Annotated in this window: 50 protein-coding genes (2 of these 50 running past the window's edge); 23 read left to right on the top strand and 27 right to left on the bottom strand. The window is 63.9% G+C overall.

Annotation, left to right across the window (positions count from 1 at the left end; translation table 11 throughout):
• A protein-coding gene (locus tag G3574_RS23660; RefSeq protein ID WP_163968005.1) for a glycoside hydrolase family 16 protein crosses the window boundary here: on the top strand, positions 1 to 800 show its 3' portion. 163 nt of this gene lie to the left of the window's left edge; 800 of the gene's 963 nt are visible here — the last part of the coding sequence; its start codon lies beyond the left edge, outside the window; the stop codon is at positions 798 to 800.
• 205 nt (positions 801 to 1,005) lie between these two features.
• On the opposite strand, the gene G3574_RS23655 is transcribed toward G3574_RS23660, so the two are convergent.
• Positions 1,006 to 2,055: a HupA family protein gene (locus G3574_RS23655; RefSeq protein WP_163967828.1), complete on the bottom strand. Its 1,050-nt coding sequence runs from the start codon at positions 2,053 to 2,055 to the stop codon at positions 1,006 to 1,008.
• Between G3574_RS23655 and G3574_RS28160 the strand changes: the two genes are divergently transcribed.
• The 4 genes from G3574_RS28160 (at position 2,036) to G3574_RS23635 (ending at position 8,466) form a co-directional block, all read left to right on the top strand.
• Entirely contained in the window at positions 2,036 to 2,578 is a 543-nt protein-coding gene (locus G3574_RS28160) for a hypothetical protein (protein WP_205609895.1), read from the top strand. The genes G3574_RS23655 and G3574_RS28160 overlap by 20 nt on opposite strands.
• A gap of 448 nt (positions 2,579 to 3,026) precedes the next feature.
• Positions 3,027 to 4,613, top strand: a complete 1,587-nt coding sequence (locus tag G3574_RS23645; RefSeq protein WP_163968004.1) for a CHASE domain-containing protein — start codon at positions 3,027 to 3,029, stop codon at positions 4,611 to 4,613.
• A 247-nt stretch (positions 4,614 to 4,860) separates the two neighbouring features.
• Entirely contained in the window at positions 4,861 to 6,258 is a 1,398-nt protein-coding gene (locus tag G3574_RS23640) for an MATE family efflux transporter (RefSeq protein ID WP_163968003.1), read from the top strand.
• A 156-nt stretch (positions 6,259 to 6,414) separates the two neighbouring features.
• Positions 6,415 to 8,466 carry a M13 family metallopeptidase gene (locus tag G3574_RS23635; RefSeq protein WP_163968002.1) on the top strand — a complete coding sequence of 684 codons (2,052 nt, stop codon included), beginning with the start codon at positions 6,415 to 6,417 and terminating at the stop codon, positions 8,464 to 8,466.
• On the opposite strand, the gene G3574_RS23630 is transcribed toward G3574_RS23635, so the two are convergent.
• Positions 8,430 to 9,284, bottom strand: coding sequence for an N-acetylmuramoyl-L-alanine amidase (locus G3574_RS23630; protein ID WP_163968001.1), 855 nt, complete (start codon positions 9,282 to 9,284; stop codon positions 8,430 to 8,432). The genes G3574_RS23635 and G3574_RS23630 overlap by 37 nt on opposite strands.
• A 166-nt stretch (positions 9,285 to 9,450) precedes the next feature.
• Here G3574_RS23630 and G3574_RS23625 point away from each other — a divergent pair, with 166 nt between their 5' ends.
• Positions 9,451 to 11,541 (top strand): TonB-dependent receptor, encoded by a 2,091-nt coding sequence (locus G3574_RS23625; RefSeq protein WP_163968000.1) that lies wholly within the window; start codon positions 9,451 to 9,453, stop codon positions 11,539 to 11,541.
• A 151-nt stretch (positions 11,542 to 11,692) separates the two neighbouring features.
• Here the strand turns inward: G3574_RS23625 and G3574_RS23620 are convergent, their stop codons facing one another.
• Positions 11,693 to 12,025 (bottom strand): hypothetical protein, encoded by a 333-nt coding sequence (locus tag G3574_RS23620; protein ID WP_163967999.1) that lies wholly within the window; start codon positions 12,023 to 12,025, stop codon positions 11,693 to 11,695.
• Positions 12,026 to 12,264: 239 nt separating this feature from the next.
• Here G3574_RS23620 and G3574_RS23615 point away from each other — a divergent pair, with 239 nt between their 5' ends.
• Positions 12,265 to 12,588: a hypothetical protein gene (locus tag G3574_RS23615; RefSeq protein WP_163967998.1), complete on the top strand. Its 324-nt coding sequence runs from the start codon at positions 12,265 to 12,267 to the stop codon at positions 12,586 to 12,588.
• 12 nt (positions 12,589 to 12,600) lie between these two features.
• Here G3574_RS23615 and G3574_RS23610 read toward each other — a convergent pair whose 3' ends face one another.
• Together G3574_RS23610 and G3574_RS23605 are read right to left on the bottom strand one after the other, a co-directional pair.
• The gene (locus G3574_RS23610; RefSeq protein ID WP_163967997.1) at positions 12,601 to 12,816 is read right to left on the bottom strand and encodes a hypothetical protein; all 216 of its coding nucleotides are present in this window, start codon (positions 12,814 to 12,816) and stop codon (positions 12,601 to 12,603) included.
• Between the two features lie 76 nt (positions 12,817 to 12,892).
• Positions 12,893 to 13,852 (bottom strand): LysR family transcriptional regulator, encoded by a 960-nt coding sequence (locus G3574_RS23605; protein ID WP_163967996.1) that lies wholly within the window; start codon positions 13,850 to 13,852, stop codon positions 12,893 to 12,895.
• Positions 13,853 to 13,947: 95 nt separating this feature from the next.
• Between G3574_RS23605 and G3574_RS23600 the strand changes: the two genes are divergently transcribed.
• Both G3574_RS23600 and G3574_RS23595 read left to right on the top strand, forming a co-directional pair.
• Entirely contained in the window at positions 13,948 to 14,754 is an 807-nt protein-coding gene (locus G3574_RS23600; RefSeq protein ID WP_163967995.1) for an HAD family hydrolase, read from the top strand.
• Positions 14,755 to 14,809: 55 nt separating this feature from the next.
• On the top strand, positions 14,810 to 16,111 hold the full coding sequence (locus tag G3574_RS23595; RefSeq protein ID WP_163967994.1) for an NAD(P)/FAD-dependent oxidoreductase: 1,302 nt from the start codon (positions 14,810 to 14,812) through the stop codon (positions 16,109 to 16,111).
• Between the two features lie 25 nt (positions 16,112 to 16,136).
• Here G3574_RS23595 and senA read toward each other — a convergent pair whose 3' ends face one another.
• Positions 16,137 to 17,306: a selenoneine synthase SenA gene (senA, locus tag G3574_RS23590; protein WP_235953589.1), complete on the bottom strand. Its 1,170-nt coding sequence runs from the start codon at positions 17,304 to 17,306 to the stop codon at positions 16,137 to 16,139.
• 49 nt (positions 17,307 to 17,355) lie between these two features.
• Between senA and senB the strand changes: the two genes are divergently transcribed.
• The 6 genes from senB (at position 17,356) to phnE (ending at position 22,925) form a co-directional block, all read left to right on the top strand.
• Positions 17,356 to 18,297: a selenoneine biosynthesis selenosugar synthase SenB gene (senB, locus tag G3574_RS23585; protein WP_235953588.1), complete on the top strand. Its 942-nt coding sequence runs from the start codon at positions 17,356 to 17,358 to the stop codon at positions 18,295 to 18,297.
• Between the two features lie 22 nt (positions 18,298 to 18,319).
• Positions 18,320 to 19,372: a selenide, water dikinase SelD gene (gene selD, locus G3574_RS23580; RefSeq protein ID WP_163967991.1), complete on the top strand. Its 1,053-nt coding sequence runs from the start codon at positions 18,320 to 18,322 to the stop codon at positions 19,370 to 19,372.
• A 137-nt stretch (positions 19,373 to 19,509) separates the two neighbouring features.
• Entirely contained in the window at positions 19,510 to 20,415 is a 906-nt protein-coding gene (locus tag G3574_RS23575; protein WP_163967990.1) for a putative selenate ABC transporter substrate-binding protein, read from the top strand.
• A gap of 21 nt (positions 20,416 to 20,436) precedes the next feature.
• Positions 20,437 to 21,267, top strand: coding sequence for a phosphonate ABC transporter ATP-binding protein (locus G3574_RS23570; RefSeq protein ID WP_163967989.1), 831 nt, complete (start codon positions 20,437 to 20,439; stop codon positions 21,265 to 21,267).
• 3 nt (positions 21,268 to 21,270) lie between these two features.
• The gene (locus G3574_RS23565) at positions 21,271 to 22,110 is read left to right on the top strand and encodes a PhnE/PtxC family ABC transporter permease (protein ID WP_163967988.1); all 840 of its coding nucleotides are present in this window, start codon (positions 21,271 to 21,273) and stop codon (positions 22,108 to 22,110) included.
• A complete protein-coding gene (phnE, locus tag G3574_RS23560; RefSeq protein ID WP_407941698.1) occupies positions 22,107 to 22,925 on the top strand; it encodes a phosphonate ABC transporter, permease protein PhnE in 819 nt (272 codons plus the stop codon). Before G3574_RS23565 ends, phnE begins: the two co-directional genes overlap by 4 nt.
• Positions 22,926 to 23,094: 169 nt before the next feature.
• Here phnE and G3574_RS23555 read toward each other — a convergent pair whose 3' ends face one another.
• Positions 23,095 to 24,354: a S8 family peptidase gene (locus G3574_RS23555; protein WP_163967987.1), complete on the bottom strand. Its 1,260-nt coding sequence runs from the start codon at positions 24,352 to 24,354 to the stop codon at positions 23,095 to 23,097.
• 306 nt (positions 24,355 to 24,660) lie between these two features.
• Here G3574_RS23555 and G3574_RS23550 point away from each other — a divergent pair, with 306 nt between their 5' ends.
• Both G3574_RS23550 and G3574_RS23545 read left to right on the top strand, forming a co-directional pair.
• Positions 24,661 to 25,506, top strand: a complete 846-nt coding sequence (locus G3574_RS23550; RefSeq protein ID WP_235953587.1) for a YihY/virulence factor BrkB family protein — start codon at positions 24,661 to 24,663, stop codon at positions 25,504 to 25,506.
• Between the two features lie 86 nt (positions 25,507 to 25,592).
• The gene (locus G3574_RS23545) at positions 25,593 to 27,662 is read left to right on the top strand and encodes a putative bifunctional diguanylate cyclase/phosphodiesterase (protein ID WP_205609894.1); all 2,070 of its coding nucleotides are present in this window, start codon (positions 25,593 to 25,595) and stop codon (positions 27,660 to 27,662) included.
• 19 nt (positions 27,663 to 27,681) lie between these two features.
• Here the strand turns inward: G3574_RS23545 and G3574_RS23540 are convergent, their stop codons facing one another.
• The gene (locus tag G3574_RS23540; protein WP_163967984.1) at positions 27,682 to 28,308 is read right to left on the bottom strand and encodes a LysE family translocator; all 627 of its coding nucleotides are present in this window, start codon (positions 28,306 to 28,308) and stop codon (positions 27,682 to 27,684) included.
• Between the two features lie 135 nt (positions 28,309 to 28,443).
• On the opposite strand from G3574_RS23540, the gene G3574_RS23535 reads away from it, so the two are divergent.
• Positions 28,444 to 28,989, top strand: coding sequence for a hypothetical protein (locus G3574_RS23535; protein WP_163967983.1), 546 nt, complete (start codon positions 28,444 to 28,446; stop codon positions 28,987 to 28,989).
• Positions 28,990 to 29,036: 47 nt separating this feature from the next.
• On the opposite strand, the gene G3574_RS23530 is transcribed toward G3574_RS23535, so the two are convergent.
• From G3574_RS23530 to G3574_RS23520, 3 genes are all read right to left on the bottom strand, one after another.
• The gene (locus G3574_RS23530) at positions 29,037 to 29,249 is read right to left on the bottom strand and encodes a hypothetical protein (RefSeq protein WP_163967982.1); all 213 of its coding nucleotides are present in this window, start codon (positions 29,247 to 29,249) and stop codon (positions 29,037 to 29,039) included.
• A gap of 101 nt (positions 29,250 to 29,350) precedes the next feature.
• Entirely contained in the window at positions 29,351 to 30,316 is a 966-nt protein-coding gene (locus tag G3574_RS23525) for an MBL fold metallo-hydrolase (protein ID WP_163967981.1), read from the bottom strand.
• A 155-nt stretch (positions 30,317 to 30,471) separates the two neighbouring features.
• Positions 30,472 to 31,740, bottom strand: a complete 1,269-nt coding sequence (locus G3574_RS23520) for a glycerophosphodiester phosphodiesterase family protein (RefSeq protein ID WP_163967980.1) — start codon at positions 31,738 to 31,740, stop codon at positions 30,472 to 30,474.
• Between the two features lie 305 nt (positions 31,741 to 32,045).
• On the opposite strand from G3574_RS23520, the gene G3574_RS23515 reads away from it, so the two are divergent.
• Complete coding sequence (locus G3574_RS23515; RefSeq protein WP_163967979.1) at positions 32,046 to 32,933, top strand: patatin-like phospholipase family protein; 888 nt, start codon at positions 32,046 to 32,048, stop codon at positions 32,931 to 32,933.
• Positions 32,934 to 32,994: 61 nt separating this feature from the next.
• Here G3574_RS23515 and ftsH read toward each other — a convergent pair whose 3' ends face one another.
• The gene (gene ftsH / locus G3574_RS23510) at positions 32,995 to 35,028 is read right to left on the bottom strand and encodes an ATP-dependent zinc metalloprotease FtsH (RefSeq protein ID WP_205609893.1); all 2,034 of its coding nucleotides are present in this window, start codon (positions 35,026 to 35,028) and stop codon (positions 32,995 to 32,997) included.
• Positions 35,029 to 35,205: 177 nt separating this feature from the next.
• Between ftsH and G3574_RS23505 the strand changes: the two genes are divergently transcribed.
• Entirely contained in the window at positions 35,206 to 35,616 is a 411-nt protein-coding gene (locus tag G3574_RS23505; protein ID WP_163967977.1) for a hypothetical protein, read from the top strand.
• Between the two features lie 54 nt (positions 35,617 to 35,670).
• Here G3574_RS23505 and G3574_RS23500 read toward each other — a convergent pair whose 3' ends face one another.
• The 7 genes from G3574_RS23500 to G3574_RS23470 all read right to left on the bottom strand — a co-directional run bounded on the left by G3574_RS23500 (position 35,671) and on the right by G3574_RS23470 (position 42,271).
• Positions 35,671 to 36,291: an SRPBCC family protein gene (locus tag G3574_RS23500; protein WP_163967976.1), complete on the bottom strand. Its 621-nt coding sequence runs from the start codon at positions 36,289 to 36,291 to the stop codon at positions 35,671 to 35,673.
• A gap of 34 nt (positions 36,292 to 36,325) precedes the next feature.
• Positions 36,326 to 36,973, bottom strand: a complete 648-nt coding sequence (locus tag G3574_RS23495) for a phosphatase PAP2 family protein (RefSeq protein ID WP_163967975.1) — start codon at positions 36,971 to 36,973, stop codon at positions 36,326 to 36,328.
• Between the two features lie 46 nt (positions 36,974 to 37,019).
• Positions 37,020 to 38,123 carry an AraC family transcriptional regulator gene (locus G3574_RS23490; RefSeq protein ID WP_163967974.1) on the bottom strand — a complete coding sequence of 368 codons (1,104 nt, stop codon included), beginning with the start codon at positions 38,121 to 38,123 and terminating at the stop codon, positions 37,020 to 37,022.
• Positions 38,124 to 38,186: 63 nt separating this feature from the next.
• Positions 38,187 to 38,717: a DUF2059 domain-containing protein gene (locus G3574_RS23485; protein WP_163967973.1), complete on the bottom strand. Its 531-nt coding sequence runs from the start codon at positions 38,715 to 38,717 to the stop codon at positions 38,187 to 38,189.
• 13 nt (positions 38,718 to 38,730) lie between these two features.
• Complete coding sequence (locus G3574_RS23480; protein WP_163967972.1) at positions 38,731 to 40,380, bottom strand: OmpP1/FadL family transporter; 1,650 nt, start codon at positions 40,378 to 40,380, stop codon at positions 38,731 to 38,733.
• 12 nt (positions 40,381 to 40,392) lie between these two features.
• On the bottom strand, positions 40,393 to 41,412 hold the full coding sequence (locus G3574_RS23475; RefSeq protein ID WP_163967971.1) for a transporter: 1,020 nt from the start codon (positions 41,410 to 41,412) through the stop codon (positions 40,393 to 40,395).
• 94 nt (positions 41,413 to 41,506) lie between these two features.
• Complete coding sequence (locus tag G3574_RS23470) at positions 41,507 to 42,271, bottom strand: C39 family peptidase (protein WP_163967970.1); 765 nt, start codon at positions 42,269 to 42,271, stop codon at positions 41,507 to 41,509.
• 663 nt (positions 42,272 to 42,934) lie between these two features.
• Between G3574_RS23470 and G3574_RS23465 the strand changes: the two genes are divergently transcribed.
• The 3 genes from G3574_RS23465 to G3574_RS23455 all read left to right on the top strand — a co-directional run bounded on the left by G3574_RS23465 (position 42,935) and on the right by G3574_RS23455 (position 45,329).
• Positions 42,935 to 43,252: a hypothetical protein gene (locus tag G3574_RS23465; protein WP_163967969.1), complete on the top strand. Its 318-nt coding sequence runs from the start codon at positions 42,935 to 42,937 to the stop codon at positions 43,250 to 43,252.
• A gap of 348 nt (positions 43,253 to 43,600) precedes the next feature.
• Positions 43,601 to 44,734: an ABC transporter substrate-binding protein gene (locus G3574_RS23460; protein ID WP_163967968.1), complete on the top strand. Its 1,134-nt coding sequence runs from the start codon at positions 43,601 to 43,603 to the stop codon at positions 44,732 to 44,734.
• 136 nt (positions 44,735 to 44,870) lie between these two features.
• A complete protein-coding gene (locus G3574_RS23455; RefSeq protein ID WP_163967967.1) occupies positions 44,871 to 45,329 on the top strand; it encodes a cache domain-containing protein in 459 nt (152 codons plus the stop codon).
• An 86-nt stretch (positions 45,330 to 45,415) separates the two neighbouring features.
• Here the strand turns inward: G3574_RS23455 and asnB are convergent, their stop codons facing one another.
• The 8 genes from asnB to G3574_RS23415 all read right to left on the bottom strand — a co-directional run.
• Positions 45,416 to 47,428 (bottom strand): asparagine synthase (glutamine-hydrolyzing), encoded by a 2,013-nt coding sequence (gene asnB, locus G3574_RS23450; RefSeq protein WP_163967966.1) that lies wholly within the window; start codon positions 47,426 to 47,428, stop codon positions 45,416 to 45,418.
• 52 nt (positions 47,429 to 47,480) lie between these two features.
• Complete coding sequence (locus G3574_RS23445) at positions 47,481 to 48,566, bottom strand: DegT/DnrJ/EryC1/StrS family aminotransferase (protein WP_163968157.1); 1,086 nt, start codon at positions 48,564 to 48,566, stop codon at positions 47,481 to 47,483.
• Between the two features lie 58 nt (positions 48,567 to 48,624).
• A complete protein-coding gene (locus G3574_RS23440; RefSeq protein WP_163968156.1) occupies positions 48,625 to 49,209 on the bottom strand; it encodes an acyltransferase in 585 nt (194 codons plus the stop codon).
• A gap of 13 nt (positions 49,210 to 49,222) precedes the next feature.
• Positions 49,223 to 50,296 carry a Gfo/Idh/MocA family protein gene (locus G3574_RS23435; protein ID WP_163967965.1) on the bottom strand — a complete coding sequence of 358 codons (1,074 nt, stop codon included), beginning with the start codon at positions 50,294 to 50,296 and terminating at the stop codon, positions 49,223 to 49,225.
• 12 nt (positions 50,297 to 50,308) lie between these two features.
• Complete coding sequence (locus tag G3574_RS23430; protein ID WP_163967964.1) at positions 50,309 to 51,679, bottom strand: nucleotide sugar dehydrogenase; 1,371 nt, start codon at positions 51,677 to 51,679, stop codon at positions 50,309 to 50,311.
• Between the two features lie 114 nt (positions 51,680 to 51,793).
• Complete coding sequence (locus G3574_RS23425; RefSeq protein ID WP_235953586.1) at positions 51,794 to 53,755, bottom strand: polysaccharide biosynthesis protein; 1,962 nt, start codon at positions 53,753 to 53,755, stop codon at positions 51,794 to 51,796.
• A gap of 178 nt (positions 53,756 to 53,933) precedes the next feature.
• Positions 53,934 to 54,992 carry an acyltransferase family protein gene (locus tag G3574_RS23420; RefSeq protein ID WP_163967963.1) on the bottom strand — a complete coding sequence of 353 codons (1,059 nt, stop codon included), beginning with the start codon at positions 54,990 to 54,992 and terminating at the stop codon, positions 53,934 to 53,936.
• 252 nt (positions 54,993 to 55,244) lie between these two features.
• Positions 55,245 to 56,631 carry the 3' portion of a hypothetical protein gene (locus G3574_RS23415; protein ID WP_163967827.1) on the bottom strand. 29 nt of this gene lie beyond the right edge of the window, so 1,387 of the gene's 1,416 nt are visible here — the last part of the coding sequence; its start codon lies beyond the right edge, outside the window; it ends in the stop codon at positions 55,245 to 55,247.

Here is a 56,631-nt window from a genome sequence, read left to right as displayed (position 1 = left end):
GCACGCCTGACACCACGACGCCGGCGACCACGCCGCCTTCCACTCCGGTGCAGGAGCCTCCGCCGGTTACGCCGGTCGGCCAGGATGCCAGCCAGTACACGCTTACCTTCGCGGAGGAATTCAACAGCGGCTCCACGATCGACGCTACGCGCTGGTCGACAGATATCTGGTACAAGAACAACAACGCGACACGCAACTACGATGTCGCCGACGGCAACCTGCGCATCTGGCCCCAGCAGGATGCGACCGGCCAGTTCTTCGACCGCACCATCGTCGGCGACGGCAAGTTCTCTCAGCAGTACGGCTACTTTGAAGTGGAAGCCAAGCTGCCGGTCGGCGCCGGCTTGCATCCGGTGATTTCCCTCATTGCGACCGATGGCCCGGAAATCGGCATCATGCACAGCTACACCGGCGCGCCGGATGGCGGTTGGTCCTCTCCCACGCTCACCGCCACGGACTATGTCGTTACCGCCGTCAATGACGCGAACGGCTACGACGAGGAATTCCGGGCGCATGAATACATCGACGTTCCCGACCTGTCCGCCGGGTTCCACAAGTTCGGCGTGCGCTGGGATGCGACATCCATCCGCTATTACATCGATGGCGTCCAGATGGGCAGGACGATCAACAATACCCAGGTGCGGGCGCCGATGTATTTCTATATCGGCTTGTGGATGGTCAACGAGGGCACGTCGCCGCGCATCGGCAGCGGCACGCTGGGAATCAACAATGCCTATACGCCCGTTGGCTCCAGCAATGCCATGCAAGTCAACTACGTGAGGGCCTGGCAGTTCAAGTAAGAGGCCTGCCTCGCCTGCCCTGAATACGCCTGCCTTCGCGCAGGCGTTTTTTATTTTTAGTATGGAGCCGCACGACGCGGCTTCTTGCGTATGGCGGGCGGCACGCGCGCCTGCCTTCCAAAGAAGAACGGCGGCAGGTATCTGCCGCCGTTCTTTGACATGTCAACCTGCCGGACGCGGGCTTCGCGCGCCCGGCAGGATCAACTTACTGCTTGCGTCCCACGAAGCCTGCAAGCACCGATGCCCCCGACGCTGCATCGGTAACCGTGAACGTGAACCCGATCTCCGCCGGGCCTGCGCCGCTGCCGCCCTGCACCACCGGTCCGAAGAATCGTCCGCCAAGGCCGCCCTTCAAGGCGCCAACCGTGACCGGGCCCGTCATGTAGTTGGCGACATTGCTGCCCGCGGCGCCGGCGCCGACGGTAGCCTTGAATGCCAGCGGGACCGTCGTTCCCGCGCTGTCTTCCAGCAGGGAATTGGCGACATCGACCGCGACTTCGCGGGTCGCGAAGTTGACCGTGACGGTGACATCCGCGCGGATCAGCGCCGGTTCATTTGCCGGATTCGTGCCGTACCAGCCGTGGAGCGTTCCGCTGTAGACCGCGGTGCCTGCGGAAGGCACGGCCGCCGGGTTGGTGACATCGCCGAACGCCACCATGCCGCGCCGGTTCTGGTTATGCTCGTTGCCGGGCGCGGGCGTAGTCCACTCGACGATCTCGACGGTATCCTGGGTGAACCAGGCGCCGAGGTTGGCATACTGGAGCGTCCAGTTGTTGAGCGTGCGGTAGCCTTTCGCGCCGGGGTAGGGAATGCCTGCGCCGGTCGCATCCGGGAGTGGCCCCCCGCTCGAACTGTTGCCGGCGTGGACGTCGCCATCTTCGTGCAGGCGCTCGGATTCGGTCAGGTCGGGCGTGGTGCCGCCGGTGCGCCAGTCGCCACGGCTGAGGACTGCCAGGCCGGCCGTCTCCGTCGAAGGACAGGTGGCCGTGCCGGCAGGGCAACGGCTGGGCGTGGCGCGAGGGAAATAGCGGTTGTTCGCGTAGTTCGCCTGCGTCGCGGACGTTCCCTTGGTCGCATAGTCATAGAAAGACAAGTCGCTTGAATCAGGCAAGGCCCCGAGGGCGATGGCTCCGCTCGCGGCCAGCGCGGTCCGTCCCAGGGTCGGCTTGAATGCCTCGATGATGACCGGACGCTCCGCCTTGCCATCCCAGCTGATGCCGAGGTTGCTGAGCACCATGGTCGAATCGGTTGCCACGCCGCTCGCGTCCTTCGTGACGCGGATGTCGGCGACGCCGATGCCGGAAACCGGTGCGAATCCTTTCGCGGTCGCCGTGTCCGGATTCGGCGTGCGCAGGTCGCTGGTCGAACGCGCATACGCTTGCACGCCGGAACTGGTCAGGGTCACGCCATTGTCGACGCGCAACGGGCTCGATCCGGCGCACTGGACAGCCGCGCCGTCGGGACATGACATGGTCACGATCGCCGAAGCAGGCAAGGCGGCCGGCGACGTCACGGTAGATGGCGTGGTAGGAGTGGTAGGAGTGGTAGGAGTAGTTGGCGTCGTCGGCGTGGTGGGTGTCGTCGGCGTCGTGGGAGTGGTTGGCGTCGTTGGCGTGGCAGGGGTGTCGCCGGTAGGCGACGTTGGCACCGTGGTGCCGGACGATCCGCCTCCACCGCCGCCGCAGGCGGAAAGCATGCTGGCCGCGAGCAACGCGGCGGCAATGGGGTTAAGGCTCAGTCGGGACAACATCATGCGCTCACCTTTAGGATGCGATTAACTGGAAGAATTACGCCGGCCGCATTACCGTTCTGTGCAGCGGCAAGCAGCTTGTTGACGCTTGCGTCTCGGATGCTTGTGGTCGGCACGGGCGTGCCGGAAAAGACCCGGATTGACTTCGAATAATCCCCGCTTTTGCAACCATCAGGTTTGATACCTATTAAGCGACACCCCCATCCAACAATGCGTTAAGCCAAGGCGGGGCGATCAAGCAACCAAGCCATGCTTTCTCTGTCCAAACCTGATTCTCCAAGGAACAATAACAAGCAAACCCGGCCAGCCTTGAAGCAGGTGAACGAATCAACGCCATCCGATTGCATTAGGTCAAGAAAGAGATTCGTTCCACACCCCACCATGAGTGACTTAAACATTCCATCCGAATGGCCGCGAAACGCTGATCCTTGCAGCCTGGCTGCGGATTCTCCAAGTGTTCCGGGACCTCCTCTTACATGATCGCGAAAGAAAGGCAAATCCAGGCGGCAACAAAGCTGTTCCAGGCGCGGGAACTTCTGACCGCCCTGACCTTGATCATTTCTCTTTTCATTACCTACCGCATCTGGGACAACTCTTCGCGCAATGCCGAGCAGGCGATGGCTTCCGCCTTCAAGTCGCGCGCGATGGAAATGCGCGACCGCATCCAGCAGCGCCTCACGGTGTACGAGCAGGTATTGCGCGCCAGCGTCGCCACCTTCAACGTGGCACCGAACCTGAGCCGCGCCGAATTCCAAGACTACGTTACCGAACTGAAGGTGGAGCAGAACTACCCCGGGATCCAGGCGCTCGGACTGGCAAAGCGCGTATTCCCCGAGGAACTGGAAAAGCATGAGCAGGCGGTGCGCGCGGAGGGTTATCCGAACTACAGCGTGCAGCCGGCCGGCAAGCGGGACGTGTACGGGCCCATCCTGCTCATCGAACCGTTTTCCGGCCGCAACCTGCGCGCCTTCGGATTCGACATGTACTCCGAGCCGGCGAGGCGCGCCGCGATGGAGACCGCCCAGGACAGCGGCGAGATCACGCCGACAAACCGGGTCCAGCTGATCCAGGAAAACGGCGTCAACGAACAAGCCGGCTTTCTCATGTATGCGCCCGTGTACCACCGTGAAAAGCCGCATACGACGATGCTGGAGCGCAGGGCGAACCTGATCGGCTGGGTGTACGCGGCGTTTCGCGCGGAAGATTTCATTCGCGGCATCCAGCTCGACACCACGAGCGATTTCGACAAGCTCGACATCGAAATCTATACCGGCACCGAACTGAAGCCGGACATGCGACTGGTGGACACGATCGCTGATTCGCCCCCCGGACATCACGCGTGGTACAGCCGGCTGGACACGCTCACCGTCGGCAGCCAGAAATGGACATTGCTGATCTCGGCCATGCCCCAACTCGACAGCGGCGCGCAGGCCGAGCATCCGATCCTCGTGCTGCAGGCGGGGATCAGCATCAGCCTGCTGGTCGCGCTGCTCGTGTGGCTGTTCCTCGATGACCGGGCACGCGCACTGCAGGCGGCGCACCAGGCGATGGAACTTGCGCTCTACGACGCGCTGACCGGCCTCCCCAACCGCAAGCTGCTGGACGAGCGCCTGAACCAGGCGATCGCTTCCGCCAAGCGGACCGGCCACCGCCTCGCCTTGCTCTTCATCGACCTCGACAAGTTCAAGCCGGTCAATGACAACTATGGCCATGCGTACGGGGATCTGCTGCTGAAGGAAGTCGGGCGGCGCCTCTATGCGTGCATGCGCGAATCCGACACCGCGGCGCGCCTCGGCGGCGATGAGTTCGTCGCCTTGCTGGTCGACGTGGAGGACGAGCGCGCGGTGGCGCTGGTGGGGGAAAAGATTCTCGCCCAGCTCAACCTTCCCTATGAACTCGCCGGGCATGTCTTCCACATCTCGGCGTCGATCGGCGGCGCCTTGTATCCCGCGCATGGCGCGGACGTCAAGTCCCTGATGAAGGCGGCGGACCTTGCCATGTACGCCGCGAAGAACGCCGGCCGCTCCAATGTCAAGCTGGCGCATGGCGCCGAAGTGACCTAACGCCATCAGGCAGAACATTTCCATCCTGGGCCTAAGCGTGTGCTTGAAGGTCCTTTGAATTAACTTAAACACCATTGATCGTGCTCTGTCATCCCCGCGCAGGCGGGGATGACAGAGGTTGTTTGGGAGCATGCGGTCATGTCAAAAAACTTCTATGGATCTGCTTAGTTGCCTGCTTTCCTAATTGCATGGTCAGCCGCCCGCCGGTTTCCGATTACAATTTTCGATTTGATATTCAACGGAAGACATGTCGTCACTTTCCAAGGAACGCTGGAAAACGGTACGCGCCGAGATGCGCGCGTTGTGGGTGCTGGCCTGGCCGGTACTGATCGGCCAGCTGGCAAACGTCGGCATGGGCGTGGCGGATGTCGCCATGACCGGCCATGTCGGCGCCGAGGATTTGGCGGCTGTCTCCCTTGGCGCTTCCGTCTGGACGATGACGCTCGTGAGCGTGATCGGCATCATGATGGCCGTCAATGCGGTCATTGCCCATGAAATGGGCGGCGGAAGGACGGCGCGCGTGCCGCATGTCGTGCGGCAGGCAGCCTGGCTCGGGCTGCTCACCGCGATCGTCGCCTGCGCCGCGCTGAACCTGTCCACCCTGGTCTTCGATCACTTGTCGCTCGATGCGGCGGTGCAGCGCAAGGCGGAGATGTTCGTGCACGTGATTAGCGTCGGCATGCCGCCGTTCGCCGCATATCGCGCCCTGTACGGATACAGCGCGAGCCTCCACCATACGAAGCCGCTCATGTTCATCTCGCTCGGCGGACTGGGATTCAACGTCTTCGTGAACTGGCTGCTGGTCTATGGAAACGCGGGATTTCCCCGTTTGGGCGCGGTCGGCTGCGCGGTGTCGACCGGCCTGTGCATGTGGCTGATGCTGGGCGCCATGGTCGCCTGGATCGCGCGCTCCGGCAATTACCGGTCCACCTATCCTTTCACCCACTGGGAGAAGCCGAACTGGAAGGAAATCTCCTCTACCCTGCGCATGGGCCTGCCGATCGGCATCACCTACTTCGCAGAGGTCAGCGCCTTCGCTTCGGTGGCGCTGCTCGTGGCAAGGTTCGGCGTGGTGACGGTGTCGGCGCACCAGATCGCATTGAACTTCGCCTCCCTGGTGTTCATGGTGCCGATGAGCGTGGGCATCGCGCTGATCACGCGCGTCGGCCACGCCCTGGGAGAAGGCGATGCGGTACGCGGGCGCCTGGTCGCCTGGGTCGGGGTCGGCATGGCGGTGGCCTTTGCGGTGCTGTCCGCGAGTGCGATTGCCCTGTTTCCGGACCTCATCGCCGCCGCCTATACGTCCGACCGCGCCGTGCAGGAGATGACCGTGCACCTGCTGCTGCTCGCGGCGCTGTTCCAGCTGTCCGATGCGACCCAGGTGTCAGCCTCTTCCGCGATCCGCGGCTACAAGGTGACGCGTCCCCCGATGTTCATCCATCTTGCCTCGTTCTGGGGAATCGCCATTCCCCTGGGCTGCATCCTCGGACTTGCGCCGTCGTGGCTGCCGTTCTCGCCGGCGGAGCCGCTTTCGGCCACGGGATTCTGGATCGGCCTCGTGATCGGCCTGACGGTGGCCGCGGTGCTGCTGGTCTGGTTCCTGCAAAAGCTGTCGACCGAGTTCATCCGCCGGTCGGCAGCCTGACATGATGCATGGCGTGGCACGGCGCGAAAGACGTGCTACATTTCCGGGCTGCAGTCACGCGGCTTGCCCGCCCCGGCGGAAAGCCGTCGTCGCGATGATGGATACCCATTACCCCCAGGTTGGCCGTCACAAGCGGCCTCGACAAAAGGAGACAACATGATTCGCTTTACAGCAGGCGCCATGGCGGTCTGCATGGCATTCAGCCTTTCTGCCATCAATGCGGCCGTTGCCGCCGATGCGCCCGCGAAATCCGCGTCCGGCATCGAGCTGCAGAACGTCAATGCCAAGGTGCGGCCGCAGGACGATTTCTACGAATACGTCAACGGCAAGTGGATGGAAACCACGCAGATTCCCAAGGACAAGGCTTCATGGGGAGCGTTCGCCAAGTTGCGCGACGAAGTCCTGCCGCAGCTGCGCGCCCTCATCGAGGAGGCCGCCGCCAACAAGGAGGCAACGACCGGCTCGGAGGCACGCAAGCTCGGCGACCTGTATGCCAGCTTCATGGACGAAAAGCGCCTGGAAACCCTCGGCATGTCGCCGCTGCAGCCGGTGCTGGCGCGCGTCGGCGCCCTGCAATCCAAGGATGACATTCCCGCCTTGATCGGCCAGCTGAACCGCATTCAGGTCAACACGCCCTACCATTTCGACGTGCACCAGGACGCGCGGGATGCCACCCGCTACGTGGTGGACTTCGCGCAGGCCGGACTCGGCATGCCGGACCGGGATTACTACCTGAAGGCGGACGACGCCAAGCTCTCCGCGACGAAGGCGAAGTACCGGGAGCACATTGCCAAGATGCTCGGCCTCGCAGGCATCCCGGACGCCGCGGCCAAGGCGGACCGCATCGTCGCGCTGGAAACCGAACTGGCTCGCGTGCAGTGGACGAAGGTGGAGAACCGCGATCCGGTCAAGACCTACAACAAGATGACGCTGGCCCAGCTCGCCGAGCTGACCCCGGGCCACGACTGGAAGAAGCAGATGGACGCGGCGGGCATGTCCGGCAAGATCGATTCCGTCATCGTCAGCCAGCCGAGCTACCTCAAGGGTTTCTCCGGCGTGCTGGCGAACACGCCCCTGGATACCTGGAAGGATTACTTCACCCTGCGCGTGATCGACAGCTTCGCGGCCTATCTGTCCAAGCCCTTCGTCGACGAGAATTTCGCCTTCTACGGCACGACGCTGAACGGCACCCCCGAGCTCGAGCCGCGCTGGAAGCGCGGCGTGGGCGCGACGGAACGCAGCATGGGCGAAGCGCTCGGCAAGCTCTACGTGGACCGCCATTTCCCGCCCGCCTACAAGGCGCGCATGGAAAAGCTGGTGGGCAATCTCCTGGCCGCCTACCGCCAGAGCATCGATGGGCTCGACTGGATGAGCCCAGAGACCAAGAAGGAAGCCCAGGCGAAGCTCGCAAAATTCACGCCCAAGATCGGCTACCCGAGCAAATGGCGTGACTACGGCAGCCTCAAGGTGGCGCGTGACGACCTTGCTGGCAACATCATGCGCGCGCGCGAATTCGCGACCCAATATGACCTCGACAAGCTGGGCAAGCCGATCGACCGGGAAGAATGGTTCATGACGCCACAGACCATCAACGCCTACTACAACCCCGAGCTGAACGAGATCGTGTTCCCGGCGGCGATCCTGCGTCCGCCCTTCTTCGACCCCGATGCAGACGACGCCGCCAACTACGGCGCGATCGGCAGCATTATCGGCCACGAGATCAGCCATGGCTTCGACGACCAGGGATCGCAGTACGATGGCGACGGCAACCTGCGGGACTGGTGGACCAAGGAAGACCATACGAAATTCGATGCCAAGACGAAGTCCCTGGTCGAACAATACAACCGCTACTCCCCGATCGAGGGCTATCACGTGAACGGCGCGCTCACGCTGGGCGAAAACATCGCCGACAACTCCGGCCTCGCCATCGCGCACAAGGCTTACCTGCTGTCGCTTGGCGGCAAGCCGGCTCCGGTCATCGACGGCCTCAATGGCGAACAGCGATTCTTCATGGGCTTCGGGCAGGCGTGGCGGGCGAAGCTGCGCGACGAACTGGCGCTGGTCCTTCTGAAATCGGATCCGCACTCGCCCAACCGCTTCCGCGCGAACGGTTCGGTGGTCAACCAGGATGCTTTCTACGAGGTGTTCGGCGTGAAGCCGGGCGACAAGCTTTACCTGCCGCCCAACCAGCGCGTCCGCATCTGGTAAGGTGCTGGCTCGGACGGGAGCTGAGCGGCGGCATCGCCGCCCAGCCCGTCCAGCACTTCCAGCAGCGCCGCGGTCTCCGCGTCGGGCATGCCGTCGTAACGCGCCGGACGGTAACGCATCTGGAACGCTGTCAGCGCCTGCCTTGCCGCCGCGTCCCAATCCCCTTCTTCCCCTTTTCCGGCAAAGACGTAGCCATGGCGACGCAATTTTTGCCGGAACCATGCCGCATCCGGCAATCTTTCCTCGAACGCGATGCGCCACGCGGCAACCCGCTCGGGTTCGGGCCAGCGGACGAGGCCGGCTTGCGCCAGGACTTGCCAGGGAAATCGCGGGCCGGGGTCTGACTTTCGCCGGGGCGCGATTTCATTGTGCCCGAGGATGTTTTCCGGCCTGACCTGGTGGCGCTCCACGATCCGGCGCAGCAATGCCACCAGCAAGTCGATCTGTGCACGCGGGTAGTCGAAATAGACGCGTCCCGCCTCGGTGTCACGGTAGCCGGGGTTCACGATCTCGATGCCGATCGAGCTGAAATTCAACTGTGTGTCGGCTTTCCAGGCGCTGTCGCCGGCATGCCAGGCGCGGCGGTCTTCGTCGACCAGCTGGTAAATCTTTGCCGGGTAATCCGAAATGAGGTAGTGGCTGCTGACCTGCCCGTTGGTCAGCACGTCCAGGGCACGCGGGAAATCGCCCTCCGTGTAATGAATGATGATGTAGCGCACCCTGCTGTCCTGCGAGGCCGCCGGATGGCTGCGGTCGATCGCCGGGCCGGCGGCGCAGCCGGCGAGGAGCAGGATCGCTGCGGTCATCAGGAATTTCATGTGGCGCTTCTATCGTGGGGGAGTGGTGATTCTAACGCCTTGGTGGCGGGCAGTCGGTGCGGGTTGGGTTGGATTCCGGAGAAACGCGCGACGGCAATCTTGCCCGCCCTCCAAGCCCAATTGCCGGTTCATCATAAAATGGCGGATTCCCGGAGATCCAGAACTCATGCCCCAGTCATCATCGAACGTGTCGCGCGCCTTGGCTGCCATCATTCTTGTCGTCCCCGCCATCGCCAGGGCGGGCGGCGTGCAGGGAGGCGATGCCAGCCTGGAGACCATCGTCGTCGAAGGCAGCCGCACAAGCCAGATCGGCGTCGCGGACTCCGCGACGCAAGGCACGATCACGGGCAAGCAACTGGAAACCCGGCCGATTTCCAGGACGGCCGAGGTGCTTGAGGCCGTGCCGGGCGTGATCGTTACCCAGCATTCAGGCGACGGCAAGGCGAACCAGTATTTCCTGCGCGGCTTCAACCTCGACCATGGCACCGACTTTCGCACGTCGGTCCTCGGCATGCCGGTCAACATGCCCACGCATGCGCATGGACAAGGTTATTCAGACCTGAACTTCCTGATCCCGGAACTGATCCGCACCATCAAGTACAAGAAGGGCACCTACTACGCGGAGGAAGGCGATTTTTCGGCGGCGGGCGCGGCGGAAATCGATTACGTCCGCTCCCTGCCGGCCGGCATGGCTCTGGTCGAGGCGGGCCAGCACAGGTACATGAGAACCTTGCTGGCAAATTCGGTCGAGGCGGGACCGGGCACCCTGCTCTTCGGCTTGGAAACCGTGCGCAATGACGGTCCCTGGGACCTTCCCGAAAATTTTCGCAAGCTTAATGGCGTGCTCTCCTACAGCATCAAGGATGGCCGCGACGACTTGCGCCTCGCCGCCATGGCGATGCAGTCGTCATGGACGGCGACCGACCAGATTCCGCAGCGCGCCATCGACGCGGGCCAGCTCAGCCGCTATGGATACATCGACCCAAGCGACGGCGGCGCGACGCGGCGGGCCAGCCTGTCGGGGGACTGGTCGCGGCGCATGGATGACGGTGTGCTGCGCGTGAATGCCTACGCCATCCGCTCCGCGCTGGACCTTTACAGCAACTTTACCTACTTCCTCGACCGTCCTGCCGAAGGGGACCAGTTCAGCCAGTCGGAACGCCGCACCGTCTTCGGACTGGATGCGTCCCGCAGCTGGACGCACCAGTTGTTCGGAAGGGAATCCGATACCGTCGTCGGCGTGCAGTCGAGGAGCGATCGCCTCGATCCGGTCGGCCTTTACACGTCGGTCGCGCGGGCGCGCAGCGGCGTCACGCGCGAAGACAGGATCAGGGAGACCTCCGCCAGCTTGTACCTGTCGAACGCGATCCGGTGGACCGAGCAGTTCCGCACCGTCGCCGGCCTGCGCGCCGATCATTACCAGTTCGACGTGACGAGCAGCAATGCCGCCAATTCGGGAAAGGTGAACGACCGCATCGTGAGCCCGAAGGTGTCGGCGGTCTTCACGCCAGGAAAAGATATCGAACTCTATGCCAACTGGGGACGCGGCTTCCACAGCAACGACGCACGCGGAATCACCCAGAACGTGGACCCGGCGACCGGCGCCCGGGTCGATGCCGACGGCAATGCAATTTCACCCGCGACGCCATTGGTCAAGGCGATAGGACGGGAAGCGGGGATCCGCATCTCCGGGCTTGTTCCGGGATTGCAGACATCGGTCTCCTTGTGGGAACTGAAGCTCGCATCCGAGCTGCTGTTCGTCGGCGACGCCGGAACGACCGAGGCGAGCCGGCCGAGCCGCCGCACCGGCATCGAGATCGCAAATTACTACGTGCCCGCGCCGGGCTGGATCATCGATGCCGACCTGGCCTGGTCGCGTCCGCGGTTCACCGACGACGATCCCGCCGGACCATTCATCCCCGGCGCGATCGAACGCACGATGTCGGTCGGGATCTCGCGGCAGAAAGGCCCATGGTCGGCGGGCCTGCGGATGCGTTACTTCGGCAGCCGCCCGTTAAATGAAAGCAATGGCGTGCGCGCCGGGTCGTCCACCCTGAGCAGCATCAAGCTGGGATATGCCGTGACCAGCAAGCTCAAGCTTGGCGCCGAAGTGCTCAATCTGTTCGACAGCAAGGTCAGCGACATCGATTACTACTACGCGTCGCGCCTGCGCAGCGAAGCCGCTGCCATCGAGGATATCCACACCCATCCCGCCGAACCGCGGAATATTCGCATCAGCCTGAGCTACGCGTTCTGAGGCGTCGAATCAGTCGGACCGAGATGCCGCAGACAGGTGGTGGCCATGGCGGCTGGATAGCGGATGAGGATAGGAGTCGGGCGAACCCTGGGATGGTTCGCTCGTCCGCCGGCGACATCATCGCCAGCGGACGGAGGAGGGAGGGAACGATTTACTTCTTGGCGTCGGCGGTGCACTTCTTCATGTACGAAGTCTTGGCTGCGCCGGCGAGCGGCTTGCCGTTCTTGTCCATGGCCTTTTGTTCGCAGGCCGCAGCGGCGGATTCCTTGCTGGCGCCGGCTTCGCATTTCTTCATGAACGACGTCTTGGCCGCGCCGGCGAGCGGTTTGCCATTCTTGTCGACGGCCTTCTGGTCGCAGCTCGAGGCCGAAGCGCTGGCAGCTGGGGCGGCGTCGGCGGAAGCCTTCGGGCTAGCGGATTGAGCGAATGCGACGCCGCTCAACAAGGTTGCAAGAGTCACGGCGGTGAAAAGGTTTTTCAGCATAGTCATTCTCCAGGGGTTGAGGGCATCTGCCTGAGGTAGCAACGACCTTGGCTTACCACGGGTTGACTATTGTTTACATCAATAGTTGTGCCGAAATGTAAAAATTGAAGGAGAATAATGATCTTGGTCAATTAACGGCGGCGGATTGCCATAGAAGGAATCGTTGCCGTGGACGCCTTGCGAAAATGTGCCGGCGTCCTGATTGCATGCTGGGCCAAGGCCGCTAAGATGAAGTGGACATGCCAGGCTTTCTGAATCGCGTCCCTGACAAACCGGAGACTCTCATGCGTTTTCCCGCCGTCGCAGTTGTTCTCATGTCCCTGGCGAGCCAGGCTTCGTGGGCCGCAATGGAAAAGACCGCCGATGCGGCGGAACAGAAAGCCGTTCGACCGGACGCTGCGATCAAGGCCGCCAGCCCGGCCGCCAATGGCCAGGCAACCCAGATGACCCAGGCGGTATCAGGCAATGACGCGGCCGAAGCCTCGGACCGTCCGGCCGTGAACATCACCTTGCGTGTGAGAAGCCGTTGGGCGCACTTCTCGGTGAGGATCAACCTGGGCTGATCCGGGCCAGGGTCAATTGGTCGCTGCGGCGGAACGCGCGACGCTGATCTCGGGAACGTTCACCCAGACGACCTCGATGCCATGTTGCCTGGCGACATGCTCGACGGCGGCGACTTTTTCCGCATCGATCTGGCTTACCGTGCCGGAAGCCGACCCCATCGGACCGTGGGCGCAACCGCTCAGGACGATCATCGCGAAAGCGATGGAAACCCAAATGACGTTACGCATGGCGCCTCCGTATCAGGGGATGATGAATGGAGTATATGCACGGCCGGTCAAATGACAAGCCAATGACAAGCGCCGCTCATTGCTGACGTCCCTTGCGCAGCTTGGCGACGTCCCGGTGAAAAGCTTCGAGCTGGCGCAGCACCACTTCCTGCCCATTGTCGATGACGAAGTCCTGGAAGGCGGCGGCCACCTTGGGAATGGGCTTGTCGACCAGGTGCATCACGTACCAGTCCGCCTCGACCGGGTTCTCCGGCACGGGCAGCATGCGGACCAGGCCGGTCTCGAATTCCAGCGTGCACGCATGCACTGACAGGAACGCCACGCCGAGTCCGGCGACCACCATGCGCTTGATCGCCTCGTTGCTCGATAATTCCGAGCCGATGCGCAGCGGATATCCCGCTTCCTTGTACAGGCGCTCGACCGTGGTGCGCGTGCCCGAGCCGCGTTCCCGCACCAGCAGGTTGGCATCCATGATCTCGGCGAGCGTGACCCGGCGCTTCTTCATCAAGGGATGCGTGGGGCTGGCGATGAACGCCATGGGATGCCGCGCGAACCGCGCGGCGTTGGTACGCAGTTCGCGCGGTGGCGTCCCCATGATGGCAAGGTCGATCTCATGCTTGCCCAGCATGGTGACGATGTCGTTGCGGTTGCCCACCTGAAGCTTGAGCCGCACATCGGGCCGCTCGGTCGTGAAGCGCACCAGCATGGGCGGGAGCAGGTATTCGGCCGTCGTGATGGCGCCGATGCGCAAGGTACCGCTGATGACGCCCTTGAGGGCAGCGACTTCGTCGGTCGCCTCCTCCCACAAGCGCAATATCCTGTCGGCAAATCCCACCATCACCTCGCCTGCGGCAGTGAGCTGGATGCCGCGTCCCACCTTGCGCGTCAATGGCGTGCCGGCCGCCTCCTCGAGCATCTTGATCTGCAGCGACACCGCCGGCTGGGTGACGTGCAGCGCTTCCGCCGCGCGCGACACGCTCTCGTGGCGCGCGACGAGAAGCAGGGCTTCGAGCTGCCGGAAGCTGGCGGGATTCATAAGCTTATCCTTATCAATATCGGAAAAAAATTGATTTTTCTTTTATATGAGAGCTGCGTATATTAACAACAAACGAACATAAACGAGGAAATGACATGGGAATCGAACTGCTGGCTTTCGGCCTTGATGGTGTCGTGTTCGACACTGAATCCGCCCACCTGCATGCATGCCGCGCCGCCTTCGGCGAAGCCGGCCTGGAACTGGACTGGGATACGCGCCAGTTCCGCGAAGCGGCGCGCGTCCGGGGCGCCGCCCATGCCCTGAACACCGCCATCGACGCGCTGCCCAGCGAAGGCATGGCGAACAAGTCGGCACGGCAACTCGTGTCGTCGCTGACGGAAGCCCGCACCCGCCATTTCCTGGCAACGATCCGCGCCGAGGCACCGGTGGTGCAGCCCGGCTTTTCCCGTCTGATGGAGGACGCGCTCTCTTCCGGCTGCAAGCTGGCGATCGTCACCGATCTCCCGGCGCAGGCAGTCACCACGCTGCTCGAACGCGGATTCGGCAACGCCTTCGACCAGCTCTTTTCCGTCATCGTCAGCGGCGCGGACTTCGAGGCGGGCGGCGGCCGCAGCCCTCATGACCTGGCGCTGCGCACCACTGGCGTCGAAGCCCATCGCGGCGTCGCCATCCACAATGCCGCGCCTGCCCTGCGCGCTGCCCAGCTCGCCGGAATCTGGACGGTCGCGGTGACGCCCTACGACAAGGAAGTCGCCTGCATTTCCGGCGCGAACCTCTGGTGCCCCCAACTGCAGGAGCTGCAGGAACTGCGCGAGCTGGCGGATCCGCGCCGCGCATTGCGCGAATCCGCCAGCCCGCGCCGCTTCGTGGACTTTGGCACGCTCAGCGCGCTGCGCCGCTCCCGCGTCGCGCACAAGCCGGGCCAGGGAACCATCGCCTGACAGGCAGCGAAGGCGCAGGACATGAATCGCATTCAAATCAGACTGGAGCATCATCATGCAAACCATCGTGATCATCGGCGGAGGTGCGGGAGGACTTGAACTGGCAACCCGCCTGGGCGACAGCCTGGGCAAGCGGAACAAGGCGAGGATCGTCCTGGTCGATCGCCATCCGACTCACTTCTGGAAGCCGCTGCTGCATACCGTCGCCTCCGGCAAGCTCGATCCGCAGGCGCACCAGATCGCCTACTCCGCGCAGGCGGCCGAGCACGGCTTCCAGTTCATCTGCGGCGAGGCGACCCGGATCGACCGGACCAAGCGCTGCATCCACCTTGCGGCCCTGCGCGGCGACGATGGCGGCGAAATTGTGCCGGCCCGAACGCTTCCCTACGACAGGCTGGTGCTCGCATTCGGCGCCGTCACCAACTTCTACGGTGTCCCCGGAGCCGCCCGTCACTGCCTGACCCTCGACAGCGTCGAAGATGCGGAAACCTTCCGCCGCCGCTTCCTCCTGAGCTGCATGCAGGCCAGCGCCCGCGCGGCGGATGGCAGCGGCGATGGCAGGGTGGACCTGGTGATCGTCGGCGGCGGCGCGACCGGAGTGGAACTGGCCGCCGAACTTAACCACACGGTGCGCACGCTGGCGCGATACAACGTGCATAGCCTCGATCCGGCGAAGGGCGTCCGCATCCGGTTGCTCGAACGCGGCGAACGGTTGTTGCCTCACCTGAATCCCGCGCTGTCGCGCCGGGCGACGCGCCACCTGCAGCGCATGGGCATCGAGGTGTGCACCGGCACGGCGGTGGCAAGCGTGGAGCACGACGCCGTCATCGACGGCAGCGGCGTGCGCCATCCGGCAGACATGAGCTTGTGGGCAGCCGGCGTGGAAGCGCCCGCGCTCTGTACCACACTGGGCCTGCCGTTGAACCGGATCAAGCAGATCATCGTCACGCCCAGCCTGCAGACGGTGGACGACCCGAACGTGTTCGCGATCGGCGACTGCGCGAGTCATGTCTCGCCGGCGAGCGGCATCGCCGTGCCGCCGCGCGCGCAGGTCGCGCACCAGCAAGCGATGTTCCTGGCCGAAGTGCTGGCGCGGCCGTCCGGCGATGCCCTGCCGCATTTCCGCTACCGCGATTATGGTTCGCTGGTGTCCCTCGGCCCCTTCGCGGCCGTCGGGGTTTTGATCGGCGGACTGAGCGGCCGCGAGATGCTGGTCGGCGGCACGATGGCGCGGCTGATGTACGGCATGCTGTACCACAAGCATGTCTTGTCCCTGCGCGGCTTTGCCAGGACCGTGGCGCAAGGCGTGGCGCACTGGATCAGGACCAAGATCACGCCGCCCGTCAGGCTGCACTAATGCATTGCCACCTGCCTGCGCGCCGTCAGCGGCAGGTGCGGAAGCCGATGAAGATATCGTTCCTGCCGGGCTCGTAGAAGTTGCGGAACCGCGCGCTGCGGAAATGCGGCGGCGTCGCGAAGGAGGCTCCCTTGACGACCTGGTGCGTGCCGAACCAGGGCGCGGAATATTCGCGGTAAGCGTCCGGGGCGAATCCGGGGAAAGGTTGGAAGGTCGAGGCGGTCCATTCCCACACCTGGCCCCATTCGAACCGGTCGCATGCCAACTGCCATTCCGCTTCCGTCGGCAGGCGGCGCCCCGCCCAGGTGCAATACGCCTGGGCTTCGTGCAGGCTGACATGACGCACCGGTTCGTCGTCCGGCAGGTCGATCCATTCGTCGAAGCGCTGGCATAGCCAGCGCCCGCCTTCCCGCTTCCACCCTCGCGGCGCCTCGCGCTGCTGGCGCCAGGCACTGCCCTCCGCGGTCCACAGGTCCGGCCTGGCATAGCCGCCGTCTTCCACGAAGCGGCGGAATTCGCCGCAGGATACGGGCCGGCGATCGATCTGGAATGCGGACACCGGCGCGCCGTGGGCCCATTTTTCGTTGTCGAACACGAAGCCGGCGCCTGCCGGCGAGCCGAGGCAAGCGTCGGCGGACGCGATGTCCAGTGTGCCGCCTTTTCCGCCGGCCGCGGGCGCCAGGGGCAGCGAGGGCTGGACGCCCAAGGTCTGCAGGGTATAAGCGAGCGCCTCGACGTGCATGTCCTCGTGCGCAAGGACCAGTCGGAATGGATAGAGCGCGGCGTCATCGTCTTCCGCGCGCGCCAGTCGTTCCAGGATGCCCGCAAGGCAATCCTTGCCGTAGTCGAGGATGGTTTCCGCGGATGGACAGGGCAGGTTCCAGCGCCTGTCATGCGCAATCGCATTCGAATCGAACAACGTGTCGGCACCGTGCAGCCGGGACGGATGGCGGGCGGCGCCCGGGGCGCTGCTGCCGGCCTCGCGCAGCACATACCATTCGGCGAACCAGAACGCATGGCCCGCTTCCCACAAGGGCGGGTTGATGATGGAAAGAAGTGGTACTCTTTCCGCTGCGGCATAGCCGGCGGAAGCCAGCGCGGCGAAATGACTCAGCAGGCGCTCGCGCGTGTCCGCCAGCATGCGGGCGAGCAGGCCGGGAGACGCCGTCCTGAAAGGGGTTGTCGTTTTGTCCAAGGTATCCAAGGCTTTCGCATCCATGGTGTCCGGAAAATCACATCTTGTCATGATCAGCCCGGCGACGGCCAGTGCCAACAACGGCAACTGGCAGACCGTAAGCCGCTGGGCCCGGTTCCTGTCGCCCCGCTATGACGTCAGCATCATGCAGGCGTGGGACGGCTGCCGTGCGGACGCGATGATCGCGCTGCACGCGCGGCGCTCCGCCGGGTCGCTGCAAGCCTTCGCGATGTCATGCCCCAACCGGCCCGCGGTATTGGTGCTGACCGGCACCGACCTGTACCGCGACATCCATGCCGACGCCAGCGCAAGGGACTCGATCGTTGCCGCGACGGCGCTGGTCGTGCTCCAGGAAAGCGGCCTGGGCGAACTTCCACCGGCGCTGCGTGCCAAGGCCAAGGTGATCTTTCAGTCCGCGCCCGCCCTTCCGGCCTTGCCCGCCCGGGACGGGCAGTTCGACGTCATCATGGTAGGCCACCTGCGCGCGGAAAAGGATCCGGCCACCTACATGGCCGCCGCGCGCCTGGTGAGCGACCCGCGCGTGCGGATGCTGCACGTCGGCGGCGCGCTCGACGCCTCGCTCGACAGCCTGGCGCGCGACACGATGCGCGACACGCCGCGCTACCAGTGGCTCGGCAACCTGCCGCATGATGAAACGCGCCGGCGCGTGCAGGCATGCCGGCTGATGGTGCTGACCTCGCGCATGGAAGGCGGGGCGAACGTCATCATCGAAGCGGTCACCAGCGGCGTCCCCGTGCTGGCCAGTGACATTTCCGGCAACTGCGGCATGCTCGGCGAGGCCTACGCCGGTTATTTCCCGGTCGGCGACGGCGCGGCGCTGGCGCGCATGATCGACCGCGCCGCGCGCGACGCCGCATGGCTGGAGGAGCTGGCCGCCCAATGCCGCGAGCGGGCCCGGCTGTTCACGCCGGAGGCGGAACGAGCGGCTGTATTGCAGTTGATGGATAATCTCGGCTGCCGCGCGTCCTAGCGCTCACCTCCTCTCTTACCACATGGCTTCTTCTTCCGACATCAAGCTCACTTCGTTTTCCCACGGCGGCGGTTGCGGCTGCAAGATCGCGCCGGGCGTGCTGGCCGACATCCTGAAAGGCGCAAAGGGCTTCCCCGTGCCCGATGAATTGCTGGTCGGCATCGAAACGGCGGACGATGCCGCGGTGTACAAGCTGAATGACGAACAGGCGCTGATCGCGACCACCGATTTCTTCATGCCCATCGTCGACGACCCGTTCGACTTCGGGCGCATCGCCGCCACCAACGCGATCTCCGACGTCTATGCCATGGGCGGCACGCCGATTATGGCGCTCGCGCTGGTCGGCATGCCGATCAACAAGCTGCCGGTCGAGGTCATCGGGCAAGTGCTGCGCGGCGGCGAATCGATCTGCGCGGAAGCAGGCATTCCGATCGCGGGCGGACATACCATCGATTCCGTCGAGCCGATCTACGGCCTGGTGGTGATGGGACTGGTCCATCCCTCGAAGGTCAAGCGGAATGCGGACGCGCGCGCCGGCGACAAATTAATTCTCGGCAAGCCCCTGGGCGTCGGCGTGCTGTCCGCGGCGCTCAAGAAAGGCGCGCTCGATGCAGCGGGCTACGAGGCGATGATCGCCAACACCACCAAGCTCAACAAGCCGGGCAAGGCGCTGTCCGACCTGCCTGGCGTGCATGCGCTGACGGACGTGACCGGTTTCGGCCTGCTCGGGCACACCCTCGAACTCGCGCGCGGCGCCGGCCTGACGGCACGCATCGACGTGCACGCGGTTCCCCTGCTGCCCGGCGTGGAAGACCTCGCCGGCAACGGTCATGTCACTGGCGCGTCCGGCCGCAACTGGGCGGGCTATGGCCACGAGGTCGTGTTGGGCGATGCGGTCACGCCGGTGCAGCAGATGCTGCTCACCGATCCGCAGACCTCGGGCGGACTGCTGGTGTCCTGCGAGGTGAACGCCGTGGATGCGGTGCTCGAAACCTTCCGTTCCCACGGTTTCGGCGATGCGGCCGTGATCGGCGAGATGCACGCCGGTCCGGCGCGCGTGGAAGTGATGGCCTGAGGTAACGGACAGTAGTAAGCCCGGGCAACCCGTCGTTGCTCGTTTTGTTATCATTGGCACGCTTTCGGAGTTAGGGGCCGCCTCATGCAACGCCAGGCCCCCTCCACCCTATTCCAATCCGTCAATGAAGAGGTTTTATGTACCTGCTTTCACCGTCCAGGCGCGCCTTTGGCACGCGCCTCCTCTGCGCAACCGTGGCCGCCGTCGCGGGCCTTTCCGCATTCTCGCCCGCTTACGCGCAATCGACGCCATCAACCCAGTCCGTGCTGCGCGTCTCCGCGATTCCCGATGAATCGCCGACCGAACTGCAGCGCAAGTTCAAGCCGCTGGGAAGCTATCTCGAACAAAAGACCGGCATGAAGGTTGAATTCATCCCGGTCACCGACTATGCCGCCTCGGTCGAGGGCTTGCTGAACAACAAGCTCGACATGGTGTGGTTCGGCGGATTCACCTTCGTCCAGGCCAAGGTGCGCAGCCAGGGCAAGGTCATTCCTATCGTGCAGCGCGAGGAAGACGAGCATTTCAAGTCCGTTTTCATCACCACGGACAAGTCCATCAACAAGCTGGAAGACCTCAAGGGCAAGACCTTCGCCTTCGGTTCGGAGTCATCGACGTCCGGCCACCTCATGCCGCGCTATTACCTGCTGGCGGCCAAGATCAACCCGGATGCCGACATGAAGCGCGTGGCCTTCTCCGGCGCGCATGACGCGACCGTGGCCGCGGTCGCGGGCGGCAAGGTGGATGCCGGCGTGCTCAACATCTCGGTCTGGGAAAAGCTCGTCTCGCAGAACAAGGTGGACCGCAACGCGGTGCGCGTCTTCTACACCACGCCGGGATATTTCGACTACAACTGGACCGTGCGCTCGGACATGGCGCCGGCGCTGCGCAAGAAGATCACCGATGCCTTCCTGGCCCTGAACCGCAACGATCCCCAAGGCAAGGAGATCCTGGACCTGCAGCGCGCCACGCGCTTCATTCCGGCGAAGACGGAAAACTATGACGCGATCGAGAAAGCGGCGCAGCAGGCCGGCTTGCTGCGTTAAGCGCTTCCGCCACGATTCGCCATGAGTTTCGCCCTTTCCGAGGTATCCGTCCGCTACGCCGCGTCGGCGCAGCGCGCCTCGCTGTCCGGCATCAGCCTGGCTGCGCAGCCGGGCGAGCAGATCGCGCTCATCGGCCCGTCCGGCGCGGGCAAGACCACGTTGCTGCAGGTGCTTGCCTGCGGCATCGCACCGACGGAAGGCAAGCTCGAGCTGTTCGGGCAGCAACCCTGGAGCATGCCCGATGCCGGGCGCCATGCCATGCGGCGCCGGCTCTTCCTCGCGCCGCAGACCCCGCCGTTGCCGCCGCGCCAGCGGGTGGTGACGGCAGTGCTGGCCGGGATGCTGCCGCAATGGAGCATCGGCCGGGCCTTGCGATCGCTGTTCGCCCCGGTGGCGGCGGAACGCGCGTTCGAGGCCCTGTCGCGCTTCGATCTCGGCGACAAGCTTTACCTTCGCGTGGATCGCTTGTCCGGCGGCGAACGCCAGCGCTGCAGCCTGGCGCGCCTGCTGGTGTCCGAGGCCGGGCTGCTGCTGGTGGATGAACCCCTTTCGGCGCTGGACCCCGTGCTGGCCGAACGCACCCTCGCGGTGCTGCAGCAGGAAGCCCGGGACCGCCGGGCGACGCTGGCCTGCAGCCTGCACCAGGTCGATCTCGCGCTCGCCAGGTTCCCGCGCATCGTCGGCCTGCGCGACGGCCGCATCATGTTCGATCTTCCCCGCGAGGCGGTCACCGACGACATGATCGCGAAGCTGTACCGCGACGCCGGCGCACCCGGCGGACAAGCGGACATGGACGCGCCGGCCGAACCCGGCCAGCCGGCGCGCCAGCCGCTTGCCGCGCGCTGCTTCTGAGCCATGGCGATGCTTCCGGCGACAGCCCCGATTCCTGCCGATCCGGCTTGGCGGTCGCGCCTGTCGATGTTCGCTGTCTTCCTCATCGTGCTGTGGCCGCTGCTGGCCTGGAGCGAGTTCCGGCCATGGGCGCTGCTCGACGCGCGCAGCCTGGCGGCGCTGGGACATTTCCTCGCGGGCTTCTTCCCGCCCGAGCATTCCGCCGACTTCCTGCGCCTGGCCGCCGAGGCGGCATGGCAGACGGTCGCCATCGCCACGTCCGGCATGGCGCTCGCCATGGCCGCCGCCATCCCCCTGACCCTGCTTTCGACGGAACGGCTGTCCATCTCACGCATGGCCGGCGGCCGTCCGCGGCTCGCCGGCACGCTGATCCGCCAAGCCGCGCGCTGGCTGCTGGTGACGCTGCGCAGCGTGCCCGAACTGGTATGGGCCTTGCTGCTGGTACGCATCGTGGGACTGGGACCGACCGCGGGCGTGCTTGCCATCGCCCTTACCTATTGCGGCATGCTGGGCAAGGTGTATGCCGAGATCCTCGAATCCGCGGATCCGCATGCCGCGCAAGCCTTGCTGCGCAACGGCTCGGGCCGGCTGAACGCCCTGCTCTACGCCGCCCTGCCGGAATCGGCATCGGAACTGGTGTCGTACACCGTGTACCGCTGGGAATGCGCGATACGCGGATCGGTGGTGATGGGGTTCGTCGGCGCGGGCGGGCTGGGACAGCGGATGGACGAGTCGATGAAGATGCTCGCGGGCGGCGAGGTATCGACCATGCTGATCATTTTCGTCGCGCTGGTGGCATGCGCCGACGGCATCAGCAGGATGTTGCGCAGGAGGCTCGCATGACATCCGCCACGACGCCGACGACGGTAAGGACGCCCATGCCGGCAAGGCCCGCCATTTCCTGGAGCACCGTGGCCCTGCTGCTCGGCCTCGTGCTGCTGGCGGCGGCAAGTTTCATCAGCCTGCCGCTGAACTGGAAGGCGCTTGCCTCGCTGGAGGCCATTCGCACTACGAAGGAATTCCTTCTCGGCTTCGCCCGGCTCGACACGTCCGCCGGGTTCCTGCGCAAGCTGGCAACCGGCACCGCCGAAACCCTGGCGATGTCCGCCCTCGGCACGCTGCTCGCCGCCTTGGCGGGACTGCTGCTGGCGCTGCCGGCCAGCGGCCGCGCCGGCCCGGCGGCGCGCCTGCCGGTGCGGATGGTGTTGAACGTCTTTCGTTCCATTCCCGAACTCGTCTGGGCATCGATGCTGCTCATCGCCGCCGGACTGGGGCCGTTCGCCGGCACGCTGGCGCTGGCGCTGCATACCGCCGGCGTGCTCGGCAGGCTCTTCGCCGACGCCATGGAAAACACGCCCGCGCTTCCCGAGACCTCCTTGCGCCTGAACGGCGCCTCCTCTCTGGCCGCCTTCCTCTACGCCGTCCTGCCGCAGGCAGCGCCGCAAATGTTGTCATACACCCTGTACCGCTGGGAGAACAACATCCGCGCGGCGGCGGTTCTGGGTGTGGTGGGGGCCGGGGGACTGGGACAGATGCTGAAGTATCATCTGTCGCTGTTTCAGATGCCGCAGGCGGCGAGCGTTATCGTTGCCATGCTGCTGATGGTTGCGGCGGTGGATGGAGTTAGTTTCTGGATGCGGCGGGGGATGATGAGGTAGGGTGGAGGTTCTGCCTACTGCTGTCGTCCGCGCCCAACTTCCGTCGTTCCCGCCACCTTCCGTCATTCCCGCGAAGGCGGGAATCCCGTTTCGCTCGTGCAGCGTGACTCACGTTGGAATCCCCCGCCAAAGGAGCGAAGTCAGTGCTCCCCAGCACACCCAACGCCAATCAGAACCGATTGACCTGCAGCAGATTGATGCCGCGGCCATCCTTGCTGGACGTGCCCGTCGGCAGCGCATTGGTCCGGATCGCGTACTCCGTCTGGGCCGGCGATGCCGAGGGATTGCGCGACAGGTACAGCGCGGCCGCGCCCGCCACGTGCGGGCTCGCCATCGAGGTGCCGGACATGCTGGCCATGCCGTTGCCGGTATAGGTCGACACGATGCCGACGCCGGGCGCCCAGACGCTCACGCACTTGCCATAGTTCGACCAGGAAGGTTCCGCGTTCGCGGAATCGATCGCCGCCGTGGTGACGATGCCATTGTCCAGACCGTTGCCGGCGAGACCGGCGCGCGCCGGCGAGACGGTGCAGGCGTCCACGCCGCTGTTGCCCGCCGCCACCGCGTACACGATGTTGGCGCTGACCGAGCGGCGCACGGCGTCGTCGAGGGTCTGGCTGGCGCTGCCGCCGAGGCTCATGTTGACCACGGCCGGCCGCGCGGCGTTCGCTGTCACCCAGTCGATCGCCTTGAGGATGCCCGAGCTGGTGCCGTTGCCGGAGCAGTCGAGCACCTTCAGCGCGGTCAGGGGAACGCCGGGCGCGACGCCGACCACGTCCACGGTATTGTCCATGGCGCCGATCGTTCCCGCGACGTGGGTGCCGTGGCCGTTGCAGTCGGTGTTGTTGGTGTCGATGAAGTCGAGGTGGCGAACGAGGTTCAGGTCGCGGTGGGCGGCGATGCCGGTGTCGATGACATACACGTTGACGTTGCCGACGGCGCCGCTGCCATTGCCGGCAAGGGTAAAGCTGCGGTCGGCTTCCACGCGGTCTACGCCCCAGGGAAGGCTTTGCGCGTCGATCTTCACCGGCAGGTCGGGCTCGATGGTGGCCACGGTAGGCTCGGCCCTGAGCGCGTCGATCTGCTGCTGGGTCAGTTCCACGGCAAAGCCCTTGGCGGCATGGCTGAACACATGCCTTGCCTTGAAGTGATGCAGGCTTTCGAGGCGCTGCACCGTGCCGAGCACGCCGGCATCGAGGTAATTCCACGCATCCGGCGCGGCGGCGGCGCGCTCGTCGGCGTGCGCGTTGCGCAGGTTTTGGTGGAAGGGGGTCTGGTCCTGGAACACCACGATGACCGGGAATGTGAGATCGGCAACATCGGGCATGGCGATCGGCGCCGCGGAGACTGCAGGTACGGAAAGGGCGGAGAAGGCGGTCGAGGCGGCCAGCGTCATGCCGAGCAGGACGCGTTTCGGTTGGAAGGTCATGGAAGCTCCCGTGATCAGGACAGGATGAAATGGCGATGATTGCCATGCCGGCATGCGCCGGATGCAACCCCTTTGGGACGACCCGGGCGATGATAACAACGAGGTTTTCCCGTCCTCGAAATCGGGAGAAAACTTAAACTTGTTACATATTCCTTACACCTTCCGTCCGGAATCAGCGAGCCTCATCATCTTCGGGATAGAAAGCGCACAGTCGTGGTCGATAAAGCAATTCCCTGTCGAATGCGCAAACACGTCACCGTTAATCCAATGAAACTACCCGGCCTGCGCGGTCTAGGAAGCTGGACCTTGCTGAAAACGTCCATCAAGGAGTTCATTGATGACGACATGCCGACCTATGCGTCGGCGCTTGCCTACCAGATTCTCTTTTCCATCTTTCCCTTCGCCATCTTCCTCGTTGCCCTGATCAGCACGCTGCACCTGCCAGACTTCATGTTGTGGCTGCGCCAGCAAGCGGCTGTCTTCCTGCCGGCACAGGCATTCACCCAGGTCAACACCGTCCTCGACCAATTGCAGCAACCGCAGGGCGGCCTGCTTTCGCTGGGCGCGGTCATCGCCTTGTGGACGGCGTCGGCGGCGGTGCGTGCGATCATGAACGCCTTCAATGCCGCCTACGGCGTGAAGGAGGAACGACCCTGGTGGGTGATCTATCCCTTGTCGCTGCTTTACACCGTCCTGATGGCAGTCCTGCTGATGGCCGCCGCGGCGCTCCTGTTGATCGGCCCAAAGGCGATGAACTGGCTCGCCGGGCAGATCGGGATCGAAAAGATCGTGGTTGCCATCTGGGCCTGGCTGCGATGGCCGGTCGCCGTGCTCCTGCTGAGCATGACGGCCGCGATCGTGTATTACGCCGCGCCGGCGAAGCAGCCCAACTTCCGCTTCATCACGCCCGGCGCGGTGCTCTCCGTGCTGATCTGGATCGTCGCATCGCTGGGCTTCAGCGCGTACGTCGGCAACTTCGGCAACTACAACGCCATGTATGGCAGCATCGGTTCCATCATCGTGCTGCTCCTGTATTTCTTCATCTCTTCGGCGGTCTTGCTCTTTGGGGCGGAGATGAACGCGGTGATCGAGCGTCATTCCCCGGACGGCTTCATTCACGAACCCAAGCCCAATGATCCGGTTCGTGCGTGAGACCCGTTGATGCAGCGAAAGACCATGAACCATTCGCCCGGTGCGGCTGTCTTTCCCTCAGTGAATGAGAGGGAGGCGGGATGCGCTTGGAAAACCCCTTTGGGACATTGGAAACGCGGCCGGCGCGCGGTTACCTGGTTTCCATTCTTGTCTTTGCGGGTTTCCTGCTGATCCAGTTTACCCTGCAGCCCATGCTCGACGGCAACGCGCCGATGAGCATGCTGCTCATCGCCGTCATCTTCGCTTCCATCTACGCAGGCGGCCGCGCGGCCCTGCTGGTGACGCTGCTGTCGTTGGCCGTCACGCCGCTGGTCTTGCTGGGCCCGGGAAGCGCCTTCGCCGCGTCGACTCCGCGCGGCCATGCCATGCTGATCGCCTTCGCGGTGCTAGGCCTGTGCATCAGCTTCCTCGGCGGCCTGTTCCACGACGCGCGCATCAAGGCGCACGAGCTGATGATCACGCTCGACGACCGCGAGCATACGATGCGCGCTTTGCTCGAGTCGACGACGCAGGCGGTGCTCGGCATCGGCACCGATGGAAGGATCAGCATTGCCAACAAGGCAGTCTTTAACGTCTTCGGCTATCGCCCCGAGGAACTGATCGGGCAATCCAGCGCCATCCTCGTTTCCAATGACGAAGAACCGCCGGCCGACGCGCGCGGCGATCCGTTCACCCAGCATTGCATCACGGCCTCGATGATGGGACGCGAACTCATGGGCAAGCGCCGCAACGGCGAGGAATTTCCCATGGAAGCCAGTTTCAGCATGGCAGAGACGCGCGCCGGCGCGATGATGGTGAGCTACGTCGCGGACATCACCGAGCGCAAGCTGGCGGCGGAAAGGCTGCGGCTCGCCGCCCAGCACGACCACCTCACCGGCCTGCCGAACCGCGCGCTGGTCTACGAGATGGGCGACCAGCTCCTTTCCGCAACCCGCCGCTCCAGGAACTTCGCGGCGGTCATGTTCTTCGACCTCGACCGTTTCAAGCCGATCAACGATACCTACGGCCACGAGGCGGGCGACAAGATGCTCCAGGAAGTGGCGGCACGCCTGCAATCGACGGTGCGCGGCAGCGACCTGGTCGGCCGCATCGGCGGCGACGAGTTCGTTGCCATCCTGCCGAACATTCCCAACCAAGACGACGTGCTGCACGCGGCGACCCACCTCTTGAAGCGGCTCGGCGAACCGTATCGCATCGATCACCTCGAGCTGCGCACCTCGCCGAGCATCGGCATCAGCATCTTCCCCACCGACGGCGGCAACCTGGACACCCTGATCCGCAACGCGGACGCGGCGATGTACCACGCGAAGCACCGCGGTCGCAATACCTTCCAGTTCTTCACGGCGGAAATCAACCGGCAGGCGGAACACACCCTGGCGATCGAGCAACGCATGCGCCAGAGCATCGAGGACAAGGACTTCGAACTGTGGTACCAGCCGATCTTCAACACGACCAGCATGGACGTGGTGGGCGCGGAAGCCCTGCTTCGCTGGAAGCAGGCGGATTCGGAGCCGCTGCCGCCGGGCGAGTTCATCGCGGTCGCCGAAGCCAGCGGGCTGATCAACCAGCTCGGCGACTGGGTGCTCAAGGAGGCATGCATGCAGCTCAAGCGCTGGCGCGCGCAGGGGCTGCCGTCCCTTTTCATCTCGGTGAACGTTTCGCCCATGCAGTTTCGCGCCACCGATTTCCAGAGCCGCGTGCGCAACCTGCTGGCGCATGCCGACGTCGACCCCTCGCAGCTGGAGCTCGAAGTGACGGAGAGCACCGTCATGAAGCAGGTGGAGGAAGCGTCGCGGACCCTGGCGGGTCTCAAGAAAATGGGCCTGCGCATCGCGCTCGATGACTTCGGCACCGGTTATTCGAGCCTGAGCTACCTGTCGAGCCTGCCCATCGACAAGCTGAAGGTGGACCAGTCATTCATCCGGCATATCGACACCGACGCCCGCTCCCTGGCGATTGCGGAAACCGTGATCACCCTCGGCAAGAAGCTGCACGTCGAAGTGGTGGCGGAAGGCATCGAGTCCAAGAAGGCCCTGCAGTTGCTGAGGGAGCGCGGCTGCGACCTGGGCCAGGGTTACCTGATCAGCAAGCCGCTGCGCGAAGACCACTTCATGCACTGGTTCCAGCAATCAGGCAACCAGCAATATCTGCATTGAAGGCGGTTATGGATGTCGGTCAGTGGCGGGCGGCCGCCATGAGCGCGGCGAAACCCACGAAGGCGCCGCCCGTCAGGCGATTGAAGGTTTTCAGGATCGCCGGGCGGCGGAGATAGGCGGCGAGACGGTGGCCGCTGCCTGCGTAGACCATGTACCACGACACCTCGATCACGGCGAAGGTCAGCAGGAGAATGCCGAACTGCGGCAGCGCCGGCGCGTCCTGGTGGATGAACTGCGGCAGGAAGGCCGCCGCGAACAGGATGGCCTTGGGATTGCTGGCGGCGACCAGGAAGCCCTGGCGGAACAGGGCCGCCCCGTGCGGCGCCGGTTCGCGTGATGCCGCGGCGGCGCTTTCCTCGCGCACCGGCGAGCGCCAGCTCTTGATGCCCAGCCATGCAAGGTAGGCCGCGCCCGTCCAGCGCAGGGTGTCGAACACCATCGGAAACGCCTGCAGCAGGGCGCCGAGCCCGGCGGCGGAAATGCTCATCATTGCCAGCAAGGCGGTCATGCACCCGAGCATCGTGCCGATCGCCGGCCGGAATCCGTAGCGCGCGCTATGGCTCATGACCAGCAGCATGTTGGGTCCCGGCGTGGCGGAAACGACGAAGGTCATGGCAACGAAAAGCCACCAGGTTTGCAGGCTCATTGAGGGTTTACTCCTTCTTGGATCAGCCTTCCAGCATACCAGAGCGCTACGCCACTGTCGCCTTGCCGGCGGGGACGCAAGACGGTAATGTCGACCCTGTCCCGTTCCGCGCCGTCCCGAGACGGACCGCCTTCCATGCTAGACACGACCCGACACCTGGCGCCGACCCTCGCGCACGCCGCCCTCGCCCATGCCGACTTGCTGCTCTACCTTCTGCCCTCGGCGCTGCTCGCGGCGCTGCTTCACGCGCTGTCGCGCCGCCATGCCTTTTTCCTGGCCTGGCTGCTGCCGGGAACGTTCATGCATGAAATGGCGCACCTCCTGGCGGCAGCCGTGACGAACGCCAGGCCGGTGTCCTTTTCCATCTTGCCGCGCAGGCAAGGCAATGCTTGGATACTCGGCACGGTCGGCTGCGCCAACATCCGCTGGTACAACGGCCTGTTCGTGGGTCTCGCGCCGATGCTGGTGCTGGCATTGCCCGTCGGCGTGGCGGTGTGGCGCACGCGTCATGGCGTGGCATGGGAGTGGGATGATGCCTGGATCGCCGCCTTGCTGGCGCCGCAGCTCGTTTCCTGGCTGCCGTCCTCGGCGGACTGGCGCCTGGCGCTGCATTCATGGCCGATCAGCTTGGCGGCAGCAATCTTGCTCGGGATGTTCTTCTGGATGGGGGGACATGCCTGACGCGCCGGGAACGAGAGGCTGTCGGGCGGTCAGGCGGAAGGAATGGATCAGGCGTAGACGTCGATGCCGCCCTGGCGGCGCTGGGCTTCGTAGCTGCGCTGTTCGGCAGCCTCGGTCTTCAGCTCTTCGGAACGCTGCCGGTTCATCGACCGCTGCTCCGCGATTGCCTGCTGGACCTTGCCGTCGGCTTCCTGCGCCACCTTCTGCGCACCCTGGTAGATCCACTGGGCCGTTGTCACCGTATCAATCTTCACCGTCATGATGCCCCCGCCATTTTCAATTTCCCAAGAGTAATTTTATAAGTTGCCGGCGCTTGTGTCACCTGAAATCCCCGGCGTCTGGTTCGCGGCAAGGATCGCCTCTATGGCAGGAGGGCCAGCATGCCGTCGCGGCCGAGCCGGTAGGTTTGCAAATCGTCGGCCAGGAAAAGCTTGCCTTGATAGCAGGCCCTCGCTTCGGCTTCCAGTTCGGCCAGCGCATTCCCGTCTCCCGCGGTGCCATGGTACCGGGGGCTGAAATGCGTCAGAACGAGATTGGGCACGCCGACGTCCCGGGCGAAGGCGGCCACTCGCCCGGCGGAGCTGTGCTGCGGCGCCGGGCCGACTTTCGCCAGGGCCGCCTCGGTGTAGGTGGCTTCGTGGACGAGCACCTGGGCCTGCCTTGCTTCCCCGGCCAGCAGGTCCGGCGCGTCGTTGTCGCCGGCAATGATGACCTTGCGGGGCGGGCGCGGCGGCAACTGGTAATCGGCGCCGCGTATCCGTCTTCCATCGGGCAGCACCACCTCCTCGCCGCGCTGCAGGCGGCCGCGCAAAGGCCCGGAAGGAATGCCGTCGCCGTCGAGGCGGGCGGCATCGAGCCGCGGGACCGGCGTTCTTTCGGTAAAGCTGTAGGCGAAGGACGGCACCCGGTGCGACAGGGTGGTGGCGTGCACTCCGACTTCATCCAGGAAATCGATGTCCGGGTTGCTCTCGACGTCGACGAAGCAGAGGGCATAAGGCAGCCGGAGTTCGGTGGAATCGAGCACGCCTTGCACGAATCGCCGCACCGCGCCGGGACCGGCAATCAGCAGTTCGGCCGTCCGGTTCAGCATGCCGGCGCTCGCCAGCAGGCCGGGAAGGCCGTAGCAATGGTCGCCATGGATGTGGGTGATGAAGATGGCCCGCAAGCTGACGAGGGAAAAGCTGGTGTGCAGGATGCGGTGCTGCGTGCCTTCGCCGCAGTCGACCAGCATCCAGCCGCGCTCGTCCTGCATGCGCAGCGCCGTTCCCGCCACGTTGCGCGTGGTGCTCGGCGTTCCCGACGAGGTTCCCAGAAACTGGATATCCATTGCCGCCCCTGCCTTCGTTGCCGCCAGCCGCCGGGCTGGCCTGCGGCTTGGACCTGCCTCGCTTCCCATCGTTGCCGGAACACCGGTCCGAACGAAAAAAGGCCCGGAGCGATCCGGGCCAATCCTTGAAGAACAGGGTAAGCGCAGGCTGCCGGTCAGCGGCCCATCTCGCGCAGGTAGGCTGCCCGCGCGGCAATGGCGATGTCGGCGGCATCGGAAAACACGCCGTCGACGCCGAGGCGGAAATGCTGCAGGTATTCGCTCAGCGGATCGTTCCTGGCGTCGAAAGTCGTGTTGTAGTCCGACTTGCCGCGTTTGAAGGTGTACTCGTGCACGAACAGTCCGGCCTTGTGCGCATCCGCGACCAGGCTGGTCGGGGCCTGCGGCTCGGCATCGGGGTAGCCATCAAAGGTGCCGTTGCCGTCGAGATCCTTGCAGTCCCCCTTGGCGTCAAGCTGGCACTTCACCGGAATCACCATCGGCTTCCACGCGCCGATGCCATCCGCGTATTGCTTGATGTCGGCCAGCCCCTGGGGCGTCAGCATCACGTCGAACAGCTCCTTCCTGCCGGCGAGCTTCCAGTCGGTCGGCTGGCTGTAGACCAGGTTGCCGGGCGCGGTGCCGTAGATGAGCTTGCCGGCCTTGTAGTCAACGTCATAGGCGTCGATCAGCTGCATCTGCTTCACCTGCGAGCCGATGGTACGCATGTACTGCAGGCTGCCCGGCTCGAAGCTTTGCACGTAGATCGGCGCCGTCTTGGAGTTGAGGCCATTGTCCTTGATCATTTTCACGAGCACGTCTTCCAGACGCGCGGGCAACGCGCCGGATTTCCACAGGTTGTAGTGATAGGACGGGTTCTTGGTCTCGGGGTAGACGGCGATGGTGCGTCCGGTGTCGGCCGCCTTGGCCTTGATCAGGTCCAGCACCTCCTGGAAGGTGATCACCTGGAACAGGCCGTTGTATACCTTGGCGAGCTCATAGGAGGGCGACTTGGCGCGCAGGGTCTTGATCTCGGCAAGCGTGAAGTCCGCGGTGAACCAGTCCGCGGCCACCGCCTCGCCATCGCCGTTCTCGCCCGCCCGCTTGCGCGAAGCGAACTCGGGATGGGAAGCCACGTCGGTGGACGTGGCCAGCGTGACGTCGTGCCTGGCGATGAGCACGCCGTCCTTGGTCATGACGAGGTCGGGCTCGATGACATCGGCCCCCATGGAAATCGCGAGCGTGTAGGCTTCCTTGGTTTCTTCCGGGTAGTAGGCGGAAGCGCCGCGGTGGGCAATCACGATGGGCTGGTTGCCGTCCAGCGTCAGGAACGCCGGAAGATTGCTGCCTCCGCCGCAAGCCGCCAATGCGCCTATCGTTGCCACGCATGCCGCGCTCAGCTTGAAGGAAGAAGGAACCAACCGCGAGAAGAAGTTGCCGCTCATTTGACCTCCGATGGTCTTGTGTGGAAAACGAAGTGGGCCATGCCGAACCCGACGCCATGGATGTTGCCCGGGCAATGTGACCGCGCGTTGAACTGGCGGAACGCCGCTTTCCTGGCCTCGTTGAAATTGATTGTAGGACACGTTATTGCGGGGAAATCCGGGTTTTCGGGAGTATTTGTGCCCGCTAACAATTGTCGATTTCGGTTTTTCGATGAGGCATGGCGCAAGCCGCGACGGCCGCCGTTTCGTCGAAGATTGCATCATCGGTGAAACAAACGGCCCGCGGCGGCGTCTATCGCGATGCCATGCCTGCCATTGAACCCATCACTACCGTACGCCTGAGCGACATCGACACCCTGGTATTTGCCGGCGGCGGCAACCGCTGCTGGTGGCAGGCCGGCGTCATGGATCATCTGTTGAAGGGTGGTGCCGTCCTGCCGGCGCAACTCGTGGGAACGAGCGCCGGTGCAGCCGTGGCGGCGGCCTGCCTGACGATCGGGCCGCGCGAAGCCATGCAGCGCTGCGCCCGGCTGTTCGCAGGAAACCGCCGCCTGCTGGAATGGAACCGGACGCGGTCGGGGTTTCCCCGTTTCGTGCATGACCGGCTCTATCCGCTATGGATCGGTTCCTGGATGCATGACCACTCGCTGGACATGGTGCGCCAGGCGGGACAACGCCTCTTCGTGGCGCTCAGCCATCCCTCCAGCGCGCTGGGAACGGGCTGGTCGCTGCTGCTCGCTTCTCTGGCGAACCTGGTGGAGTCGCTTGGCGACCGCCTGCATCCCATCCTGCCGCGCTATCTCGGCTTGCGCCAGTCCTTCGTCGGCCTGCATGACTGCGCGACCGCAGCGGAAGCGCGCACGCTACTCGTCGCCGCGGCAAGCGCCGCGCCGATGCTGCGTCCGCGCCGGATCGACGATCTGGTCGCGTTCGACGGCGGCTACCTCGACCATGCCGGCGTCTTCGAGCAGGACCCCGCGCAGCGTCGCCGGACGCTGGTGCTGATGACGCGTCACCACCCGGGATTGCCGCCGCTGTTTCGCTGGAACGATCGGCTTTATTGGCAGCCGAGCGCGAAGGTGCCGGTGTCGGTCTGGGACTGCCGGCAGCGCACCACCGTGCGCGCTGCCTTTGCCCATGGCTGGGAGGACGCGCGGCGCGCCCTCGAGGACGGCCGCGTTCTGTGCGGATGAAACCGGAGTTGCCCGCCGGTGGAATGTGAAGATGGCGCGGGTGCCGCGCCGGCTTGCGGCATCAGGGCTGCTGCACCGTATCGCCGCTGTAGACCGGTACCGCCGGGATGACGTGGTTTTCCAGCACCGGGGCTGGCGGCAGTCCTGTGACCTGCAGGATTTCCTTCTCGTCGAGGGTTTCGCGTTCCAGCAGGGCGGCGACGAGCGCATCGAGTTCGGCGCGGTGCTGCCGCAGCAGGCGCGTCGCGTCGGCATGGCTTTCATGGATGATGCGCTGCACTTCCTCGTCGATCATGCGGCTGGTTTCTTCGCTGAACGGGTTGTCGCCGCCGTAGCTGTTGCCGAGGAAGGCGTTCTGCCGCGGCGCAAGCTGCACCATGCCCAGCTTGTCGCTCATGCCCCAGCGCGTGACCATGGCGCGGGCCAGGCCGGTCGCCTGCTCGATGTCGTTTTCCGCCCCGGTGGTGCGGGTGCCATAGACCACTTCTTCCGCCACGCGGCCACCGAGCATGCCGACGATGCGTGCGCGCAGGTAAGCCTCAGGGTAGTTGTAACGATCGGTTTGCGGGCGCTGGTAGGTCACGCCGAGCGCCTGTCCGCGAGGGACGATGGTGACGCGGTGCACCGGGTCCGCGCCCGCGACCACCAGCCCGAGGATCGCATGGCCGCTCTCATGGTAGGCAATGCGTTCGCGGTCGGCCTGGCTGAGCAGGATGGGACGCTCCGGTCCGAGAACGATCTTTTCCAGGGCGTCGAGGAAATCCTTGTGCCGCACCTCGGTCTGGTTGCGCCGCGCCGCCAGCAGGGCCGCTTCGTTGACCAGGTTCCTTAGGTCGGCGCCGGACAGTCCCGGCGTGGATGACGCGAGTTCGGCGAGATTGACGTCGCCTGCCAGCGGCACCTTGCGCGTGTGCACGCGCAGGATGGCGTCGCGACCGTTCTTGTCCGGCAGGTTGACCACCACGCGCCGGTCGAAGCGTCCCGGCCGCAGCAAGGCCTTGTCCAGAACGTCGGGCTGGTTGGTTGCCGCCAGCACGATGATGCCTTCGCGGCTGGAAAAGCCATCCATTTCGGTCAGGATCTGGTTGAGGGTCTGTTCCTGCTCGCTCGAACCGCCGATCGCCACCTGGCCGCGAGCGCGCCCGATCGAATCGAGTTCGTCGATGAAGATGATGGCGGGCGCCTGTTCCCGCGCCTGCCGGAACAAATCGCGCACGCGGGCCGCGCCCACGCCGACGATCATCTCGACGAATTCCGATGCGCTCATCGAGAAAAAGGGAACGCCCGCCTCGCCGGCAACCGCGCGCGCGAGCAGGGTCTTGCCGGTGCCGGGCGCGCCGACCAGCAGCACGCCTTTCGGCGCCGCGCCGCCGAGCCGGGAATACTTTTCCGGGTCCTTCAGAAAATCCACCACCTCCACGAGTTCGTTTTCCGCCTCGTCGATTCCTGCCACATCGTTGAAGGTTACCCGGGCATCCTGCTCCTGGTCGTAGCGGCGGGCCTTGCTCTTGCCGATGCCGAAGATGCCCCCGCCGACGCCGCCGCCCTGCTGCGCGGCGCGGCGGTACAGCCAGACGTAAAAGGCGATGATCAGGATCGCCGGGCCGAAGCCGTAGAGAAAGGTGCCCCAGGCGCTGCCGCTCTGGATGGGCACGGCGCTGATCTCGACCTTGTTGCCGATCAGGAACTGCTCCAGCGACGGATCGACGAAGGCGGGCAGCGTGGTGGTGAAGGTGTCGGCCGAGCGGCTCGGCGAATCGCGCAGCGGCCCCGGCGGCGGCTGCTTGTCGTTGGGCGGCGGCCAGGTCACCGCCTTGGCGAAGCGTCCTTCGATGCTCGCGCCCTTGCTGTAGATGGATTTGACGTTGCCCTTGGCGACTTCCTGCTTGAACACGGTGTAGGGCACGGTGACGGGCGCATCCGCATCGGGGAAGAATGTCTTCGCGAGCAGGTAGTTGGCGAACAGGATGGCGATGAAGATGAGCCAGGAGCGGCGCGGCGGCATCTGCTTCTGCCCTTGTCCGCCGGGCGGCGTTGGCGTCTTTCCCGGCGAACCGCCGGAACGGGAGAACAGGGGGACGTTGTCGCGCTTCATACTTGATTCGGCGTGCGGGCGCGGCATTAGTTTCGGAGGCTGGCCAAAAAGAACTTGTTGCATCTCAAATTTTCGACGGCCCCGGCGTTTCGGCTGCCATTCCCGCGTTTGACAAGCGTGTGCCGCGCATCGATACTTTCGCGGTCGACGCCATCAAGAATTTCCTGTCCGCTCTTCATGCTGCCCGCCATCCCTTTTCCGATCCGCAAGGAATGCCCGCCGGGCGCCTGCGAGTGCCGCCGCGAGCTGCTGCTGGAAGACCCGCAGGCGGACCTGCGGGTGCTGCGCCTGACGCGCGAGGAAGAAAAGAAGCTGGTCGAGCGCATAGAGCGCATCGCCAGCTATGCGGAGCTGCAGCAGATCATTGCCCGGATGCAGGCGCAGCTCGGCGTGGTGCTGCGCATCGCGCCGGGAACGCGCGAGGTGCGCACCGTGCGCGGCCTGCAGATCGAGCTCGCGAACCAGCCCGGGCTATGCCGCAAGGTCCGCCAGTCGGTGCCGGCGGCGGTGCGGCGCTGCCTGGATGCGAATCCGGACATCGTGTACGCGATCCTGGATGCGCATGATCTCTTGGGTCGCGCTGACTAACTCCCTCTCCTTGAAGCGGAGGGGACATGACGGAGTTGCTTTGGAGGGGACTAATCACGGCAACTCCGCCGCCCTCGCGCGCAGCGATTCCAGCGTCTTCGGCAAGCTTTCCTTGCTCAGGATGTCGACGATCCAGCGAAAGCCGAACGGCACGTAGCCCGGATCGGCATACACGAAATAATCCACCACGGTGCGCGCGGGATTCGCGGGATGCGGCACGAGATGCCAGTAGCCGGACGTGTCCGCGATGGTGTCGTCGGCCTTGAGGTCTTCCCAGGGCACCTGCTTCCATGACAGGTGGCAGGTTTGCGGCGTGTTCCTCGGTTCGAGCCGCAGGCGGTACTTCTTGATCTTGCCGAGGGGCAGCTTGAGCGTCATGTTGACGATGGCGAAATCGTCCGCGGCCTGGATCACGCTCGCATTGTCGGTGTTGGGCATGAACGCGGGGTACTCGGGATAGTCCAGCAGGATGCCGCACAGCTTCTGCACCGGCGCATTGATCACGGTTCGGGCGGCGAAGGTGCGGCCCGGGCTCGATGGCTTGCTGAAATCGGTGATGGCGATGTCGCTGTCGCTGCCGGTGGACTGGGGTTCTGGCTGGGCGCGGGCCGCCACACTATGCAGCAGGAAAGGAAGGCACAGGACGGCGAATGTGATCAGGGCAGGCTGTCGCATGGATGTTTTCCGCATGGAGATTTCTCGTCTTGCGTCATGCGGGCAGCATGAGGCGGGCCAGGGGATAGGCAATGCTGGCGCCGAGCAGGACTCCGGCCAGCACGTCGCTGGGATAATGGTGGGCGGCCGCGATGCGGCACCAGGAAAGCACGGCGAGCGCGCATGCCGCCGCCGGCCAGCAGGCGGGCGCGGACACCACGATGGGCGTGAGCACGGCGGTCAGCGTCATGCAATGCCCGCTGGGGAAGGAATAACGGTCGAGCACGCGGGAAATGGGCGCCAGGCCGGTGTTGCGTTCGAACGGCCGCAGGCGGCGCACCCGGCGTTTCAGGCGGCCATACAGGAGGTGGGCGATGGCCGTGGCAAGCAGCGCCGTTCCCAGCACCCACCATGCATGCGCCAGCGAGGAAACCATCAGCGCAATGGCAATCGGCAGGTAGATCCAGCCGTTCCCGAGCAGGTTGACGCCCGCGGTCAGCTGGCGTACGACGCCGCCGTCCGCGGCCGCCCGCCAACGCTCCACGGTACGCATCTCGCGCGCGTCCAGCCGGCGCATGGCGTCGCGCCAGCGGCTCCGCTCGCCGGACGCAGGCGCAAGCGGCAGGTCAGGCAGGCCGTCCGGCTGCTCGCCGCTGGCGGCGCCGGGGCTGATGGTGTTCTGAGAGACGGTGATCGGCGGCATGGTGCGCTCCTGGTAACGGGTCGGACGGGCGAACGATGGCGGGCCGTCAGCGCGCCAGGCGCTCGGTCATGTCCGGCGACCGCAGCTGGGTTCCCGTGGGCCTGCCGACATGCTGGAGCTGTTTCGGCGAGAGACCGAACCAGCGCTTGCAGGCGCGGCAAAAGGCGCTGGGATCGGAAAACCCGAGCTGGAAACTCAGCCGCTTGAGAGACAGCTGCCCGCTGCCGAGGTGGCGCTGGGCAAGCGCGCGCCGGGTATCGTCCACCAGGCGGGTGAAGTTGGTGCCTTCCTCGAACAGGCGCCGCTGCAAGGTCCGTTCGCTGGTCATGAGGCGCCGCGCCACGTCCTCGCGCAAGGGTTCGCCATCGGGCAGCATGTCTTCCAGCAGGCGCTGCACGCGCGCGCTGAAGGTGGCGCTGTGATGCTGCGACTTTTCTATCCGCGCCAGCATGCGCACCGTCCAGTCGCGCTGCGACTGCGCCAGGTCCGCAAGCATGCGCAGCGCCCAGTCGGCCGCCGAGGGATTCGCAGACGGAATGGGCAGGTCCAGGGAGGCTTCGTCGATCTCCATGCTGTTGCTGGCAGCATTGAACTGCACCTCGCAGCCGAATGCCTGCGCGTAGGCGGAGGGCTCGGCCGGCGGCGGAAACGCGTAGGTGACCAGCGTCGGCCAGACGTCGTCCCGGCCGGCGGCGGACTGCAGCGTGCGAAGCACCAGGCACCACACGAAGTCGTAGTGCTGCTGCGGCACCTTCCTCTGTCCGCCGGGCAGCTGCAGCGTCACGCGCACCCGAGAGGGCAGGTGTTCGATGGTGCTGTTGACGCTGGGCGAGACGAGCGGCGTGTAACGCACCAGGTTCTCTATCGCGGTGCGCACGTCGGGCGAAGCGCGCATGATGTGGCCCATCAGGCCGGAGCGGTCGAGCGGCTGGGGGAGCGCGATCCGCAGGCCGATCTGCGCGTCTCCGGTCAGCTGCGTCGCGAGCTCCCACATGTGGCTTAGCTTGTCCGACAGGGTGAAGGCATCATCGTCCAGGCATTCGCTTTCGCGCAGGCCGGTCCGGGCAAAGAGGCCGTCGACATCGAGACCGCTGATGGCCAGCCTCGACTTGATGCCGCGTACGAGATCAATTGCTGACGAATAGGTCATGTTGTCCTCACGTTCAAAATGGTGTTGCGGGCAGGCGCGGATTCGCCGTCAAGCCGCCAGAGTTCAGGGCATTACCGCCGTGCGCAGCCGCACGCCGATGCGCTGGGTCAGGTCCTTCAGCTTGGGATCGATGGCTTCCCGCGTGTCGGCGGCGACCTTTTCGCCGAGCGACTTGCGCATCTCCGGCACCAGCGCCTCGAACTTGGTCTTTACCGGCGATTCGAGGATGGCGATGATCTGACGCAGCTCATCCTCGGAGAAGCGCTCGGCCAGCAGCGGCGACAGCGTCGCGGGCCCGAGCTTCTCGGTGCTCTTGGTGACAATGGGCGTGGTCTCCTGGAGAAAGCGCTTCGCGTCCTCGGCAATGTCGCGCATGGCGGCATCGCGGCGGTCGGCGGGTGCGCGTCCCTGCAGGACCGCCCTCGCCTGCTGCACCGCTTCGGCGACCGGCTCCTGCAGCATGGCCTGCCCGACGGCATCCATGCGCCAGAGTTCCATGACGCGGTTGACGAGGTCCTGCTTGGATTGCGGGGCGTCCGCCAGCGCGGCGCCGGCAACGGTCAGTGCAATGGCAGCAATCACGGGTCTGAGCATGACTTTCTCCTTGTTAGTCGAAGTGCTTGGTGTAGCTCATGCCGAGGTAGCGGACGCGGATCCCGCCCGAAACGTCCAGCCCGGCATAAGGGTTGTAGATGATGTTGAGAAGGTTGTCGCAATTGATGTTGCAGCTGCCGCGCGCGGGCACGCTGAAGTCGCCCTTCATGTAGCTGGCGCCGACGTTAAGTTCGGTGTCGCGGCTGATCTTGTAGTTGAAGCCGACGCTGTAGACCTTGGCGTCCGGCAGCGGCGCGACCAGATCGATCTTGTCGCCGGGGACGGAACTCTTGCGCGGCTCGTAACCCATGCGCAGCGTCAGCTTGTTGCTGACCTGCGCCTGCATGCCGAATCCCCAGTGCAGCACGCTGCGGTAGCCGCGCGGGATCTTGAGCTGCGTGGAATCGGGGATGCCGAACATGCGCGCCATTTCAAGAAGCTTCACGCTCTGGTCGAACTTGAAGGTCAGCGCATCCCAGCTTCCCCAGTCGGTGTAGTTGGCATCGACATTGAATTGCAGCCGCTTGGTCGGCTTGATCTTGACGCCGACCTGCCAGTGCGAGGGGAAGGGAATGGTGGCCGTCATGTTGCCCGCCTGGTAGGCGGGAATGCCCTGCGGCAGGCCGAGCGTGCCGGCGATCATGGGACCTTGCAGGCTGCTGTAGAGGCCTTCGATGAAACGCCGCACCATCGGATCGGTATTGATCTCGAAGCGCCCGCTGTAGGTGGTCTTGGAGCCGCTCTGGTAGGTCACGCCGAGCCCGAAGCTTTCATTGGGTTCCCAGAGCACGCCGAGGTTGATGGTGGGGTCCACCGGCGCGGTCATGTCGATGTTGAGGTTGGCGACCTTCTTGAAGGGATCGAGCCTGCCTTCCTTGCCGCCGCCGCACAGGCCCGGGCCCAGCGTGTCGAGCACGTTGCCGCCGTCGTCCGGACACCAGCCCTTCTGCACCTGCCCTGTGATGCCGATCAGGGTATTGGGCAGGCGCATGTCGGTGTTGAACACGAACGAGGCATGCGCGATCGGCACCGACATGCCGACCGACAGCGTGTCCGAGACCTTGTAGCCGATCGCCGGCGAGAGGTACACCAGGCGCTGCAGGTGCACCAGCCTGCCGTCGAAGCGGGCGGGATCGTTCGGATCCTTGGCATGGTCGGTGCTCATGGCCTGCGTCAGGTAGGACATGGTGCCGAAGGTGAAGGGCGAGCCAGGCTGGTTGAAGGAGATGCCCAGTCCGGGAACGACGGCCAGCGGCAGGCGGAAATGCGGCATGCCGATGCCAGGGATGTAAATTCCCTGCCGGGTCGGCCCGGTATGCGTGCCGTTGAGCGGATCGTCCTTCCAGCCGCCGATGTCGAAGTCGGCGGGCTGGTGGAAGTTGGCGCTGGTGCGGATCGAGGCGCCGAAGTTGGTCAGCGTGACCTGCTCGCCCTTGAGCCTAGCCAGGCCGGCGGGGTTGAAATGAATCGATTCCACGCCGGGCGGATCGGCGGTCACCGCATTGCCGAGCGACATGGCGGTGGCGCTGGTGGCGAGGTTTTCCGTCAGCGCGGCATGCGCGGACGGTGCGGCGGCCCCGGCCACGGCAACAACGAAGTCAATGGCGACGGCAACAGCGGGCCATCCGCGCCCGCGTGGGCGCGTTGTCGATCGGTGGGTCATGGCGTTGGTCGCTTAGAAGTTCAAGGGCATGCTGATGCCGAGCGTGAAATTGGGCACGTCGTCGGTCAGGCCGATGCCGGCGGTGATGTTGATGGTGGTCTTGGGCGAGATGCGGTAACCCAGGCCGAAATTCAGCACGCCCGCGGTCTGCACCCGCGTCCTGGAAGTGCTGCCGTCGGCGAAGTACAGCTTGGAGCCGGCGGAGATCGTTTCCTGGAGCGAGAACGAGGTCGAGATGTTGTACGACAGGGCATAGGCGAATCCGAAACCGAAGCCGAGGCTGGCGCCCGGATCGACGCGGGTCAGGGTGCGGCCATTGCGAATTTGCGACAGGTGCCTGGCGGGCAGACTGTAGCCGAGGTTGATGGAGCCGAAGAGCGCGACCGGGTCGACGATGTGATTGAAATTCACGCCGCCGTTCAAGGTCGTGACGCCCGATCCGGTGGCAAGGCCACGGTTCGCATCCACCTTGAAGGGACTGCGCCCGGTTGGCAGGCGCATGCCGCCGCTCAGGTTGAACGAGGGCCTGCCGCGCTGGGTTTCGATGGGCTGCCAGCGCGCGCTCAGGCCGATGTCGCCGAGCGAATGCGAGAGGCCGTCGAAATTGTCGTTCTGCGAATAGCGGCTGATGACGGGAATGCTGACGCTGCCGGTGAGGTTGTCCTGCAGGCCGTAGTCCACCGACAAGGTATTGACGATGGTGTGCGAGCTGTCGTTCTCGATGTTGAACAGCGTGAGCTGACCGGAGGAGATGTCGGCATTGATCTTTTCCTGGCCGATGTAGCTGTAGCTCAGGTCGTAGGTGGCCGCCACCTTGCCGCGGCGGATCATCGAGTACTGTTTGTCGACCGCGGTGAGCGTCTGCTTGAGCAGCGTGGTCTGGTCGGTGTCGCCGGCCTGCTGCTTCAAGGCGTCGCGCGCGGCGGCGGTGCTGCTGCTGCCCTCTCCCGTCGCCGATGGATTGGCTTGTTGTGCGAATGCCGGCGCAAGCAGAACGAGCGCGGCCAGTCCAAGCAATGGACGAACGATCATGACATCTCCCTTGTCGATGTTGAAATGGGGCGGCGCTGGCAGGACGGGCCCGCCCGGCGCCTAAGTAAGAGGAAACTGAATCCGGCCGGCCGTGTTATTGCCGGTGCAGGTACGTCCCGGTAACGCCGGAGTTCATGGCGCGTTCCAGCATGTAGGCCGTACCCATGGGCTGGAAGTTGGCCCGGTCCTTGACCCGGTCCATGTCGAACACGCCCAGTTCCTGGTCGGTCAGGGCGAGGTGCGCCAGCGCGGGCTGGTCTTTGCGTGGATACAGGAGGAACAGCGTGTTGCGGTCCCAGAGCGAAGTGAACTCCCTCAGCGAAAAGACGATGTTGCCGGCAGAGGGATCGGCGATGTAGACGAGGTCGTCGCGGATGCCGCGCAACACCACGAAGTGCTTGAAGCCGGCATAGTCGATCGGCACGATGGCGGGATGCTTGAGCGAGAGGAGGTCCTTGACCTCCGCGCGGAAGCCGCCGCTTTCGACGTTGACCGAAGCGAGATAGCGCTTCATGTCGAGCAGCGAGAAGCCGCGGCGCTCGATGATCTTTTCCTTTTCGCCGCGTTCCAGCATGCCTTCCATCGCCTGCTGCTCGGTGACCGGCAGGCCGATGTAGTGGTTGAGGATCGTGACCAGCGCCGCTGAACCGCAGCTGTAGTCGAATGCCTGGCGCACGATGTTCTTGTACTTCAGTTCGGAGAAGGGCTCCATCGTCACCGCCTGCGTGCCGTAGCCCGCGCCGGTCAGCGTCTGCGGGATCTGGAACTGGCCCTTGGGCTGGTCGGCGGGCTCATGTATCGAGACCGCGGCCGAGCCGGATATGGCGGCGGCCACGACGCCAAGTAGAATCATGACCATAGGATCTTCCCCTTCATGTTTCGTCTCCATTCATCGTCGTTGCGCGTTGCGTCTCGCCGTTTCCGGCACCCTGCGCCGCGCTATTGATGTTCTTTTATTTTTAACTGCTGCGTACGTTTAATGTAATGGTCAAATTGCCATTGGGGACTCATCCGATCGGAGGATGAGCGCTTGCGACGAATCAAAGAGAAATGAATTGATTGCCAAGCGGTTGCATGACGAGGGGAATTTCCATTCCGTGTGGAATGAAAACAGGATGTTTAGGTGCCTGTCGGAAAGCTTATCGACCAATAAAAACTAATTTGGCAAAGGGCGTGGCCACAGGAAGATCATCCGGATGTGTCCGACAGATTGCTTGTGACTTGCAAGCTATAGGCAAGGATCGCACGCGCGGCATTGCCGCCTTCCAACATGGCGCGGCGACTGGCACGATCCGGTAGACGAGCAGAGATTTGGGAAGAATTACCAACAGGCAGCTTCAAGCCAAAAGCGGACAAGTCCAGCCTAGCATTAATCCGATAAAGTAGCTCGATGATTTCGTGCCACGCAAAGCTAAAAAACTCAAAATTGATATTTGCAAAACAAGACTTGTGTTACTTTACGGAAATGGCTGCTCGATACTTAGGCACCATATTCCAATAATTCCTATGGGGGGTAAGGTACATGAATAAGATTCTTTTTGTCATCGCTTCGCTGTTTGTGATTGGTTCTATTCAATCAGCATCGGCTGCTGGTGACTACAACGACGTTCCTCCGAACGACCCGCAATTCAAGCAGTGCCTCGCTTACTCGAAGAAGAACTATGAGGGCGGAGATGAAAAAAGTCCGATCCCCGGCCAATCCAAGGCAGTGGCATTCTGCGAATGCATGTGGAATGAGACGCCGGATGACTTCAAGGGCAATCTAGCGAAGTTTTCTGAATCCGCCGCAGGCAAGAAAACCAACAAGACTTGCGAAAAGTATTCGAACTGGGGCGAATAAGTAAAAGCCGCACTAAGTAAAAGCCGCGCAGATGCGCGGCTTTTTATTTTTGCTCTCGCCTGTTTTTGCAGAAAATCCTGCTAGGCCTGCCTGGTGTCCAGATGACTTGCACTCTCAAACCACTGAAACTCCATCGCTGATGGAAGGACATGCCAAACTTGGGCGTTCTATCTCCGACTTTCCGTATCCTCCCTCAGTCCAGTCTCCGGATTTTCGCACACCGAAGTGCGTCATCAGATCACGTCTCTTATTGGAATCGCGCCTGACGGGGACCGTCGACTGGCATGCCGATTGCATTAGCCGCTCGTGCAAAGCGGTCAACGATCGAACAATAAGGAGGGAGACAAAATGCAATTCAAAATTCTTGCGGCTGTGCTTGGCGCTGCCGGTGTGGTATTCACTTCGACCGCGCTGGCAGAACTTGCCTCTGGCGAAGACAAAATTATCATCGGCCAAACCGCCGGATTTACCGGACAGGTGCAAGGCCCCGTTACGGAAATGACCAATGGCGCGCGGGCATATTTCGCGATGGTCAACCAGCAGGGGGGAGTCCACGGCCGCAGAATCGAATTGCGTTCGCTCGACGACAGGTTCGATCCTAAGGCGGCTGCCTTGAACACCGAAATTCTGATCACGCGGGACAAAGTGCTTGCAATGTTTCTGACGCGAGGAACGCCGCAGACAAATGCAGTGCTTCCGTTAATCGAACAACACCAGGTACCGCTGATCGCACCAAGCACAGGCGCAGCGACGCTGGCCGATACGTTTAATCAGTTTGTCTTCAACGTGCGCGCCAAGTATCAGAAGGAAGTCGAAATGGGCGTGGAACAATTTGCGACCGTGGGCTTAAGCCGCATCAGCCTGTTGCATGTCGATGATGCCTTCGGCTCGGACGCTTTGGAAGGCTATGTTCGCGAAATGAAGCGACGCAAGCTGGACGTCTTGCAGTCGGTTCGCTTCAACCGCGAAGCGCCAAACATCGAAGAGACGATTGCAGCGCTGCGATCGCGCCCTCCGCAAGCGGTCATCATCGCTGCGGCCGCGCCAACGGCGGCGGCGTTCATCAAGCAGTTTCGTCTGCGCGGCATGGCGATGCAAGTGATGGTGCTGTCGAATAATTCCTCGCAAGCGTTTCTAGATCTCGTCGGGGCTGATGGCGCAGGTGTGATCGTCTCCCAGGTCACGCCGCCCCCTTCGCTCCTTGTAAGCAAACTGGGGAAAGAGTTCTCGATCGCGTCCAAGGCACATAATCTGACGCAATCGTATGCGGCGATGGAAGGCTTCGTCGCAGCCAAAGTGCTGGTCGAAGGGCTGCGGCGTGCCGGGAGCAATCCGACGCGCAAGTCCCTCATTCGTGGGCTGGAATCGATGCGCAATGTTGATATGGGCGGCATGACAGTCGACTACGGTGAGGCGCGGCATTTCGGTAGCAACTATGTCGAGCTCACAATCCTGAACAAAGAAAGAAAATTCATTCACTGACTCATTACTCGATGTCGCAAACGAGCAACTGCAGAGAAATTAATTAAATCAAATGAATTATGATGAACAAGAGGATTATGTTTTCTGCACGTTGCGGAAGCAAGTCCTTGTTCTTATAAGACCTAAAGGAGGAGAGATGAAGGTACTGCAAAAGTTGATACTCACCGCTGCAATTCTTGGTTTATCAACCATCGCCAACGCGGCTGACCGGGCGACGCCGGACCAGGCGGTGGAACTGGTTCACAAGGTAATTGAGTACATGAAGGCGAACGGCAAGGAAAAGACTATCGCTGAAGTCAATAATGTGAACGGCCAGTTCAGAAAAGGAGACCTCTATGTCACGATTAATGACATGCATGCAAATACGCTGGCACATGGGGCAAACGCGAAGATGCAAGGAAAAAACCTCTATGACCTTCGAGATCCGGACGGCAAATACTTTATGCGCGAGCGGCTTGACATGGTGAAGAAACAGAAAAGCGGCTGGCAGGATTACAAATTCGTCAACCCGAGCGATGGGAAGATGGAGAAAAAGGCAATGTACTTTGAGCGCGCCGGCGACTTAATTGTCAATTGTGGCGTGTACAAGGATTGACGATTGCGACTAATGAATGTGGCGGGAGTTTCCCGGTGCATTCATTTTTCAATGAAACCTTATTTGACGCCCTGCGGCACGCAGCGTCAACGCACCTTGACCGAGAACACTTCCAGCCACTCCGCGAAGTTGATGATGCGCCAAGGCGCGAAATTGAAGGGCCGTTTCCCGCTGACCACGTCCTCGAGCAGGCGCATGCCATCCGCGCTGAAGATGCCGGCGCTGGCCTGGATGGCTTGGCGCATTTTCCGGCGGAAAGTATCGGGGGCTTTCTTGCGGATCCAGATTTCCTCCGGCGTTTCGAAGCCCATCTTGTCGGGGCGGTCGCGGACGGCGTCCGGCAGGAAACCACTCATGCCTGAGCGCAACACCCGCTTGGTCACGCCGTCCGACAGCTTGAATTCATCCGGCAGACCGAGCGAAAATTCCACCAGCCGGTGGTCGAGGAAGGGAACGCGCGACTCGATCGAATGCGCCATCGAGTTGCGGTCTTCCCAGTGCAGCAAGCGCTGCAGGTTGTTATGGGTGAGCTGGGCGCGCGACAGCGAACCGACGCTGCGCATGTCATGGCCGAATCGCCGTCCCGGGTCGGAGGTCTCGGCTTCCAGCACGCGAAAGTCCAGCCAGGACGGCTTGATGGAATCGCGGCCGGTGATGGCGCGCAGCGGTTGCCGCAGCACGTCGGGAAGCAGGACGTTCGCCATCTGCATCGATGCTTCCAGCTCGGAGTAGCCATGGGCGGACTTGGTCTGCCTGACTTCCTTCCACAATTCGCGCAGCTTGCCTGCGCGCAACAGGGAAGCGAAGCGCGCGCCGAAGAACGCGTGGTAGCCGGCCAGCATTTCGTCGGCGCCCTGCCCGTCCAGCATGACCTTGACATGGTGTCGGGCCGCGAGCTGGAACACCATCCACTGCGCATAGACGCTGGTTGAACCGAAGGGTTCGTCCTGCTGCCACGTCAGCAGGGGCAGCTCGAAGAACAGCTTGTCGAACATCGGAAACACGAGATGGGACTGCACGCCGGTATGCCTTACCACTTCGGCGATCCATTTCCGCTCGTCATAGCGGCCTTCCTCGGCGCAGGCGGAGAAGCTTTGCTGCATGGCTCCCGCCGGCTCTTCCGCCAGCAGCCGGTTCATGACGCAGACGATGGAAGACGAGTCCAGTCCGCCCGACAGGCAGGAACCGACGGGCACGTCGGCCCGCAGGTGCAGCCGCACCGCATCGATGAAATGCTCGCGGAAGGCCACGGCGGCATCCGCGCGGCTGCCGCTGAAAGGCCGGCCCTCGAGCTTGTACCAGCCGACGGTGGGCAACCGTTCCTGCGCCCTGGCCAGACCGGCCTTGTTCAGGCGCATGTAATGCCCGGCTTCCAGTTGCTTCACCTTGGCGAACATGGTGGCTTCCGCCTGGTCGTTGAGTCCCCAGGCGAGATAATCGTAGGCCGCCTGGTGGTCGAGCGAAGCGCTCCAGCCGGGAAAGGCGGTGAATGCCTTGATTTCCGATGCGAAGCAGAAGGTGCCGCAAGGCGAGACCCAGTAGTACAAGGGCTTGATGCCGAAGCGGTCCCGGGCGAGGAACAGTTCCTGGTCGACGACGTCGTAGATGGCGAACGCCCACATGCCGTCGAAGCGGGAAAGGCATTGCGGCCCCCATTCCGCATAGGCCGCCAGGATGACTTCCGTGTCGGAGTGGGAGAAGAAGCGGTGTCCGCAGGCTTCAAGCTCGCGGCGCAGCTCGATGTGGTTGTAGATCTCGCCGTTGTGCACGATCCAATAGCGCTGGTCCGGCGTGCACATGGGCTGGTGTCCCATCGCGCTCAGGTCGACGATGGCCAGCCGCCGATGGCCGAGCGCCAGGGAAACCGGGATGCCGGTGCAATCGTCCAGGCGATGCCTTGGCGCATAGGGCAGGCCGGCATCGCCGATCGCCTGGGGCAAGGTATCGGCGCCTGAGCAGACCAGCAGCGGCTTGTCGCGGCTGCCGAAGAGAACATAACCTTCGTCGTCGGGTCCGCGGTGCCTGAGCAGGCTGGTCATCGCCTGCACGGACGCTGGCGACATGGGATCGCGGGAAAAGATGCCGGCTATGCCGCACATGTCCCCACCACCCTTTTCCCCGGACTCGCGCCGGGATTCCTGCCGCGTTTTTTCATAGGGAAGCAACCACCGCATCCACGATGCGTGACACCGTGTCGTCATACATGTAGGGTCCCATCGGCAGGCTCAGCACGCGCCGGGAAAGCCGGGAAGACACCGGAAAATCTTCCGGCAGGTAACCGTCGGCATAGGCTGGCTGGAGCGGGATGGGCGTCGGATAATGCACCGCGGTGGGTATCTGCAGGTTCGCCAGGGCCAGCGCGACCTTGTCGCGCTGCTCGACCATGATGGTGTACTGCGCATGCACGCTGGAGCGGTCCGGCCGCACCGCCACCGTTTCGATGTGACCCTTGAACAAGGCGCCGTATCTCGCGCCTATCCGCACGCGCTGCTCGACCTCCCATTCGAAATGCTCCAGCTTGGCCAGCACGATGGCGCACTGCAGGGTATCCATGCGGCCGCCGACGCCGACGCGGGTATGCACGTAGCGCCTCGACTGCCCGTGCACCCGGATTTCGCGCATCGCGGCAGCGAGCGCGTCGTCGCTGGTGAAGATGGCGCCGCCATCGCCGTAGCAGCCGAGCGGCTTGCTGGGGAAGAAGCTGGTGCAGCCGACGTGCGACAGGTTGCAGCTGCGCCGCCCCTTGTAGGACGCGCCGAAGCTTTGCGCGGCATCCTCGATCACCACCAGGCCATGGCGCTCGGCGATCGCGTTGATTTCGTCCATGTCCGACGGCTGGCCATAGAGCGAGACCGGGATGATGGCGCGCGTCTTCGACGTCACCTTGGCTTCGATGCGGGAAACGTCGATGTTGCAAGTATCGATTTCCACGTCGGCATAGACCGGCTTGGCGCCCAGCAGGACGATGACCTCGGCGGTCGCGATGAAGGAAAACGGCGTGGTGATCACCTCGTCGCCCGCCCGGATGCCGGCGGCCATCAGGGAGATCAGCAGCGCCTCGGTGCCCGACGCGACCGTGATGCAGTGGCGGGCGCCGGTGTACGCCGCCAACCGTCCCTCCAGCTCCTCCACCTCGGGACCGAGTATGTATGCGCCGTGGTCCAGTACCGCGTGGATCCGGCGGTCGATCTCTGCCTTCATCAGGCGGTACTGCATCTTCAGGTCGGTGAACTCGATCTTGCCCCGGCTTTCCGACGAAGCGGAACGGTCGCCGAAAGTGCCCTGCAAGCTGCAGTCAATCTGCTGGACGTAGAACACAGGATTTTCCTTTCAGGACATAAACGTCGCCGGTATGCGGGCACACCACCTTGCCCTCCCCTTGCAACGGCAGTTCGAGCTGCTCCCCGTAGCGGCTCATCCAGCCCACCTGGCGCGCCGGCACGCCGACCATCAGCGCGAAGTCGGGCACGTCATGGTTGACCACCGCGCCCGCGCCCACGAATGCGTACTCGCCGATCGTGATGCCGCAGACCACGGTGGCATTCGCGCCCAGCGTGGCGCCGCGCCGAACCAGGGTCTTGCGGTATTCGCCCTTGCGCAGGACCGCCGAGCGCGGGTTGTAGACGTTGGTGAATACCATGCTCGGACCGCAGAAGACGTCATCCTCGAGGGTCACGGCGTCGTACACCGAGACATTGTTCTGGATCTTCACGTTGCTGCCGATGACCACGTCGTTGCCGACGAAGACGTTCTGTCCCAGCGAACAGCCCGCCCCGACGCGCGCCCCGCCGCACACGTGGCTGAAGTGCCAGACGCGGGTGCCTTCGCCGAGCACCGCGCCGTCATCGACGATCGCGCTGGCATGCACCGCTGCCGCCATGTCCCTGTTCATGTCAGTACTCCAGCGGCAGCGCCACGCGGCGGCCGTCGCGGGCAGAGAGATAGGTCGCGATGAGGACCTCGAGGGTCTTGAGTCCTTCCCGGCCGTCCGTTTCAGGGAAGGCTTCTCCTTGCAGCACCTTGATCACGTTGTCGTAATACTGGGCGTGCCCGAAGCCATAGACCGAGGAAGTCGGATAGCTAGCGGCCATCACCTTCTCGTCGTCCTCGCTGGGCTCGGCGAATTCCCAGTGCTGGACTTCGTTCAGGGCCACGCCGCCGATGCGTACCGTGCCGTTCTCGCCCAGGACCGTGATGCTGCCTTCGAGGTTCTTCGGATAGGTCAGCATCGTCACGTTCACCGACCCGAGCGCGCCATTGCGCCAGCGCAGGCACATCACGCCGGTGTCCTCGACCTCGATGTTGCGTTCGAGCGTCGCGGTGTAGGCGTGCAGGCTTTCCACGGGGCCGATCAGCCATTCGATGAGATCGACGTAGTGGCTCGCCTGGTTCATGAAGGCGCCGCCGTCGTATTCCCAGGTGCCGCGCCAGTCGGCGCTGTCGTAGTACTCCTGGGGCCGGGTCCAGAAGACGTTGAGGTTCACCATGTGGATGCGCCCGAAGCGATGCTCCTCCACCGCCTTCTTCAGCAGCTTGAGGGTGGCATTGCGTCGGTTCTGCTTGACCACGAACAATTGCACGCCGGCGTCGTCGCAGGCCGCGACCATGCGCTTGCCGTCTTCCCAGCGGGTCGCCATGGGTTTCTCGGTGACGACATGCTTCCCGGCCTGCGCCACCCTGATCGCTTGGCTGGAATGGAGTCCGGAGGGCGTGGTCAGGATGACCGCGTCGGCGTCGCAGTCCGCCAGCAGATGTTCCATGCTCCGGTACGGCCGGGCCCGCGTGATCTCCGCCGCCATCTCGAGCGCCCGGCCGTCGATGTCGCATACGCCGACCAGTTCGCACTCGCCGGCATGCTGCTTGAGCGCGCTGAAGTGGTTGGCGGAGATGCGCCCGCATCCCACCAGCGCGAAACGGATCGGCCGGGAAATCGGCTTGATGGCGGCGGTATGGGAAAAATGTTTCATGCTATGCCTGCCTCATGACTTGATGACGTTGGGATGGGGAGTCAGGTAGACGCCGCGGGTATCGACGATGATGCTGGCGTGCTTCTGCACGAAGTCATAGTCGACGTCGCTGTGGTTGGTCGCCAGCAGGACCAGGTCCGTCGCCTCCAGGACTTCGCGCGTGAGCGGCGTGCTTTCCATCTCGAAGTGGTGATCCCGCATCTTGGGGAACACCGGGACGTGCGGGTCGGAATAGGACAGGATGGCGCCGCGGTCGCGCATTAGTTCCATCAGCCGCACCGACGGCGACTCGCGCATGTCGTCGACATCCTTCTTGTAGGTGATGCCCAGCACCAGGATGCGACTGTGCTTGATGGACCGTCCGCGGTCGTTGAGCGCGCTCGCGACCTTGTTGACCACCCAGTAAGGCATGTCGTTGTTGATTTCCCCCGCCAGCTCGATGAAGCGGGTATGCAGGCCGTACTGGCGCGCCTTCCACGTGAGGTAGAACGGATCGATCGGAATGCAATGCCCGCCCAGGCCGGGGCCGGGATAATACGGCGTGAATCCGAAGGGCTTGGTCGCGGCCGCGTTGATGACTTCATGGATGTCGATGCCCATGCGGTCGGCGATGATCTTCATCTCGTTGACCAGTCCGATGTTCACCGCGCGGTAGATGTTTTCCAGGAGCTTGGTCAGCTCGGCCGCGCGCGTCGACGTCACCGGCACGACGCGGTCGATCGCCGCGCCGTAGAGGGCGATGCCGGCCCGCTGGCAGTGCGGCGTGACGCCGCCGACGACCTTCGGGATGGAGCGCGTCTTGAACTTGGGATTGCCCGGGTCTTCGCGCTCCGGCGAGAACACCAGGAACACGTCGCTGCCGACCTCCAGGCCCTGCGCGCGGATGCGCGGCAGCAGTTCCTCCTCGGTCGTGCCGGGATAGGTCGTGCTTTCCAGCGACACCAACTGGCCCGGACGCAGGTGCGGCGCGAGCGCATCGACGGTATTGAGGATGAAGCTCAGGTCCGGCTCGCGGTAGGCGTTCAGCGGCGTCGGCACGCAGATGATCAGCGCATCGGCCTCGCTGGCCCGGCGGAAGTCGGTGGTCGCCTCGGAGCCGCGACCAATTATCTCGCCCACCGAAAGCGCGGAGATATGTTCGATGTAGGTTTCCCCGCGATTGATCTTGTCGACCTTCCCGTCGTCGATGTCGAAGCCGATGACATGGAAGCCGGCGTAGGCATACCGCAGCATCAGCGGCAGGCCGACGTAGCCCAGGCCGACGATGCCGATGACGGCGGTGCGGTTTTCCAGTTTGTCGAGCAGCGCCGCCAGGGCGCGCGGCTCCGACTGCACCGCTTCAATGACGATGGGTGCCGATTCGATGGGATCTAGGGTTTGCATGAGCCATCCGTGTCGTTGGTTGATGATCGGAAGCCGGGCTTCCATGGTTTTCTCTTGCCTTGCCGACGCGTCTTGCGCGTCTCGTCTCCTTCATCCCGCCGGCCGGTTCGACGCTCAGGCGTTGGCCAGCTTCCTTCTCCGTTCCGGTCCGAGGCGCGGCAGCGGCACGACGTTCTCCGGTTCTGCCCGCGCGGCCGGTTGATACTCTTCCACCAGCCGCTTCACCAGGAAGCGGATCATGGTCATGTCATTGTTGGCGCAAGCCACGTGCAGGTAGGCGAGCTGCTGCGCCAGCAGCGGCGGCTCGACCACGTATTCGCTGGTCGTCATGATGCGGGGGTGGCGGCTGGGAATGGCGTCCTTGCCTGCAAACAATTCCTCGTACAGCTTTTCCCCGGGACGCAGGCCGACGAAGCGGATCTCGATGTCGCCTTCCGGGTTGGAAGCATTCTTTTCCTTCAAGCCGCACATGGCGATCATGGTGCGTGCGAGGTCGCAGATCTTGACCTGGTCGCCCATGTCCATCACGAACACGTCGCCGCCGGTTGCCATGGCGCCGGCCTGCATGACCAGCTGGGCTGCCTCGGGGATCGACATGAAATAGCGGACGACTTCGGGATGGGTGATGGTGATCGGCCCGCCGCGCTCGATCTGGCTCTTGAACAGCGGCACGACCGATCCCGACGATCCCAGCACGTTGCCGAAGCGGACCATGCAGTAGCGCGTGCTGCCGCCATGGGTCATGTTCGCGGCCTGGAAGATCAGCTCGGCGATGCGCTTGCTCGCGCCCATGATGCTGGTCGGCCGCACCGCCTTGTCGGTGGAGATCAGCACGCAGGTCTTGACCTTGTATTTGCCCGCGGTGTTCGCCACCACCTCCGCGCTGACGATGTTGTTGCGGATGCCTTCGGCGATGTTGTCTTCCACCAGCGGCACGTGCTTGTAGGCCGCCGCGTGGTAGACGGTGTCGATGGAAAAGTCGCGCATGATGCGTTCGACCAGCCCGGCGTCGCAGGCGCTGCCGAGGTGGGCCCGCACCGGTATCCCGCCGGCGGCGGCAAGCAATTCCTGGTGGATGTTGTAGAGGGCGAACTCGCAGTGGTCGAGCACGTGCAGCTCGGCCGGCGACTGCGTCATGATCTGCCGGCACAGTTCGCTGCCGATCGAGCCGCCGCCGCCGGTCACCAGCACGCGTTGCGCCCGGACGCAGCGGGAAAACAGCTCCTGGTGCGGGCGGATCGGTTCCCTGCCGAGCAGGTCGTCGATCTTCAGCTCCCGGATCGAGCGTGTAGAAATCTGCTCGTCGGCCAGTTCCAGCAGGTTGCACAGGATCTTCACCTTGACCCCGGCCGTGTTCGCGGTGTGCATGACCTGGCGCCTTTCCGACACGGTGGCGGACGGGATGGCGATGATGATCATCGACAGATGCAGCATGCCCGTCACGTCGGCGATGCGGCTGGAATGGAACACCTTCAGGCCGGCGACATTGCGCTGGTCCAGTCCCGGATGGTCGTCGAAGAAGCAGAGCGCGCGGTACTTGTCGCTGCCGCGCATGGCCAGGGCGAGCTTCGATCCGGCCTCGCCGGCGCCGTAGATGCCCACCGCGCAGGATGGCAGCCCGTGTGCTCCGCCGCTGCCGATGCGCAATACCACGCGCGCGCTCAGGCGGGAAGCGACCACGTAGGAAAAGGCGATGAACCAGTAGATCACGAGGGCGCTCAGGGGCAATTCGGTGAAGTCGAACAGCACCAGCAGGGCATAGGTGGATGCGATGACGGCGGCCAGTCCGGCGCCGGTCGCCAGCAGGAGGCGGTAATCGATGTAGCGGATCACGGCGGAATACAGCCCGGTGCTCAGGAATGCCGGCACGGTGATGACCGCGATCACCAGGTAGGGGTAGATGCCGTAGCGCAGGGTGGCTTCCACGCTGCCGAGCCTGAGGATCATGGCGACGGCGAGGCACAGGGGCAGCGACACGAGGTCGATGGCGATCGTCACCGCGATCTTGGTGGAACGACGCATGCCCTGGACGGCGCGCGCAAAGCGGATGATGGCGGGGAAGCGTTCAGCGAGCATGCTGTTGTCCGGGAATGCGTGGATGGTTCGTTGCGGTTCGGGTTGTCTAACTTTATGCGGGAAGGCCGGGAAGATTAAGTATGAAAATTCAATGCTTGCCGGGCCTGCGGCCGATGGTCCATTTGTTTTACTGAACGGTTGCCGGCGCCCGGGCTTCACGGCCGCCGGGTTCTATTGGCTAATGCGCCTTCTGCGCCACCGCCGGCATCGTGCGGCCCATCGCCATCCAGCGCGGCCGCACGAACAGGTATCGCAATGGCGTCGGTCGCACCGCCAGGTAAAGCAGCACCGCGCCCGCCACGCACAGCAGGGTGACCGCAAGCGTGGTCGTGCCCGTTCCCGCCACGGCCGACACCCGCGCGACGAAAGGACGCATCAGGGCGAGCGGTACCACGAATCCGAGGTAGACCACGATGGAATGCTTGCCGAGACGGCTCAGCCAGCGCATCCACTCGAGGTCCGCCAGCAGCGAGGCGGCGAGCAATACCGCGAAGGCGCCGGCGAATCCGGTCAGCAGGGAGATGCCGGGCAGCAGCGCGAGATCGAAGCGCACGAGCAGCGCATTGGTGATGAACCAGGTCCAGAGCAGGCCGAGGGCGGCGCGCTTGTGGAGGCGGGCCCAGTCCGCGAACTCGAATACCAGGTCCGCGAGGCGGTATCCGGCATAGAAGAAGATGAAGTAATGCGCGAACTTGTCCAGCAGGACGGCGCCGGTGTCGAGGTCGAGCATCTGGAGCGCGGCGCCGATCGCGACCGCCAGCTGGGGCGGCCAGCGCCGGATGAGGCGCACGGCGATGAAGAACAGCGACAGGATGTAGATGAACCAGAGCGGTCCTGTTGGCGGCTGGATGAACAGGAAGAGGTAGTCGGGAATCAGGCTCGCGGCATGCGGACCGAAGACCGCGGTTCCGTGCATGAAGAAGAACTTGATGGTGACCCAGATCGCGTAGAAATAGGCAAAATGCAGCACCTTGGTGTCAAGGTAGGACTTCCACGGACGGTCCAGCACCCGGGCGGCGAACAGGCCCGAAAGCAGGAAGAAGTCGGGCATGCGGAACGGCTTCGCGAAATCGACCACGTGCTGCATCCAGCCGATGTCCTGGGTGATTTCCTGGACGTGGTGGGCGGCGTACAACATCACGACGGCAACGATGCAGATGCCCTTGGCATGGTCGACCCAGTCGATCCGCCTTTCGGCGGGCTTGCCATGTGGTTGTTGCCGAGCGCCAGTCACCATGATCTACCCGCTTGTTGGTAACAGAGCTTTCAGGATAGGCAGCATCGCCGCAAAAAATTAGTATGAAAGTTGCATCCAAGGTGGGGCTTAGGCGCGCTTTCCATCCAGTTTATCGATGACGGCCGGTGCCGCGCGGACGGCGGGAAAATGAAAAAGGGCCGGCATCCTGCGATGCCGGCCCCCGGGTGGCCGTCCTGGCCGATGCATGGCGTGCAAGAGAAACGCACGCCATGCACGCCTTGGCGGACGTCCTTACTGGATGCCCACGCCTACCAGTGACGGGAGGAACATGAACATCGAGATCGCCTTGTTGTCGGCGCCCGATGCGCTGCTCAGGCGCGGATACATCGTCGTCATGAAGCTGGATCCGGCGCTGGTCGAGTTGCTCATCAGGTCATAGATGGTCGCGCCAAGCTGGCCGATGACCGGATAATGCTTCGCCCAGGTGACGTAGCCGCCGGTGGGGAAGGAGTCCGCCATCGAGTAAGGCTTCATGCCTTCGTCGCAGTAGCTGATCGACGAGCTGTAGTAGGCGCCGAACCAGCCGTTCGCGCCGCTCCAGTAGTTATTGAAGCCCGGTTGCGCGGTATCGCCGTTCCACACGTTGTTGAGCAGCGCTGCCGCGAATGCCTTGGGCAGCGTGGTGGGCGGCAATTGCGAATCGGTCAGGGCATAGCTGGAAAGCATCGCGGCGCGGTTGCGCTCCAGGCCATCCATCGCCTGCACGAGCCGGCGGGCATGGCTGAAGTCCCAGCCGGTATCGTTACGCTTGGTGAACGAACTCGTCGACACATTGGTGTAGGTCGACGGCGAGCACACCACCGGCTTGGTGCTGCCGGAATACGAGGCATAGGTATTGGCCAGCATGTTGCCCCAGAAGCCACGATCCACGTCGGCCATCGCTGCGCCGGGCACCTTGGCGGTGGTGGACGCGGTGATCAGCGACGTACGCTTGTTGAAGATCGCCAGCAAGGCGTTCATGTGCGACTGCAGGCGGGTGTCGTTGCTCTTGTCGACCGCGATGCCCTGGCTTGCCTGCCACTTGCGCAGACCGGCCATTTCCGCATAGATCGTCAGGTGCCAGAGGTCAATGTCCGAGAACAGCAGGAAGGAATCGTTCCATGCCGGGCTGGAGGTGGTGGCGCTCATCATGGTCTGCAGGCGTTCGATCTGGTAATCGTTGGCCCAGCGCACCAGGTGCTCGTTGGTGATGGCGATGGTGTTGTTGATGAAGGCCTTGTCGCTGCTGCTCAGCGCCGCCCCGGAATTGGCCAGCGCGTTGGCGACGAAGGTGGCGGCCCCGAGGAACTGGAAGCTCACCAGCTTCACCTCGGTGTTGGCGAGGCCGCTGTCATAGCAGACCGTGCCGGCGCCGCCGGTACAGACCCAGGCGCGTCCGTAGCCGCCGTTCGGCGCGGCCTGGAGCTTGGAATAGGTGCTGTTGATCAGTGCCGCGGCTTCCTGCAGCCGGTTGGTGCGGCCGCATCGCTGCGCCATGTTCCACATGTTTTCCGATTCGATCTGGAAATCGTACAGGCCGTAGACGTCGCCCTGCTGGGTCACGCGGTTGATGTCGCCCTGGATCCAGTTGTGCATGAAGGTGCTGCCGTCCCACGAGGCCCAGACCTGGGATTCGACG

The organism is Noviherbaspirillum galbum, from assembly GCF_010974945.1.
GTDB classification, from domain to species: Bacteria; Pseudomonadota; Gammaproteobacteria; order Burkholderiales; family Burkholderiaceae_D; genus Noviherbaspirillum; species Noviherbaspirillum galbum.
This window is presented reverse-complemented; position numbering and strand designations above follow the sequence as displayed.

Excerpts from the sequence above, each read along its gene's own strand:
- G3574_RS28160 (WP_205609895.1), top strand. The coding sequence starts at position 2,036 with ATGGTCGAATCGGTTGCCACGCCGCTCGCGTCCTTCGTGACGCGGATG.
- G3574_RS23645 (WP_163968004.1), top strand. The coding sequence starts at position 3,027 with ATGATCGCGAAAGAAAGGCAAATCCAGGCGGCAACAAAGCTGTTCCAG.
- G3574_RS23640 (WP_163968003.1), top strand. The coding sequence starts at position 4,861 with ATGTCGTCACTTTCCAAGGAACGCTGGAAAACGGTACGCGCCGAGATG.
- G3574_RS23635 (WP_163968002.1), top strand. The coding sequence starts at position 6,415 with ATGATTCGCTTTACAGCAGGCGCCATGGCGGTCTGCATGGCATTCAGC.
- G3574_RS23630 (WP_163968001.1), bottom strand. The coding sequence starts at position 9,284 with ATGAAATTCCTGATGACCGCAGCGATCCTGCTCCTCGCCGGCTGCGCC.
- G3574_RS23625 (WP_163968000.1), top strand. The coding sequence starts at position 9,451 with ATGCCCCAGTCATCATCGAACGTGTCGCGCGCCTTGGCTGCCATCATT.
- G3574_RS23620 (WP_163967999.1), bottom strand. The coding sequence starts at position 12,025 with ATGCTGAAAAACCTTTTCACCGCCGTGACTCTTGCAACCTTGTTGAGC.
- G3574_RS23615 (WP_163967998.1), top strand. The coding sequence starts at position 12,265 with ATGCCAGGCTTTCTGAATCGCGTCCCTGACAAACCGGAGACTCTCATG.
- G3574_RS23610 (WP_163967997.1), bottom strand. The coding sequence starts at position 12,816 with ATGCGTAACGTCATTTGGGTTTCCATCGCTTTCGCGATGATCGTCCTG.
- G3574_RS23605 (WP_163967996.1), bottom strand. The coding sequence starts at position 13,852 with ATGAATCCCGCCAGCTTCCGGCAGCTCGAAGCCCTGCTTCTCGTCGCG.
- G3574_RS23600 (WP_163967995.1), top strand. The coding sequence starts at position 13,948 with ATGGGAATCGAACTGCTGGCTTTCGGCCTTGATGGTGTCGTGTTCGAC.
- G3574_RS23595 (WP_163967994.1), top strand. The coding sequence starts at position 14,810 with ATGCAAACCATCGTGATCATCGGCGGAGGTGCGGGAGGACTTGAACTG.
- senB (WP_235953588.1), top strand. The coding sequence starts at position 17,356 with ATGATCAGCCCGGCGACGGCCAGTGCCAACAACGGCAACTGGCAGACC.
- selD (WP_163967991.1), top strand. The coding sequence starts at position 18,320 with ATGGCTTCTTCTTCCGACATCAAGCTCACTTCGTTTTCCCACGGCGGC.
- G3574_RS23575 (WP_163967990.1), top strand. The coding sequence starts at position 19,510 with ATGTACCTGCTTTCACCGTCCAGGCGCGCCTTTGGCACGCGCCTCCTC.
- G3574_RS23570 (WP_163967989.1), top strand. The coding sequence starts at position 20,437 with ATGAGTTTCGCCCTTTCCGAGGTATCCGTCCGCTACGCCGCGTCGGCG.
- G3574_RS23565 (WP_163967988.1), top strand. The coding sequence starts at position 21,271 with ATGGCGATGCTTCCGGCGACAGCCCCGATTCCTGCCGATCCGGCTTGG.
- phnE (WP_407941698.1), top strand. The coding sequence starts at position 22,107 with ATGACATCCGCCACGACGCCGACGACGGTAAGGACGCCCATGCCGGCA.
- G3574_RS23555 (WP_163967987.1), bottom strand. The coding sequence starts at position 24,354 with ATGACCTTCCAACCGAAACGCGTCCTGCTCGGCATGACGCTGGCCGCC.
- G3574_RS23540 (WP_163967984.1), bottom strand. The coding sequence starts at position 28,308 with ATGAGCCTGCAAACCTGGTGGCTTTTCGTTGCCATGACCTTCGTCGTT.
- G3574_RS23535 (WP_163967983.1), top strand. The coding sequence starts at position 28,444 with ATGCTAGACACGACCCGACACCTGGCGCCGACCCTCGCGCACGCCGCC.
- G3574_RS23530 (WP_163967982.1), bottom strand. The coding sequence starts at position 29,249 with ATGACGGTGAAGATTGATACGGTGACAACGGCCCAGTGGATCTACCAG.
- G3574_RS23525 (WP_163967981.1), bottom strand. The coding sequence starts at position 30,316 with ATGGATATCCAGTTTCTGGGAACCTCGTCGGGAACGCCGAGCACCACG.
- G3574_RS23520 (WP_163967980.1), bottom strand. The coding sequence starts at position 31,740 with ATGAGCGGCAACTTCTTCTCGCGGTTGGTTCCTTCTTCCTTCAAGCTG.
- G3574_RS23515 (WP_163967979.1), top strand. The coding sequence starts at position 32,046 with ATGCCTGCCATTGAACCCATCACTACCGTACGCCTGAGCGACATCGAC.
- ftsH (WP_205609893.1), bottom strand. The coding sequence starts at position 35,028 with ATGAAGCGCGACAACGTCCCCCTGTTCTCCCGTTCCGGCGGTTCGCCG.
- G3574_RS23505 (WP_163967977.1), top strand. The coding sequence starts at position 35,206 with ATGCTGCCCGCCATCCCTTTTCCGATCCGCAAGGAATGCCCGCCGGGC.
- G3574_RS23500 (WP_163967976.1), bottom strand. The coding sequence starts at position 36,291 with ATGCGACAGCCTGCCCTGATCACATTCGCCGTCCTGTGCCTTCCTTTC.
- G3574_RS23495 (WP_163967975.1), bottom strand. The coding sequence starts at position 36,973 with ATGCCGCCGATCACCGTCTCTCAGAACACCATCAGCCCCGGCGCCGCC.
- G3574_RS23490 (WP_163967974.1), bottom strand. The coding sequence starts at position 38,123 with ATGACCTATTCGTCAGCAATTGATCTCGTACGCGGCATCAAGTCGAGG.
- G3574_RS23485 (WP_163967973.1), bottom strand. The coding sequence starts at position 38,717 with ATGCTCAGACCCGTGATTGCTGCCATTGCACTGACCGTTGCCGGCGCC.
- G3574_RS23480 (WP_163967972.1), bottom strand. The coding sequence starts at position 40,380 with ATGACCCACCGATCGACAACGCGCCCACGCGGGCGCGGATGGCCCGCT.
- G3574_RS23475 (WP_163967971.1), bottom strand. The coding sequence starts at position 41,412 with ATGATCGTTCGTCCATTGCTTGGACTGGCCGCGCTCGTTCTGCTTGCG.
- G3574_RS23470 (WP_163967970.1), bottom strand. The coding sequence starts at position 42,271 with ATGGTCATGATTCTACTTGGCGTCGTGGCCGCCGCCATATCCGGCTCG.
- G3574_RS23465 (WP_163967969.1), top strand. The coding sequence starts at position 42,935 with ATGAATAAGATTCTTTTTGTCATCGCTTCGCTGTTTGTGATTGGTTCT.
- G3574_RS23460 (WP_163967968.1), top strand. The coding sequence starts at position 43,601 with ATGCAATTCAAAATTCTTGCGGCTGTGCTTGGCGCTGCCGGTGTGGTA.
- G3574_RS23455 (WP_163967967.1), top strand. The coding sequence starts at position 44,871 with ATGAAGGTACTGCAAAAGTTGATACTCACCGCTGCAATTCTTGGTTTA.
- asnB (WP_163967966.1), bottom strand. The coding sequence starts at position 47,428 with ATGTGCGGCATAGCCGGCATCTTTTCCCGCGATCCCATGTCGCCAGCG.
- G3574_RS23440 (WP_163968156.1), bottom strand. The coding sequence starts at position 49,209 with ATGGCGGCAGCGGTGCATGCCAGCGCGATCGTCGATGACGGCGCGGTG.
- G3574_RS23435 (WP_163967965.1), bottom strand. The coding sequence starts at position 50,296 with ATGAAACATTTTTCCCATACCGCCGCCATCAAGCCGATTTCCCGGCCG.
- G3574_RS23430 (WP_163967964.1), bottom strand. The coding sequence starts at position 51,679 with ATGCAAACCCTAGATCCCATCGAATCGGCACCCATCGTCATTGAAGCG.
- G3574_RS23425 (WP_235953586.1), bottom strand. The coding sequence starts at position 53,755 with ATGCTCGCTGAACGCTTCCCCGCCATCATCCGCTTTGCGCGCGCCGTC.
- G3574_RS23420 (WP_163967963.1), bottom strand. The coding sequence starts at position 54,992 with ATGGTGACTGGCGCTCGGCAACAACCACATGGCAAGCCCGCCGAAAGG.